At 60.6% G+C, this 47,399-nt stretch carries 44 protein-coding genes and 3 tRNA genes; 30 read left to right on the forward strand and 17 right to left on the reverse strand.

Going from position 1 to position 47,399, the window contains the following annotated elements; translation table 11 throughout:
- Positions 1-140: 140 nt before the first annotated feature.
- From FJ039_05925 to typA, 3 genes are all read right to left on the reverse strand, one after another.
- Complete coding sequence (locus tag FJ039_05925) at positions 141-638, reverse strand: sigma-70 family RNA polymerase sigma factor (protein ID MBM4405706.1); 498 nt, start codon at positions 636-638, stop codon at positions 141-143.
- Positions 639-800: 162 nt separating this feature from the next.
- Positions 801-1,052, reverse strand: coding sequence for a hypothetical protein (locus FJ039_05930; protein MBM4405707.1), 252 nt, complete (start codon positions 1,050-1,052; stop codon positions 801-803).
- Between the two features lie 39 nt (positions 1,053-1,091).
- Entirely contained in the window at positions 1,092-2,939 is a 1,848-nt protein-coding gene (gene typA, locus FJ039_05935) for a translational GTPase TypA (GenBank protein ID MBM4405708.1), read from the reverse strand.
- A 181-nt stretch (positions 2,940-3,120) separates the two neighbouring features.
- Here typA and FJ039_05940 point away from each other — a divergent pair.
- Positions 3,121-3,195 (forward strand) — tRNA-Thr (locus FJ039_05940).
- Between the two features lie 126 nt (positions 3,196-3,321).
- Here the strand turns inward: FJ039_05940 and FJ039_05945 are convergent.
- The 4 genes from FJ039_05945 to FJ039_05960 form a co-directional block, all read right to left on the reverse strand.
- Positions 3,322-3,657 carry a hypothetical protein gene (locus FJ039_05945; GenBank protein MBM4405709.1) on the reverse strand — a complete coding sequence of 112 codons (336 nt, stop codon included), beginning with the start codon at positions 3,655-3,657 and terminating at the stop codon, positions 3,322-3,324.
- Positions 3,658-3,769: 112 nt separating this feature from the next.
- A complete protein-coding gene (locus FJ039_05950; GenBank protein ID MBM4405710.1) occupies positions 3,770-4,825 on the reverse strand; it encodes an LLM class flavin-dependent oxidoreductase in 1,056 nt (351 codons plus the stop codon).
- A 45-nt stretch (positions 4,826-4,870) separates the two neighbouring features.
- Positions 4,871-5,008: an LLM class flavin-dependent oxidoreductase gene (locus tag FJ039_05955; GenBank protein MBM4405711.1), complete on the reverse strand. Its 138-nt coding sequence runs from the start codon at positions 5,006-5,008 to the stop codon at positions 4,871-4,873.
- Between the two features lie 20 nt (positions 5,009-5,028).
- Positions 5,029-5,664, reverse strand: coding sequence for a DUF4389 domain-containing protein (locus tag FJ039_05960; protein MBM4405712.1), 636 nt, complete (start codon positions 5,662-5,664; stop codon positions 5,029-5,031).
- A 90-nt stretch (positions 5,665-5,754) separates the two neighbouring features.
- On the opposite strand from FJ039_05960, the gene FJ039_05965 reads away from it, so the two are divergent.
- Positions 5,755-7,026 carry an NAD(P)/FAD-dependent oxidoreductase gene (locus tag FJ039_05965; protein MBM4405713.1) on the forward strand — a complete coding sequence of 424 codons (1,272 nt, stop codon included), beginning with the start codon at positions 5,755-5,757 and terminating at the stop codon, positions 7,024-7,026.
- A gap of 8 nt (positions 7,027-7,034) precedes the next feature.
- Positions 7,035-7,865 (forward strand): class I SAM-dependent methyltransferase, encoded by an 831-nt coding sequence (locus tag FJ039_05970; protein ID MBM4405714.1) that lies wholly within the window; start codon positions 7,035-7,037, stop codon positions 7,863-7,865.
- 10 nt (positions 7,866-7,875) lie between these two features.
- On the opposite strand, the gene purQ is transcribed toward FJ039_05970, so the two are convergent.
- The 5 genes from purQ to FJ039_05995 all read right to left on the reverse strand — a co-directional run bounded on the left by purQ (position 7,876) and on the right by FJ039_05995 (position 10,854).
- Positions 7,876-8,574 (reverse strand): phosphoribosylformylglycinamidine synthase subunit PurQ, encoded by a 699-nt coding sequence (purQ, locus tag FJ039_05975; GenBank protein MBM4405715.1) that lies wholly within the window; start codon positions 8,572-8,574, stop codon positions 7,876-7,878.
- A 99-nt stretch (positions 8,575-8,673) separates the two neighbouring features.
- Entirely contained in the window at positions 8,674-9,123 is a 450-nt protein-coding gene (locus FJ039_05980; GenBank protein ID MBM4405716.1) for a GatB/YqeY domain-containing protein, read from the reverse strand.
- Between the two features lie 18 nt (positions 9,124-9,141).
- Entirely contained in the window at positions 9,142-9,330 is a 189-nt protein-coding gene (locus tag FJ039_05985; GenBank protein MBM4405717.1) for a 30S ribosomal protein S21, read from the reverse strand.
- A 253-nt stretch (positions 9,331-9,583) separates the two neighbouring features.
- A complete protein-coding gene (locus FJ039_05990) occupies positions 9,584-10,300 on the reverse strand; it encodes a dienelactone hydrolase family protein (GenBank protein MBM4405718.1) in 717 nt (238 codons plus the stop codon).
- A gap of 164 nt (positions 10,301-10,464) precedes the next feature.
- Entirely contained in the window at positions 10,465-10,854 is a 390-nt protein-coding gene (locus tag FJ039_05995; protein MBM4405719.1) for a hypothetical protein, read from the reverse strand.
- Between the two features lie 248 nt (positions 10,855-11,102).
- Here FJ039_05995 and FJ039_06000 point away from each other — a divergent pair, with 248 nt between their 5' ends.
- The 26 genes from FJ039_06000 (at position 11,103) to FJ039_06125 (ending at position 42,341) form a co-directional block, all read left to right on the forward strand.
- Positions 11,103-11,786, forward strand: coding sequence for a MaoC family dehydratase (locus FJ039_06000; GenBank protein ID MBM4405720.1), 684 nt, complete (start codon positions 11,103-11,105; stop codon positions 11,784-11,786).
- A 90-nt stretch (positions 11,787-11,876) separates the two neighbouring features.
- Positions 11,877-12,308 carry a hypothetical protein gene (locus FJ039_06005; GenBank protein MBM4405721.1) on the forward strand — a complete coding sequence of 144 codons (432 nt, stop codon included), beginning with the start codon at positions 11,877-11,879 and terminating at the stop codon, positions 12,306-12,308.
- 142 nt (positions 12,309-12,450) lie between these two features.
- The gene (locus FJ039_06010; GenBank protein MBM4405722.1) at positions 12,451-13,707 is read left to right on the forward strand and encodes a CoA transferase; all 1,257 of its coding nucleotides are present in this window, start codon (positions 12,451-12,453) and stop codon (positions 13,705-13,707) included.
- Between the two features lie 85 nt (positions 13,708-13,792).
- Positions 13,793-14,092, forward strand: coding sequence for a hypothetical protein (locus FJ039_06015; GenBank protein ID MBM4405723.1), 300 nt, complete (start codon positions 13,793-13,795; stop codon positions 14,090-14,092).
- Entirely contained in the window at positions 14,089-15,297 is a 1,209-nt protein-coding gene (locus tag FJ039_06020; GenBank protein MBM4405724.1) for a CoA transferase, read from the forward strand. Before FJ039_06015 ends, FJ039_06020 begins: the two co-directional genes overlap by 4 nt.
- Before the next feature lie 25 nt (positions 15,298-15,322).
- Positions 15,323-15,652 (forward strand): hypothetical protein, encoded by a 330-nt coding sequence (locus tag FJ039_06025; protein MBM4405725.1) that lies wholly within the window; start codon positions 15,323-15,325, stop codon positions 15,650-15,652.
- A 96-nt stretch (positions 15,653-15,748) separates the two neighbouring features.
- Positions 15,749-16,876, forward strand: coding sequence for an LLM class flavin-dependent oxidoreductase (locus FJ039_06030; GenBank protein MBM4405726.1), 1,128 nt, complete (start codon positions 15,749-15,751; stop codon positions 16,874-16,876).
- A 5-nt stretch (positions 16,877-16,881) separates the two neighbouring features.
- Positions 16,882-17,208, forward strand: a complete 327-nt coding sequence (locus FJ039_06035) for a hypothetical protein (GenBank protein ID MBM4405727.1) — start codon at positions 16,882-16,884, stop codon at positions 17,206-17,208.
- 64 nt (positions 17,209-17,272) lie between these two features.
- Complete coding sequence (locus tag FJ039_06040; GenBank protein ID MBM4405728.1) at positions 17,273-17,941, forward strand: hypothetical protein; 669 nt, start codon at positions 17,273-17,275, stop codon at positions 17,939-17,941.
- 197 nt (positions 17,942-18,138) lie between these two features.
- Positions 18,139-21,657 (forward strand): twin-arginine translocation signal domain-containing protein, encoded by a 3,519-nt coding sequence (locus FJ039_06045; GenBank protein MBM4405729.1) that lies wholly within the window; start codon positions 18,139-18,141, stop codon positions 21,655-21,657.
- Between the two features lie 12 nt (positions 21,658-21,669).
- Positions 21,670-21,945 (forward strand): hypothetical protein, encoded by a 276-nt coding sequence (locus FJ039_06050; protein MBM4405730.1) that lies wholly within the window; start codon positions 21,670-21,672, stop codon positions 21,943-21,945.
- Positions 21,938-23,212, forward strand: a complete 1,275-nt coding sequence (locus tag FJ039_06055; protein ID MBM4405731.1) for a nitrate oxidoreductase subunit beta — start codon at positions 21,938-21,940, stop codon at positions 23,210-23,212. Before FJ039_06050 ends, FJ039_06055 begins: the two co-directional genes overlap by 8 nt.
- The gene (locus FJ039_06060; protein MBM4405732.1) at positions 23,149-23,931 is read left to right on the forward strand and encodes a molecular chaperone TorD family protein; all 783 of its coding nucleotides are present in this window, start codon (positions 23,149-23,151) and stop codon (positions 23,929-23,931) included. Before FJ039_06055 ends, FJ039_06060 begins: the two co-directional genes overlap by 64 nt.
- Complete coding sequence (locus tag FJ039_06065) at positions 23,928-25,004, forward strand: hypothetical protein (GenBank protein ID MBM4405733.1); 1,077 nt, start codon at positions 23,928-23,930, stop codon at positions 25,002-25,004. Before FJ039_06060 ends, FJ039_06065 begins: the two co-directional genes overlap by 4 nt.
- Before the next feature lie 5 nt (positions 25,005-25,009).
- Positions 25,010-25,693, forward strand: coding sequence for a molybdopterin-guanine dinucleotide biosynthesis protein B (mobB, locus tag FJ039_06070; protein ID MBM4405734.1), 684 nt, complete (start codon positions 25,010-25,012; stop codon positions 25,691-25,693).
- A 128-nt stretch (positions 25,694-25,821) separates the two neighbouring features.
- Positions 25,822-26,016 (forward strand): hypothetical protein, encoded by a 195-nt coding sequence (locus tag FJ039_06075; protein MBM4405735.1) that lies wholly within the window; start codon positions 25,822-25,824, stop codon positions 26,014-26,016.
- A gap of 503 nt (positions 26,017-26,519) precedes the next feature.
- Positions 26,520-31,835: a DUF4011 domain-containing protein gene (locus tag FJ039_06080; protein MBM4405736.1), complete on the forward strand. Its 5,316-nt coding sequence runs from the start codon at positions 26,520-26,522 to the stop codon at positions 31,833-31,835.
- A 194-nt stretch (positions 31,836-32,029) separates the two neighbouring features.
- Positions 32,030-32,722, forward strand: coding sequence for a hypothetical protein (locus FJ039_06085; GenBank protein MBM4405737.1), 693 nt, complete (start codon positions 32,030-32,032; stop codon positions 32,720-32,722).
- Positions 32,722-33,213 carry a gamma-glutamylcyclotransferase gene (locus FJ039_06090; protein ID MBM4405738.1) on the forward strand — a complete coding sequence of 164 codons (492 nt, stop codon included), beginning with the start codon at positions 32,722-32,724 and terminating at the stop codon, positions 33,211-33,213. Before FJ039_06085 ends, FJ039_06090 begins: the two co-directional genes overlap by 1 nt.
- Before the next feature lie 967 nt (positions 33,214-34,180).
- A complete protein-coding gene (purL, locus tag FJ039_06095) occupies positions 34,181-36,385 on the forward strand; it encodes a phosphoribosylformylglycinamidine synthase subunit PurL (protein MBM4405739.1) in 2,205 nt (734 codons plus the stop codon).
- Between the two features lie 308 nt (positions 36,386-36,693).
- The gene (locus FJ039_06100) at positions 36,694-37,251 is read left to right on the forward strand and encodes a 50S ribosomal protein L9 (GenBank protein MBM4405740.1); all 558 of its coding nucleotides are present in this window, start codon (positions 36,694-36,696) and stop codon (positions 37,249-37,251) included.
- 9 nt (positions 37,252-37,260) lie between these two features.
- Positions 37,261-38,640 (forward strand): replicative DNA helicase, encoded by a 1,380-nt coding sequence (gene dnaB, locus FJ039_06105; GenBank protein ID MBM4405741.1) that lies wholly within the window; start codon positions 37,261-37,263, stop codon positions 38,638-38,640.
- Between the two features lie 4 nt (positions 38,641-38,644).
- Entirely contained in the window at positions 38,645-39,367 is a 723-nt protein-coding gene (locus FJ039_06110; protein ID MBM4405742.1) for a DnaD domain protein, read from the forward strand.
- The gene (locus FJ039_06115; protein MBM4405743.1) at positions 39,276-40,697 is read left to right on the forward strand and encodes an AAA family ATPase; all 1,422 of its coding nucleotides are present in this window, start codon (positions 39,276-39,278) and stop codon (positions 40,695-40,697) included. The genes FJ039_06110 and FJ039_06115 overlap by 92 nt, the downstream gene beginning before the upstream one ends.
- Before the next feature lie 3 nt (positions 40,698-40,700).
- Positions 40,701-41,024, forward strand: coding sequence for an HIT domain-containing protein (locus tag FJ039_06120; protein MBM4405744.1), 324 nt, complete (start codon positions 40,701-40,703; stop codon positions 41,022-41,024).
- 504 nt (positions 41,025-41,528) lie between these two features.
- Complete coding sequence (locus tag FJ039_06125; GenBank protein ID MBM4405745.1) at positions 41,529-42,341, forward strand: glucose 1-dehydrogenase; 813 nt, start codon at positions 41,529-41,531, stop codon at positions 42,339-42,341.
- Positions 42,342-42,421: 80 nt separating this feature from the next.
- Here the strand turns inward: FJ039_06125 and FJ039_06130 are convergent, their stop codons facing one another.
- The 5 genes from FJ039_06130 to FJ039_06150 all read right to left on the reverse strand — a co-directional run bounded on the left by FJ039_06130 (position 42,422) and on the right by FJ039_06150 (position 47,076).
- Complete coding sequence (locus FJ039_06130; protein ID MBM4405746.1) at positions 42,422-44,692, reverse strand: aconitate hydratase; 2,271 nt, start codon at positions 44,690-44,692, stop codon at positions 42,422-42,424.
- 123 nt (positions 44,693-44,815) lie between these two features.
- Entirely contained in the window at positions 44,816-45,085 is a 270-nt protein-coding gene (locus FJ039_06135) for a ferredoxin family protein (protein ID MBM4405747.1), read from the reverse strand.
- A gap of 114 nt (positions 45,086-45,199) precedes the next feature.
- Positions 45,200-45,276 (reverse strand) — tRNA-Glu (locus FJ039_06140).
- Between the two features lie 3 nt (positions 45,277-45,279).
- A tRNA-Gln gene (locus FJ039_06145) sits at positions 45,280-45,353 on the reverse strand.
- A gap of 241 nt (positions 45,354-45,594) precedes the next feature.
- On the reverse strand, positions 45,595-47,076 hold the full coding sequence (locus tag FJ039_06150; GenBank protein MBM4405748.1) for a glutamate--tRNA ligase: 1,482 nt from the start codon (positions 47,074-47,076) through the stop codon (positions 45,595-45,597).
- Between the two features lie 77 nt (positions 47,077-47,153).
- Between FJ039_06150 and FJ039_06155 the strand changes: the two genes are divergently transcribed.
- The coding region (locus FJ039_06155) for a hypothetical protein (protein ID MBM4405749.1) at positions 47,154-47,399 on the forward strand (246 nt) is incomplete at its 3' end.

Here is a 47,399-nt window from a genome sequence, read left to right on the forward strand (position 1 = left end):
GCGGCCTCGATCAAGTGCTCCCTCGCCCTTTCCATCCATCATGGACACCTCCTTAGAGTTTGTGGCATCATGCCCCAATTCCGTGTCCAAGAAAATCCTAGGGCGGGGGAGCGCCAGGTTTTCCAGCTCGTGATGTTCCATCAGTCTGCCGACCTTATCCCCTTCGATTCCAAGGAGCTTCTCATCTTGTCCAGGGCCAATCGCGTACGGCCTTTGACGGTCCCGAGAGGGACAACCATCGCCTCTGCGATCTCGGCTTGGGTATAGCCCTGGAAGTAGGCCATCTCCAGCGTCTTCCTCTGCTCCTCCGGGAGCTCTTGCATCGCTTCCTTCAGCATCGCATGGTCCAGATTCGCGACGACCTCGTGCCACGGATCGGGCCCGGTGACCATATGGGCCGTCTCGTCTATCTCCACGTCCAAGCGCGTCTTACCCCGGCGCTGCCGGACGAAGTCTATGGCGCGGTTGCTGGTGCAGGCCAGGAGCCAGCTGCGCACATTGCCCTTGGCGCCATCGAACTTGCCTGCGTTCCGCCAGAGGTTGAGAAAGACCTCCTGCACAACGTCCTCCGCCATGCTCGCGTCGCCCAGGGTGCGCACAGCGACCGAATAGGAAACTTTCCCGTAGCGATCATAGATCTACGCCAGGGCGGAGACGTCCTGTCGCTGGATGGCCCGAAGCAGATCCTGGTCGCTTGGTATGTTCATAATCACTACGTAGGCAGAGGGGAAGACGGATGAACGCCTGTGATTATACAGAAGCGAATGGGGCAGCCGACCGCGTCGACAGAAGGGGAGAGGCTACTCCTCGTCCTTATCGTCCAGCGCCGCCCCTTCCGGCGAGTTCCGGCGCTTCACGATGAAGCAGACCTCATCGTCTTCCCAGTGCTTCTCGGCGAGCTTGCGGGCCAGGTCCCAAGCGTCCCTATACTCGTCAGGCTCGGCGTCCGACCCATCGAGCCAGAGGTAGAAGTCCTCTTCGTCCGGGTCCTTTACCTTGGCGTCCACGATGACCTGGACACCGGCGAACTCGGCTTCCACTTCGGATTTCAAGCGTGCAGCGACGCGTCGTACCTTCTGATCCATGGCAGGTCACTCTCGAGCGCCGACCTTGGCCTTATCGCGGCCGGCCCGGTAGCGCTCATCTCCAGATAATATCTTCTTCCGCAAGCGGATGGTCTGCGGCGTCACTTCCACCAGCTCATCCTCATTGATGAAGTCCAGGCACTCTTCCAGGCTCAGCTTAACGGGCGGCTCCAGCCGCACCAGGACGTCGGCTGAGGCGGCGCGCATATTCGTGAGCTTCTTCTCTTTGCAGACGTTCACGATGACGTCCTCATCCCGCGGGTGCATACCCACGATCATGCCCTCATAGACGCTGATGCCAGGCTCCCAGAAGGTTTGCCCGCGTCCCTGGGCGATGTTGAGGCCGTAGCTGGCCACGACGCCCGTCTCGTGGGCTACCAGCGCGCCCTTGCGGGAGGACTTCACTTCGCCCTCCATGCGCTGGTAGCTCTGAAAGATGCTGTTCATAACGCCCTCGCCGCGGGTGATGCGCGGGAAGATGGAGCGGAAGCCGATGAGCCCCCGCGTGGGGATCGAGTATTCCAGGTGGACATTGCCCTGGCCGTCGTTCCGCATGTCCGTCATCTTGGCAAGGCGTCCCGCCAGGTTTTCCGTCAGTGGGCCCACGTACTGCTCTTTGGTGTCAATCATCAGCAGCTCATTGGGCTCGTGGATCTTGCCGTCCACGATCTTGGTTACCGGCTCGGGCCGGGAAACCTGGAACTCGTAACCCTCCCGGCGCATGTTTTCGATGAGGATGGCCAGGTGCAGTTCGCCGCGCCCGGAGACCAGGAACTGGTCGGGGTTCTCCGCATCGTCATCCACCTTCAAGCTGACGTTGGTCTGGAGCTCCTTGAAGAGGCGCGCGCGGATCTGGCGCGTGGTGCAGTACTGCCCTTCGCGGCCTGCGAAGGTGGAGGTATTGACGCCGAAGGTCATCTTTACCGTCGGCTCGTCCATCTCGATGCGCGGCAGGGCCTCCGGCGTCTCTTGCGCCGCGATCGTATCGCCGATGGAGACGTTCTCCACCCCGGCCAGGCAAATGATTTCCCCGGCCTCGGCGGAAGGGACTTCGCGGCGCTCCAGGCCCATGTAGACCCAGAGGCGCTCGATCTTGTGGTTCGTCACCTTGCCGTCCCGATCAATGTGGGCGATGTTGTCTCCCAGGGAGACCTTGCCCCGGAAGATGCGCCCGATGCCAATCTGCCCCAGGTGATTATCATACGTCAGGGAGGCTACCAGCATCTGGAACGGCTTGTCCGGCTCCGCGGTGGGTGGCGGGATATGGTTGACGATGGCCTCAAAGACTGGCTCCATGTCCTTGGCTTCAGTCTCCAGGCTTACGGAGGCGCGGCCCTGGCGGCCGGAGGCGTAGATGATGGGGAAGTCCAGCTGGTCGGCATCCTGAGCCAGCTCAAGGAAGAGGTCTTGCACCATGCTCACCACTTCCTTGGGGCGGGCGTTCGGGCGGTCTATCTTGTTGATGACGACGACGGGCTTCAGGTGCTTGAGCAGCGCCTTCTTAAGCACGTAGGTGGTCTGCGGCATAGGCCCATCGAGGGCGTCCACCAGGAGGAGACAGCCATCGGCCATGTTCAGGACGCGCTCCACTTCGCCGCTGAAATCGGCGTGGCCGGGGGTGTCAATGATGTTGATCTTGATGCCCCGGTAGCTGATAGCGGTGTTCTTGGCCAGGATGGTGATACCGCGCTCCCGCTCCAGGGGGTTGCTGTCCATGATCAGCTCGCCCACCTGCTGGTTCTCGCGGAAGGTATGGCTCTGCTTGAGCAGGGCGTCAACCAGCGTCGTCTTCCCGTGGTCCACATGGGCGATGATGGCGACGTTGCGTATATCGGAGCGTCTTGGGGTAGTCATCACATACTCGCAAAAAAGCGCTGGTCGTTGCCAGCGCTGTAACCGCCTGACCTTTCAATAATAGCACAGCCCGCCTGGGTTGTGATGGCGCGGCATCCGGCGGTTTGGGGTGCGATGCCGATTCACGAAGTGGAGCGGCTTCGGTATAATATCCCGGTTGGCTTGCGCCGAGGCAACAGAAGCCACAGTAGCTCAGTGGTAGAGCAGCTGTTTCGTAAACAGCAGGTCGTCAGTTCGATCCTGACCTGTGGCTCCAGTTAACTCCATTCTCTCTTTAACTTAATCTGGATACCTCGTCGTTCGGATCGAACCGGCAGGTCGTCGGTAGAAGTCGCTTCGCGAGGGCCTGACCTGCGGCTCCAAAGATTCCCCAACTAGCCTTCTACGGACTTTTGATGTCCATTCCTCCGGCCAAGCAGAAGAGATTGGCCCGCAGCAGATTCTTGGTAGGCCCGGTGCCTGGGGTGATTTTGGACGAGATCCCACCCGCGATGTGGAAGCCGCCGGTCTCTACGCCTGTCCCCGGCGGCACTTTGATCTCTGCGCCGCCGAAGAGCGTCACGATGTTGATCCGTGCAGGCTTGTCTGTGGGAAATGTCGCCTGCTGCAGATCAAACTCGGCGCCGCCTGCCAAGGAAACGTGCCAGTACGTGCCGGAAAGTGCCGCTGCTCCTTTCAACGATGAGCCGCCGAACAGAGAGAAAGAAATCCCGCCCATAGTCCCCTCCTTTTGTCTGCGGACCTACTTCCAGTAGACCCAATGCTCGTGCTTTTCCCTGTGGAAGGGCAGCGTGAGGATAAGGGCAAAGACGGCCCACTTCCACGCGCCTTCAAAGGGAATCACGCCCGTTGCCATCAGCCCTACGATAACCGCCAGCGCCACCCAACCAGGACCTTTCATCGCAACCTCCTTGCCGGTTGTGCCGGAAAAATACCAAGTCTGAGAGGTTGGATGCGTGAAGTCGCAAAAGGGAGACGTGAAGAAGGCGTGAAGGTTGCGCGCCTAGGGCCTTCATCGCCTGAGGCTTCACCTGCTCCATGAACAGCCGCATGGAGCGGACGAGCTTCTCGTGGTCTACGCCGCCGGGGCCGTGCCACAGGAGGAGCCGCCGCACACCCGCCTTGGCTAGCTCCACTACCTGCTCGGCGCAGCGGTCCGGGTCGCCGTAGATAATGCGGTTCTGCCACCATTCGTCATAGTCAAAGGCCCCGCGCTGTTTGAAGCGGTCGGCCATCTGCTCGTAGGACTTGGGGGCCTTGTTGGGATCAATCGTGATGCGGTGGAGGATGTCCACGTGCCACTTGAGACCTTCGTACGGCTCTTCCTTTGAGGCCTTGTTCGTGGGCGCCACGTACATCAGCTTCATGACGACGGTTTGGTCGAGCAGGGATTCAATTTCCTGGGGCGTAGCGCCTGCTTCCACCAGGCATTGCTTGTAGATGGCGATGTCCTCCACCACGGTCTTGTTGTCATTGAATGGGCGCGCGAGGATGGCGGGCATGCGCTTCTTGGCGGCGATGATGGCGCTGTCCCTGGTGCTGCTGGCCATGAGCAGCGGAACATGGGGTTTCGAGACCGGTTTCGGGAGGACGCTGACCTCAGGGAAATGGTGGAACTTGCCCTGGTGGGAGAAGCGCTCATCCGTCCAGGCGCGAGTGAGGACGTTCAGGGTCTCATCGAAACGCTCGCGGGTGTCCTCCATAGAGACGCCGAAGACGGGGTACTGGATCGGCTGGTAGCCCCGCCCGATGCCCATGTCAAGGCGGCCGCCGGTCAGGATGTCTGTGATGGCGCCCTGCTCGGCCAGGCGCAGCGGGTGGGCGAAGGAGAGGTTGACAACGGCGATGCCGATGCGGACGCGCTTGGTGCGCCCGGCGGCGTGCATAACGAGGGCGAATGGGTCGCCGGTGAGGCAGTAGGGCGTGAAGTGCTATTCCGGGATCCAGACCTCGTCGTAGCCCATCTTCTCGGCTAGCTCCAGCCGGTCCATCTCATAGCGAAAGACGTCCGGTTCGCTGATCCACGGCGGATGCTGGAAGGTATGGTAGGTGCCGAAGCGTAGGCGCATGGCGGTCTAAACGGGGCCGGCTATTCTTCGAACCGGAAGGGCGGGTACTTGTCCGTCACGAGGAAGAAGTAGGCGCAGGCGCGGAAGGCCCACCGGTTCATGCCTAACAGGATAGGAAAGATGCCCTTGGGGTACTTCGCGGTAAACAGGACGATAAAGCCTGCGATAACCGCAAGAACCATGACGATTCCCCCAGATTGCCATCCCCATCTTCCGAAGGCAACGCCAAGACCGCCTCCAAAAAGCCCAGCGACGATGAGATGGGGAATGACGAGGAGCCATTTCACCAGGACGAGCCATCTATTCAGCGATTCCGGGTATTCAACCGTAAGCTTTGCCGGATAATCGGCAGGGCCAAGGACGAATGGAGGATATTTATCGGTGCCGAGCGCGCCATAGCCATAAAACTCGGTCCGCCATATCCAGTTCCCCAGATTTACGTGAAAATCGAAGAGCCCCCTGGGATATTTCCCGGTAAAGAGAATGGAGAACCAGGAGGCGATGAACGTGAAAACGGCGGCGATGGAGAGGATGCAGAGCACGATCCAATGCGGGATGAGGAGGAGCCATTTCACCAGCCAAAGCCACCGGGAGAGCGGCTCTTCCAGTTCGCCCGTCAGATTGACAGGATACGGGGCAGGTCTTGTCGCAGCCATGGTCCCCTCCTATGTGCGCATACCGGAAAGGTACACTCCTGTGTGGTGTCTGTCAAGGTTGCAAGCGTTCTTCCTTGACACCCCTCTCGCATGGTTGGGACAATAGCCCTCCCCATCTCCCCAGGAAGAGCCCCCATGGACTCCACCAAATATCTCCTCGCTGGCGGCGGCATCGCCGCGAATGAGGCGCTCAAGCAGATCAAAAAGCTCGACCCCACCGGCTCAGTCACCCTTATCTCGGATGAGCCCGTCCTCCCGTATGATCGTCCGCCGCTCTCCAAGTACTTCCTCCGCGGCGAGAAGCCGCGCGAGAAGCTCTTTTTCCTCCCGGAGAGCTTCTATGCGGAGAACGGTGTCACGACAATCCTTGGGAAGAAAGCCCAAAGCCTAGACGCCGCCCGCGCCACCGTCACCCTTGAGGACGAGACGACGATTCGCTACGAGAAGCTGCTCATCGCCACCGGCGGGCGTCCCGTGCCGCTCAACGTCCCCGGCGCGCACAGCAAGGGCGTCCACTACCTGCGCTCCCTTGCGGACGCGGAGGCCATCGCGGCGGAGGCCAAGCCGGGCAAACGCGCTGTCCTTGTGGGCGCGGGCTTCATCGGCATGGAGCTTGCCGCCTCCCTCGTCCAGATGGGCCTCCAGGTGACCGTCGTGGAGATGCTGCCGCATATCTGGCCCCGCTTTGCGGGCGAAGGGCTGGCCCAGTACGTCCAACGCTATTGCCAAGAGAGGGGCATCACCTTCCTCACCAGCGACTCCCTGGCGGAAATCACGGGCCAGGGGCATGTGACGGGAGTGAAGACCAAGGCGGGCAAGGAGATCGCCTGCGATATGGTCTGCGTGGGCATCGGCCTTATCCCGAACCTGGAGTTAGCGCGCTCAGGGGGCCTGAAGATTGAGAACGGTCTCGTCGTTGACGAGACGATGCACACCTCGCATCCCAACATCTATGCCGCGGGCGATATCGCCAGCTTCCCAGACCCCGTCTTCGGCAGGCAGCGGCGCGTGGAGCACTGGGGCCACGCCGAATACTCGGGCCAAGTGGCCGGGATGAACATGGCGGGCAAAGAGATGAAGTACGACCTGCTCTCCTACGTCTGGTCGGACATCTTTGACCTGCACCTGGAGTTCGCAGGCGATGAACATGAGCACGACCAGACGCTGCTCCGAGGCGATGTGGCCGCCGGGAAGTTCACGGCGCTCTATCTGAAGGGCGGCGCGCTGACGGCCTACTTCTCCATCAACACGGACGCCAAGGAGTTCCCCGTCTACCAGCGCCTTATCCGCCGGAAGAAGGACCTATCGGCCAGCTTGGACAAGCTGAAGGATACGACGTTCAACGTAAGAGGATTGCTGTAGGCGAGCCTATGGGCATAGCGAAACAGATTGCCGCAAATAAGAAAAACTGGGATGACCGTGTGCCAATTCACGTTGGGTCGACCAACTATGACCTTACTGGTTTTATCGCAGACCCTGCCCTGATACGGCCGGTCATTGAGTTTGCGAGTAAGGAGCTAGGTGACGTTCGAGGCAAGAGCCTGCTGCACCTACAGTGCCATATTGGGACTGATACGTTATCCTGGGCGCGTTTGGGGGCTGATGTTACGGGCCTCGACTTTTCTCCCAAAGCTATCGCAGCAGCTAAGAAATTAAGTCGCGAAGCGAAGACACCAGGCCGATTCGTGGTATCAGACGTCTACGCGGCGCCATCAGTCCTGCGCAAACGGTATGACGTTGTCTACACAGGTGTTGGGGCGCTCTGCTGGCTTCCAGATATCCGGAAGTGGGCTCGTGTTGTTGCCCGTTGCCTCAAGCTGGGAGGCGTGTTCTATGTTCATGATGTCCACCCCATCGCGTTGGCCGCGAGCGACAACTTAGGGCCTGAAGGCCCTCGCTTTGCTAACCCCTACTTCGAAGTGCCGAAGGCAGTGATGTACGACGACCCAAAGACATATGCCGGTGATGGAGTGCTTAAACACCCGCGCAGTTATGAATGGAACCATGGCTTAGGTGAAATGGTGACGGCGCTTATCGACGCTGGCCTGACGCTTGAATGGCTTCGAGAGCATCGAGAGCTATCGTGGGTGCGCTGGCCAGGGATGGTTGAGAAGAGACCTGGCTGGTGGGTTCTACCGAAGGGCGCTGTTGACGTTCCGCTAGAATTCTCCATAAAGGCGACGAAAGTGGTGCGGCGATAACGGGGGGTGCCTACCTCGCCGCCTTCGCGCGCTCCACGATGGACTTAAAGATGTAGACGCCATCGTGCCCACCTAGGATATCTTCGGCACAGCGCTCCGGGTGCGGCATCATGCCAAGGACGTTCCGCCCCTTATTGCAGATGCCCGCGATGTTCTCCAGGGAGCCGTTGGGGTTCGCCGAGTCTGTCAGCGCGCCCTCGGGCGTGCTGTAGCGGAAGACCACCTGGTTGCCCGCGCTCAGATCCCGCAGCGTCGCCTCGTCGGCGTAGTAGCGCCCTTCGCCGTGGGAGATCGGGATGCGCAGCACTTGGCCTTGCCTGCAGGCGCTGGTGAACGGCGTCGCCGTCGTCTCCGTGCGGAGGTGCACCCATTCACAGTGGAACTCCAGGTCCCGGTTGCGCATCAGCACTCCGGGGAGCAGGCCCGATTCACAGAGGATCTGGAAGCCGTTGCAGATGCCGATGACGAGCTTGCCCTTCGCCGCATGCTCCTCCACCGCCTTCATCACCGGGGAGAAGCGCGCGATGGCGCCGGTGCGCAAATAATCGCCGTAGGAGAAGCCGCCGGGGAGGATCACGCAGTCGAAGCGCGTGATGTCCGTATCCTTGTGCCACACGTACTCCACCGGTTCATGGAGCACGTGCTCGATGACGTGATGACAATCTCGGTCGCTCCACGTCCCTGGGAAAACCACTACGCCGAAGCGCATAGCGTCACTCCAACGCCCCGATGTCGCACCGGGACGCGCTCATTATAAGAGAAAAGCCCCGCACTTGGCGGGGCTTTCTGCGTTGCATCTGCGAACGGGCTACAGGCTCGCCAGCGTCTCCGTCACGATGGTGTTCACCATCTGGCCGTCGGCCTTGCCCTTGACCAGCGGCATCAGCTTGCCCATCACCTTGCCCTTATCGCCGGGGCCTTTCGCGCCCACCTCTTCGATGATCTTCTTCACCGCGGCCTTGATATCGTCGGCGGACATCTGCTGCGGCAGGTAGGCCTGCAGCACCTTGATCTCCGATTCTTCCTTTGTGGCGAGGTCCTGCCGGTTGCCCTTCAGGAACATCTCGATGCTCTCCCGGCGTTGTTTCACCAGGCGCGCGATGATCTCCTCAACCTGGGCATCGGTAAGGGCGCTGCCTTGCTTGACCTCGGCCATCGTGGCGGCCGTTTTGACGTGCCGGATCGTGTCCATGCGCGTCTGATCGCGGGCGCGCATGGCATCCTTCAGGTCAGCGTCAAGCCGTTGGAGGAGGCTCATAGAAGGTGAGCGGAGAGCTTAGGCGTTCTTCTGCCGGGAGCTCTTGCGGCGCTTGGCCGCCTCTTTCTTCTTCCTCACAACGCTGGGTGGCTCATAGTGTTCACGACGGCGGGCCTCTGCGAGGATGCCGTCCTGTTGTACTTTCCGGTTGAATCTCTTGAGGAGACTTTCGAAGGTCTCGTCTGGGGCGAGTCGAACTTCGACCATGACAGTCACCCCCTTTCGCACGTGCATTTAGGGACAGAAAAATCCCTAGCGAAGGAGTACAGGGGACGATTTAGTATAGGCGAAGTCCGCTTCAGGTGTCAACCCTGGAGCGGCATGCGGAAACGAGCAGCGGATCACTTCTGTTGTCCTTCTGTTGAGACCAGCATGCCAGCGACTGGACATAATGCACGGCGCGTCGCCAAGACACTTCTACGCACGACCAAACGGCGGTCTAGGCCAGGTGTTTTCTGAACTAGCCGAGGGTGCGCTTCCAGGCGTCCTCGGCGGCCTCCCGGTTGTAGGCCTGGAGGCGCGCATCGCAGGCAAAGGCATGGCCCACGCCGGGGTAGATCTTGAAATCGTGGACCTTACCCAGCCGCCTCAGGTCAGCCTCCACCTGGCGCACGTCGGCCGGCGTAAGGTTCGCGTCCGTCTCGCCGAAGCAGCCCAGCACCGGCGCGGTGAGCAGCTCCGCATAGCGGTGCGGCGATATGGGTCGCTGAAGCGTCGTCTCCCTGGCCACGATGCTGCCTGAGTAATAGACGGCGGCGGCCTTGATATCCCGATTCAGGCAGGCGGCCAGCCAGGAGAGCGTCCCTCCCATGCAGTAGCCTGTGCAGGCGATCCTATCGGCCCGGGCCTTGGAAAGGGTCTTGATATAGTCCAGTGCGATGCGGGTATCGGCGTTCGTCTGCGCATCCACCAGCCCGTTCAAGGTCGGCATGACGCGCGGGTCGCCCATCTGAAATGTGGTCTCCCTACCGGCGCGGTAGTACATATTGGGCATGACGGCCACAAAGCCCTCTGACGCGAAGCGCTGGGCCGCGCTCTTCATCCAAGCGTCCAGGCCCAGGCCGTGCATGAAGATGAGCACTACAGAGTACGTCCCGTAGTCCTTCGGCTCCGCGATGTAGGTCTGCATCGGCGCGCCGTCGCCGGGAATGTCCACCATGCGTGTTGTGACGTCCATCGCTCAGCCTCCCTCGGGGAAATTGCCGACATGATACCAGGCGGGACAACCGCATCCGGGGAGGCTTGTAGAGGGCGGGGCGAAGTCGGCTGCGATTGGACCTGTGGAGGGACAAAGAATCGGGCACGTGACGCCGTGCGCCTCGGGCATCTGTGGCGCGTGGTCTACCCCGCCAGGAGCTTCCGCACCTCTGCGTGCGCCAGCACCACGTGCGGCTCCCGCTGGATCGCCACGAAGTAGCTCCGGCCGAAGCCGTCGCCCTCCTCCGTCGGCGTCAGCAACGATCGCGTGTAGACCAGCACCTTGTGCGCGGCGGAGGCGGTGTTCTCCTCCTCCGATTCCAGGAGCTCGTCTATCCGCACGATGAGCGCCGAGATCTGCCGCAGCCAGGCGAACCACTCATCGCCGACGACGAGCCGGAAGAACTCGCCGTTCGTCTTGATGCGCCCGAAGGTGCGCTCGTAGGCGGCGCGCTCATCGTCCAGCAGCATCTTGTGGAGGTGGAGCAGCCTTTCCCGCAGGGTGGACAGGCGTTCGCGCGCATCTGGAGACATCGGCCCGCTTGGGACCGGGGGTTGCTCAGCCATAGCGAATCAATTGTAGCCGAAGGGCCGGGATAGGTTCTCTTTTGGGCGGGGGAGGCTCAGAGCGGCGAAAGACTGCCCACGGCCTTTGCGATAAGCCCTAAGACCGCCAGCGGCAGCGCTAATGGCAGCATCACAAAGCAGCCTAGGCGGTCCAGGTGGGTGTTCAGCGAACGGTGTCTCTTGCTCATGGAAGATCCCTTGAACATGTGGAGGGCATGACTTCGTATATGCCCTTGGCACTATGCCATAGGCGGCTCTCCGCGGCTAGTCGCATAGACCGGCGAGCGGCGCCCTCTATAGCGCAGCACACTACGCCCTTGCGAAGGTTTGTCCGTTGCCTCGCCCTATGCGCCTGTGTATCATGTGGCGCGTTCAAGACTCCTTCCCCTGGAGGATGCATGGGTAACAAGGTCATCACCAAAGATGCGGAGGCGCTCATCGGCGTTGAGTCCGCCCCCATCAAGACCGAAATCGAAAAGCACGATATCCAGAAGTTTGCGCAGGCCATCGCCTGGCCCAACAAGCCGAACCCTCTCTACTACGATGAAGAGCACGGCAAAAAGTCCAAGTATGGCTCCATCATCGCGCCCCCCAGCTTCGTCACCAGCATGAAGTGGCTGGGCCAGACGGTGGAGCGTGTCAACCCCACCATGGGCAAGTATCGAGTGGGCATGAACGGCGGCAACGAGTACGAGATGTATAAGCCTATCAAGCCGGGCGACGTCCTCACCGCTCGCGGGAAGCTCTCCAGCCTCAAGGAGTCGCCTAGGGACGATGGCGGTGTGATGCTCATCCTTGGCTTCGAGGGCGACTTCATAGATCAAAAGGGAGAGAAGGTCGCCACCGCCCGCCAGACCCTTCTCCGCATCTACGGCCCCGACCAGGTCCGCAAGGAATAACTAATGATGTAGAGGGCGACCACGCGTGGTCGCCCTCTATAAAGAATCATAGTCGCCCGCTTGAGAAACATAACGCCACAGAGGTTACCAATGGCAAAAGTCTATTTCGAAGATGTCCAAGTCGGCCAGGAGCTGCCTTCCTATACGATCAAGGCTGGGTACATGGAGCTCAACCGTTTCGCCGGCGCGAACGATGAGCTGATTCCCATCCATATGGATCCTGACTACGCTAAGAACGTCGCCAAGCTGCCCGATGTCATCGTCATGGGCAACCTTAAGCTCGCCTATATGTGCAACGTCCTCACCAATTGGGGTGGCGACGACCTCTGGGTGCGGAAGCTGGAAGTCTCCTACCGCAAGATGGATGTGGTGAACGAAACGCTGACGGCCAAGGCCGTAGTGAAGGCCAAGAGGACAGAGGGCCACGACCACCTGGTTGACCTTGATCTGTGGGTAGAGAACGGTAAAGGCGAAAAGACAGCCCCCGGCAGAGCCGTCGTGGCGCTTCCCGCCAGAGTGTAAACGCAGATAGCGCGTTGCACGCTCGTTCAAACTGCTATGTGCGAACACGCTTGATTAGATGAGCGAAATGCCTATCCCCTCTCAGGGAAGGGGTTAGGTCGAATCAAGTTCCTCCTTATCCCATCTGCTACACTACGCCACTATGTCGCCTGCTCAAGATATGCCGAGCCTCCTGGCCCCCTATCGCGTCCTCGATCTGACGGACCTGAAAGGCCATCTGTGCGGCAAGGTCCTCGCCGAGATGGGCGCCGACGTCGTGAAGATCGAGCCTCCCGGCGGCGACTCCGCCCGCGACCTCGGCCCCTTCATTGATGACATCCCCGATCGCAACCGCAGTCTCTATTGGTGCGCCTATAACCTCAGCAAGCGCGGCATCACGCTCAACCTGGAAACGGCGGACGGCCGCGACCTCTTCCGTCGCCTCGTCGCCAAGGCCGATTTCGTTCTCGAATCCTTCAAGCCGGGCTATCTTGACCGCCTGGGCTTGGGCTATGACTCCCTGCGCAAGATCAAGAAGGACATCGTCCTCACCTCCATCACGCCCTTCGGCCAGACCGGGCCGTACAAGAACTATGAGGCCTCAGACCTCATCCTGATGGGCATGGGCGGCTTCATGTCGGAGAACGGGTACCATGATTCACCGCCCATTCGCATGAGCCAGGATCAGGCCTACAACCACGGCGGCATCTACGGCGCGGCGGCGAGCCTGGCCGCCCACTACGACCGTGTGAAGTCGGGCGAAGGTCAGCATATTGATGTCTGCATCCAAGAGGCCCTCGCTCTCATGTTCGATCCGCCGATGCAAGAGTGGATCATGAACAAGAAGGAAGGGACCAACCGCGTCGGCGCCAAGATGATACGCGGCAAGATCCTCATGCGCCTCGTCTGGCCCTGCAAGGACGGCTTCGTCACCTGGCGGCTCTTCACCGGAGGAGCGGTGGGCCGTCGCACCCACCTCATCATTGACTGGGCGGAAGAGGATGGCCAGCACACCGGCCTCAAGGGGACCAAGTGGGAAGACATAGACATGCTGGATATCACCCAGCCCCAGCTGGACAAGTGGGACGAAGTCTTCAGCGAGTTCTTCATGCGCCACACCAAGGAGCAGCTGGTGGAAGGCTCCCTCAAGCGCCACATGATGATCTACCCCGTGAACACGATCAAAGACGCCCTCGCCCATCGCCACTTGAAGGCGCGCGAATTCTGGGTGGACGTGGAACACCCCGAGCTTGGGCGCGCGTTGAGGTATCCCGGCCCCTATTGGAAGGTCCACGGCGCGCCCTGGGGCACCCGTGGCCGCGCCCCCCTGGTGGGCGAGCACAACGATGAGATATACCTGAAGGATCTCGGCCTGACCAAGGACGAGCTGATCTCTCTAGCGGAAGCGGGCGTTATCTGATGCGAAGGGCATATCTTGAACCTAGGCTTACAGCATTGCACCCCATTCCTTCTCAAGAAAGTGGTGGGGGATTAGGTCGCTCGCGATGAAATACCTCCTCCTCACCAAGCACCGCGGCGCCTTCAGCGAACTGCCCCTCGGGAAAGTCCGCGCCGCCAAGGCCTACATAGACGCCCGACGTAAGCGCGGCGTCATAGAGGCCATCTACGTCTTCCCCGGCGGTGGAGGCATCACCATCTTCAACGCCGCCTCCCACAAGGCATTGATGGACGACCTCACCTCCTATCCCCTCTTCAACTGGGTCGAGTTTGAAGTGCGCCCCTTGGTGGAAGTGGACGACTACTTCGCCAAGGCCCTCGGCGCCGGAAAGAGGGCCCGCCCATGAAACGCCTCCTCTCCGATGTGAAAGTCCTCGATTTCTCCTGGATGATCGCCGGGCCCTTCGCCACCAAGTTCCTCTCCGACAATGGCGCGGCAGTGGTGAAGGTCGAGACGGTGAAGCGCCAAGACGTCATGCGCCACTTCCAGCCTTACCGGGACAACAAGCCCGGCACCAACCGCAGCGGCGTCTGGGCCGCGATGAACTCCGGCAAGTTCAGCATGGCGCTGAACATGGGCTCTCCCAAGGGGCGAGAGATCGCCATGAAGCTCGCCGCCTGGGCCGATGTTGTGATCGAGAACTACGCCCCCGGCACCATGCAGGAATGGGGCTTCACCTATGAGAACTTCAAGAAGGTGAACGAGGACATCATCATGATCAGCATGTCCTCCCTGGGGCAGACCGGGCCCTTCGCCCACTACCACGGCCTGGGCTTTCACCTCCAGGGCTTCGCCGGCTTCAACCAGATCACCGGGTTCCCGGATAAAGAGCCCTTCGGCAGCATAGCCTACACAGACTTCACGGCGCCGCCCTTCGCCGTCACCGCCGTCCTTGGCGCACTGGATTACCGCCGCCGGACGGGCAAGGGCCTTTACATAGATAACTCCCAGGTAGAAGCCTCCATGCACTTCTTAGGCCCTACCCTTCTTGAGGGCACCGTCAACAACCGCGATAGCGTGCGCAACGGCAACTATTCCAACTATGCCGCCCCGCACAATGCCTACAGGTGCAAAGGCGATGACCGCTGGTGCGCCATCGCCGTCTTCACCGATGCTCACTGGAACGGCCTCCTTCAGGCCATGGGCGACCCTGCCTGGAGCAAGCAAGAGAAATTCGCCACTCTCTTGGGCCGCCTGGAGCACCTCAAGGAGCTTGACGCGCACATTGAAGCGTGGACCGGTGGGCGCTCCCCGGAGCAGATCATGCAGACGCTGCAGGCCTTAGGCGTCCCTGCCGGCGTGGTCAACGATGGCCGCCGTCTTGTGGAGGACCCGAACTTTGCCGCCCGAAGCTTCTTCCAGACATTCGATCACCCGGAGATAGGCAAAGCCGTCACCCGGCGCTCGCCTGTCACCTACTCCAACGCCGATACGTCCGTTCCCCGGGGTGCCCCCGTCCTTGGCCAGGACACCGAGTACGTCTGCACCCAGATCCTCAAGATGTCAGACGAAGAGTGGCTCGGCCTCATGGAGTCCGGCGTCCTGGCGTAGCGGGTTCCCCGGCCCCGTATTTCCAGTGTCCCCGGCTGCGCAATCGTCCCTGGCGCCCAGCCAGCCCTCCGGGCTGATCCGCGTGAAGGTGCGCGGCTTTGCCGGGCGCTACCTTGCCGTGAAGCGCACGCCCATGGGGATCGTCATCGAGACGAGCTCGCCGACGGGCAAGTTCGCCAAGACGCCTGATGGGCCCTTTACCTCAGAGTCGCTGCATCTGGATATCCCCGTCTCTCAGAGCGAGGCGACCTTCTACTACCAGGACAGCACAGAGGGCAAGCTCAAGCTGAGCGCCCGCGTCCGAGGCCGCCTCTGGAAGATGGGCCGCCAGAAGGCCACCATCGCCAAGCAGTAGGCCGCGCATCGGCCCTCCCGCAGTCGCCGCCCTTTGCGTTGTTCGCCGCCGCTTGCTAGAGTAGCGCCGTCCGCCAGACTCGCCGGGGAGGCGCACGTGAAGATAGACCTGCTGTACGAGATCCAGATGCCCGAGCCGCAGCCCGGGCCGGACGCCGAGTATCGCAAGTTCTGGGAGACCATCCAACAGGCGGAGCTTGCCGATAAGATGGGCTTTGACACCATCTGGTTAGTCGAGCACCACTTCCTCAAGGAGTTCTCCCACTCCTCCGCGCCCGAAGTCATCCTGGGCAACCTGGCGGCTCGCACCAACAACATCCGCCTGGGCCACGGCGTGACGCTCCTGCCCCGGCGCTTCAACCACCCGGTGCGCGTGGCCGAGCGTGTCGCCACCCTGGACATCATCAGCAACGGCCGCGTGGAGTTCGGCACCGGGCGCTCCAGCCCCCGGGAGAACGAGGGCTTTGGGATGAACGCCGATGAGTCGCGCCAGCAGTGGCAGGAGGCGGTGCGCATCATTCCCCAGATGTGGCAGAAGGACCCCTTCTCCTATGAGGGGCGCTACTTCAACATCCCCGAGCGCTCCATCGTGCCGAAGCCCCTGCAGAAGCCCCACCCCAGGATGTGGGTGGCCTCCACCGGGCCGGAAAGCTGGGAGCTTGCCGGCAAGAACGGGCTGGGCGTGCTCGGGATGACGCTCCTGACCGGGGTGGAAGAGCTCCAGCGGCGGATGAAGAACTACTACAAGGCCATCGAGACCTGCGACCCGGCGGGGGCCTTCGTCAACAACGAGGTGGGCGTCTTCACCATCGTCCACTGCGCCGAGAGCCACAAGCAGGCCTATGCCAACGGCGGCGGCGACGGCGCGATGTACTACATCAACTACGCCGCCCGGGGCTTCGCGGCCCTGGAGCAGATGGGGCAGACGGAGACGGCCGCCTACCAGGACATCCTGACGCGGCATCCGCTCATCCAGAAGATCGCGCGCAAAGAGGTCAGTGTGGAGGAGCTGGACGCCCAGGACATGATCATCATCGGCGACCCGGACCACTGCATCGAGAAGATCGAGAACTATGAGAAAGCCGGCTTCCAGCGGCTCCTCTGCCTGATGCAGGTGGGCCACATCAAGCATGAGCACATCATGCGCTCCCTGGAGCTCTTCGGCGAGAAGGTCATCCCGCACTTCAAGGCCAAGGAGCGCCGCCAGCCGGTGAAGAAGGCGTAACCCATATGATCTATGTGGTGGACGAGATCACGCTCAAGCCCGGGAGGCTGCGCGCCTTCAACGCCGCCTTCGCGAAGGACTACCTGCCCAGGGCCAAGGAGCGGGGGCTGGCGCTCATCGGCTCGTGGGTCACCCCGCCCATGGAGATGAAGGGAGAGGGCAACACGGTGGTTGTCCTCTGGGGGATAGACGGCCTGGACGGCTTTTGGCGGCAGCGCAAGGGCGTCAGCCAGGACCCGGCCGTCAAGGCCTGGTGGGCGAAGGTGGCCCCCTCCATCGCCTCGCGGTCGCGCCGCTTCCTGGAGGCGACGGACTTTTCGCCCCTGCAATAGGGGCGCTCGGTTCCCTGCCTCGTGCCCGCTTCCATTATTGCTGCGTTGCTGTACCATATCGCCCATGCACGTCTACCTTCAGGAGCGCGTGGACATCGCCCCGGGGCAGGTTGAGGCCTACTACGCCCAGCTGGATAAGGGCGCCCGCCGCCTGAACGATATGATCCCCCGGTGCATGGGGCTCTTCCACACGGTGGGCGCCACCGGCAAGTGGCACGAGGTCTACTTCCTCTGGGAGTTCGACGACTGGGCGCAGTACGCCAAGGTGATGGAGCGCTACCCCGGCCCAGGTGGCATCGTCTCCTGGGCCGACCCGGATTGGAAGCTGCGCACCGGCGGCTCGTCCATCACCATGGAGCCGGGCTTCTTCTGCCCCACGCTCCATGACCTCCAGGCCCAGGGGCTCCAGGCCCGCGTCTTCATGCACGAATATATCCGCGTCCTCCCCGGCAGGCGCAACGACTACCTGAACCACTACCACGATAATTTCCTGGAGGCGACCCAGCGTGTAGGGCGCCAGCTGGTCGGCGTCTGGTCCATGATCGGCAACGCCAACGACGTCGTCATCCTCCTGGCGATCAAAGACTGGGCCGCCTACGCCAAAGGGATGGCCATCCGGAAGGCAGACCCGGTCCGCAAGACCTGGCAAGCCACCTCGTCCAGCTACCGCTCGGACTATGATCTGCGGCTCCTGACTCCAGGCCCCCTTTCGTTCAACCCCCTCGCCTGGTAAAGCCTGACCGGCCCTACCTAGGCTGCTCTGGTGTAACCAGACCGGTGGGATTGCGCAAACCAGCGCTCGTGCTTATTTTCACAGGTTTTTCACGGTCTCCACGTTTAGGTTCACAGCTTCTTCACAAGGCCTGCTTAGGCTTCGGTTAGCTGGTCACCGTACAGGACATCACATCCAGTCATCGAAATGAGGTCCTAATGAGCAGCACAGAGGAAGAAGGCAAACCCAGCGGTATCACTCGACGACGATTCTTGAAGGCTACCGGAGCCCTTGCCCTCGGCGCAGGGGCGCTGCAGATCACGTCGTCGCTCCGCCTGGAACCGGCTCTCGCGTCACGGACCCTGATCCCGCTCACTCAGGAAACCAACCCGCTCGCGGCATACGCCAACCGTGCCTGGGAAACGGTGTACCGCGATCAATACGCCTATGACTCCTCCTTCACCTGGATCTGCTCGCCGAATGACACGCATGCCTGTCGTTTGCGCTCTTTTGTGAAAGATGGGGTCGTGCTGCGGACGGAGCAGAACTACGATTCCGGCAATGTGAGCGACCTTTACGGCAACAAGGCTACCGCCGCGTGGAATCCGCGCGGGTGCAGCAAGGGATTCACGATGCACCGCCGGGTCTATGGGCCGTACCGCCTCAAGTATCCAACGATACGCAAGGGCTGGAAGCAATGGGCCGACGATGGATTCCCGTCTCTCTCGGACAACGCCGCCCTTCGAGATACCTATAAGTTCAACTCCAGAGGCACAGACACCTTTGTGCGCGTCACCTGGGATGAAGCCTTCAGCTACATCGCCAGGGCGATGCGGGCGGTCGCCGGGACGTATAGCGGCTCTCGGGGACAGAGCCGTCTGCGGAATGATGGCTATCAGCCGGAGATGGTGGAGGAGATGCAGGGCGCGGGCACGCGGACGATGAAGCTGCGTGGCGGCATGGGTCTTACCGGCGTCATCGGGAAGTACGGCCTCTACCGGATGTCCAACCTTTTGGCGGTCCTCGATGCCCACGTGCGCGGCGTGAGCCCGGGGCAAGCCTTGGGCGGCCGCAACTGGTCCAACTACACCTGGCATGGCGACCAGGCCCCCGGGCAGCCGTTCGTCCACGGACTGCAGGCCTCGGACTGCGATTTCAACGACCTGCGCTATTCGAAGCTGCACATCCAGGTAGGCAAGAACCTCGTGGAAAACAAGATGCCGGAGAGCCACTTCTTCGTCGAAATCATGGAGCGCGGCGCGAAGATCGTGGTGATCTCCCCAGAGTACAGCCCCCCGACCACAAAGGCGGACTACTGGATCTCCGCCCGTCCGGGCATATCTGATACCGCCATCTTTCTCTGCGTGTCCAAGATCATCATGGAGAACCGCTGGTACGACGAGGCGTTCGTCAAGCAATTCACCGATCTCCCTCTCTTGGTGCGCACGGACACGCTGAAACGGCTGCAAGCCGGTGATGTGTTCCCCGACTACAAACTCGGCCTTCGCCCTGACGGCCCGAGCTTCGAGGTCCAGCACCTCAAACAGGACCAGTATGAAAGGCTCGGCGACTATGTGGTGCGCGACCGGGGGACACTGAAGCCCGTGACCCGCGACCATGTTGGCGCGCGCATGATGCAAGCAGGCATAGATCCGGAACTGGAGTGGCAGGGGACCGTCCGTCTCCGTGATGGAACGTCGGTGCAGGTGATGACACTGTGGGAGCTGTACAAGATACACCTCAAGGATTACGACCTTGGCACCGTCGCGGAGATCACCGGCTCCCCCAGGGACCTCATCGAGCGGCTCGCCAAGGACATCGCCACGATCAAGCCGGTGGCGATCCACGTGGGGGAAGGCGTCAACCATTACTTCCACGCCACGTTGCACAACCGGGCCACGTTCCTCCCGCTCATGCTGACCGGCAATGTGGGGAAGCCCGGCGCCGGCTGTTTCCCATGGGCCGGCAACTACAAGGCCGCCCTGTTCCAGAGCGCCCCGTGGTCGGGCCCCGGATTCAAGGGGTATATCGCCGAGGACCCGTTCGACCCGGAGTTGAATCCGGCCGCATCAGGCGCCGCTGTACGGGTCCGCGCCTACACCAAAGACGAGGAGCCGGCCTACTGGGATCATGGCGACCAGGCGCTCATCGTGGATACGCCGAGGTACGGACGACGCAACTTCACCGGCAAGACCCACATGCCGACCCCCACCAAGTTCCTCTGGTTCACGAATGTGAACCTGATCAATAACGCCAAGTGGGCCTATGGCGTGGTGAAGAACGTCAACCCCAAGATTGACGTTATCATCAACCAGGATATCGAGATGACGTCCTCCGGGGAGTACGCGGATATCAACCTTCCGGCCAACTCCTGGCTGGAGTTCCAGACGCTGGAAGTCACCGCCTCTTGCTCCAACCCATTCCTTCAGATCTGGGGCGGTGGAGGCCTCAAGCCGCTCTACGATACGAAGGACGACGTGGCGATCCTGGCGGGGGTGGCGCAGGAGCTGGCACGGCAGCTTAACGACCGCCGGTTTGCGGATTATTGGAGATTCGCCATCGAGGGCAAGCCGGAGGTCTACATCCAACGGCTGTTGGACGGTTCGACGACCACGTCGGGCTATAAGGTGAGCGACATCATGGCTGGGAGGTACGGCGTGCCGGGCGCGGCGCTGATGCTTTTCCGCACCTACCCAAGGCAGCCGTTCTACGAGCAGATCGCGGAGAACCAGCCCTTCTACACGGATACCGGGCGCCTGAACGCCTATACCGATATCCCGGAAGCCATCACCGCGGGCGAGAACTTCATCGTGCACCGGGAAGGGCCGGAAGCAACCCCGTATCTCCCGAATGTGATCATCTCCACGAACCCCTACGTCCGCCCGGACAACTTCGGCGTAACTCCGGAGATGCTGCAGCGCGCGGTGCTGGACGCCGATCTTCGCACCATCGCCAACAACAAGATGTCATGGGCCGAGGCGAAGCGAACGGTCAACCCGCTTTGGCGGCAGGGTTTCTCTTTCTACGCCCTCACCCCCAAGGGCCGCCACCGGGTCCATTCACAGTGGAGCGCCGAAGACTGGCATCAAGCGTGGGAATCCAACTTCAGCGATCAGTTCCGCACCGATAAGCGGCTGCCGGGCGTCACCGAACATCAGCTCCACATCCATCCTCAGGCGGCAAAGGACCTGGGCATCCAGGACGGCGACTACGTGTATGTTGACGCCAACCCGGCAGACCGCCCGTATCTCAACGCCGACCCGAAGGACCCGTTCTACAAAGTGGCGCGCCTCATGCTCCGAGTCCGCTTCAATCCGGCGTATCCCTACCAGGTTGTCATGATGAAGCATTCGCCGTTCATGGCGACGGAAAAGAGCGTGCTGGCCCATGAGACACGCGCCGACGGCCGGGCCCTCTCCCACGACACCGGGTATCAGGCCAACCTGCGGTATGGCTCGCATCAGAGCATCACCCGGGACTGGTCCATGCCCATGCACCAGACAGACACGCTCTTTCACAAGAAAAAGGTCGAGATGGCCTTCATGTTCGGAGGCGAAGCGGACAACCACGCTGTCAACACTGTTCCCAAGGAGACCCTGGTGCGGATCACCAAGGCTGAACCGGGAGGGATCGGCGGCGTGGGCGTGTGGGAGCCTGGAAGAAGCGGCGTAACCCCTGGCAACGAGAACGCCACAATGCAGCGGTACCTCCAGGGTGACATCACCCGGGTGACATAAGGACGGCCATCCATGAGCCAGCAGCACGACGATGGAGACCCGATGGAGCTTGTGGCAGTAGCGCTGGAGGGCGCAGACCCCGCGGAAGCGCTCGATCAGATCGTGGTTGAGTACCTTTCGATGGGCTGGCCGGAAGAGCAGATACGCATGCTGTTCAGGTCGCCGTGTTACGGAGCCACGCATCAGTTGTGGCGGTCACTCGGCCCGGAGAATGCGAAGGCGAGGATCGCGGAGTTGGCGCGCGAATGGCGCGGCGGCTGGATCTCAGGAGGCGGCCACCATGGCTAAGGTATACAACTGGCAGATCGGCCGGGAGATGTCGTACCCCTATGCGGCGGCATACCCGCGCGAGCAGTGGGCCTTCGTGTTCAACATCAATCGCTGCATCGGCTGTCAAACGTGCACGTTCTCCTGCAAGAGCACCTGGACATTCTCCAAGGGCCAGGAGCAGATGTGGTGGAACAACGTGGAAACCAAGCCGTACGGGAGCTATCCACGGGGCTGGGATGTGAAGCTGCTGGGGATGCTGGACAGCGCCCACCAACAGGCAGGGAAACGGATGTCATGGACCACTGCGAACAAGGACGGCACCGCGCGTCCGTACGGCACCTATGAAGGGATGACGGTCTTTGAGGCAGCGGAGAGCGAGACCCCGCAGACTCGCGCGGCGCTCGGCTACGAACCATCGGATGAGGAGTGGCGCACCCCCAACTGGTATGAGGACACAGCCACCGGGGTCACAAGCAAGCCTGGCGACACTGTGATAGAGTCCGGCGCGCTGCCGGAGCACAAGGCGTGGTTCTTTTACCTCCAGCGATTGTGCAATCACTGCGCCTACCCCGCCTGTCTCGCCGCCTGTCCGAGGAAGGCTATCTATAAGCGCCCTGAAGACGGCGTGGTGCTTATTGATGAATCGCGGTGCCGCGGCTATCGCGAGTGTGTGGCGGCGTGTCCGTACAAGAAATCCATGTACCGCCCCACCACGCGGACCAGCGAAAAGTGCGTCGGCTGCTACCCGCGCGTGGAAGGCACAGACCCCCTCTCTCCCGGCACGCCGCTGCAGACACGATGTGTGACCGCATGCCCGGGCAAGATTCGGCTGCAGGGCCTTGTGCCTGTGAGCCGGGACGGATCGTGGACCACCGACCGGCAGAACCCGATCTACTACTTGGTCAAGGTTGCCAAGGTCGCGCTTCCGCTGTATCCCCAGTTCGGCCTGGCGCCCAACGGCTTTTATATCCCTCCGCGCTGGGTCCCCCGGCCATACCTGCGCCAGATGTTCGGGCCAGGGGTGGATGAGGCCCTGGCGAAGTATGCCGCCCCGGACCGGGAGCTGCTTGCGGTGCAGCAACTCTTTGGCGCTACCCAAAAGGTTATCTACAGGTACGAGATACTGGAAGGGCCCAAGGTCTTTGAAGCCACCATCGCAGGGCGGGCCTGGCAGATGTACAACGATACCGTGGTGGGGTATGGAAAGGACGGGAAGGAGCTATGCCGCGTGAGCGTGGAAGAGCCACAGCACATCCGCCCGGACAAACACTACAACTCGATCTAGCGGCTCCGGCGTTGGCCCGGGCGCGCGTCTACGATTTCCTGTCTCTGGCCTTTCTGTACCCCTTTTCTGGGACCGTGGCGCAGCTCAGGCAGACCGGGGAGGCCGTTGCCGCCGGCGACTTTCCCGAAGGCCTCCGGAAGGCCGCAGAGAGCGCGCTGCGGATACTGAAGACCATGGAGGACGACGCTCTTGTGGAGGAATTCATCCGTGTCTTCGGCCACGGCGTCCCCAAGGACTGTCCACCCTATGAGACCGAGTACGGGCAGGCGCATATCTTTCAAAAGACGCATGCGATCGCCTCCCTCACTGCCTTTTACCAGGCCTTCGGTGTGAAGCTCAACCCGGAGATTAAGGACCGTCCGGATCATCTGGGGGTGGAGCTGGAGTTCATGCAGGTGCTCGCCCGGAAAGAGGCCTACTGTCTGCAGCGCGCCGGTACTGAGGAGCAACTGCAGATCTGCCGCGATGCCCAGCGGGCCTTTCTCTCCGACCATCTGGCCCCGTGGGTACAGTCCTTTGCCCGCCGGGTGACGCGAAAGGCCGGCCAGGCGAGCGCCTACTGGAGCTTGGCCGTGGTTCTGGAGCACCACATCAATAACGAGACCGCGCTCTTCCGTCTCCCCATGTCTAGGGATCGGGGGCCGATGCCTCAGGAAGAGCCGGAGACTGACGGCTGCGCCTTTGATCAGGCGGCAGCCGTTGGAGGAGGAACGACATGAGCGTTCTCGAACGTCCCGTAACCAGGCGAGCTGTGGTGACCGCCGGCGCAGCAGCCTCGATGGCATGGCTGGTTCGCTCCCGCCGTGGCCGGGCGCACGGGCAGGTCCTTCAAGCGGACATCATCGCCGCACCGGTTGCGCAACTTCCGGTATCTCCAAGCGACTCTGCATGGCTGAAAGCGCTTCCCGCTACGATCACAATGCATCCGCAAAATATCGTCGTGCCTCGGGTGACGGAGGCTGGAGCCAAGTCCATCCAGGTCCGAGTTCTATACGATGCGGAGCGAGTCGGATTCCTCGTCGAGTGGCTGGATGCTCACAAGGATGCAGATCTAAGCACCGTGGCCCAGTTCCGCGATGGGGTTGCCATCCAGTTTCCCGAAGACCCCCAGGGACAGCCTCCGTCTTTCATGATGGGCGAGGCGGGCAGGGGTGTCACGATCTACCACTGGAAGAGTGACTGGCAGTTCGCCCGGCTTGTTGATGTGGAAGAAGCGCATCCCAACATGGTCGGGGATCACTACCAGTACTCGGGGGCGCCAGAGGGAAAGATACCGGAGGCGACTGACTACCTCACCAAAGGGCGCAAGGAGTATCTTACCGCAGCTGCTGTGGGCAACACCCTTGCAGACCCGCTTGCGCAAGAAAAGATCGGCCCGGTGCAGAAGATGCGCGCTGAGGGGTTTGGGACATTGGAGCCCACGGATCACCAAGATGCCCGTGGGCTGGGCGAGTGGGTGAATGGCGGCTGGAAGGTGCTCATCTCCGTACCGAGGCAGCAAGCCAAGTTCACATTTGCCGAAGGCCAGGCGGTGCCGGTTGCCTTTGCAGTCTGGGACGGCTCCCGCCAGGAGCGCAACGGAATGAAGGCCTATTCGCTGTGGAGTCCCGTCGGCCTCCGCACCGCCCCGTCCGCGGTTGCCAGACCGGGCGGAGACGACTGGCTCGTGCCTGGCTTCACTGCATTTTGGGGCGTGCTCATCGCTGGGCTGACCGGGCTGCTTGCCTTCCAGTTCTGGAAGGAGCGGAAGAGTAAACAGACCAGCCCGCCCAAGCGTCCGGATGCTCATTAACTGCTATGACGATCCCACTCGTGGTCATTTCCGGCTTTTCAGGCAGCGGGAAGACAACCGTCGCATCCGGGCTTGTGCGCCAGCTCGCTGGCCGAGGATATCGGGTTGCCGCCGTGAAACACGCCGCCCACGGTCATGACTCCGGCGATCCCCGGACCGATAGCGAGCGCCTCTTCGATTCCGGCGCGGAGGCAGTCGTCGTCAGTTCACCTGGCGCTCTTACCAAGAAGGAGCGTACCATTGGTGATATGCCCCTGGATTGGATCGTTGAGGCCTTGGGACAGGCGTACCACATCGTCATCGCTGAGGGCTTCAAGCGCTGCTCCGCGCCTAAGATCTGGATTCACAACGGAGAAGACGTCCCGCACGGGATCTCGCACGTTGTCGCCACTGTTGGCCGAGGCCAGCCTCGCGCCTCTTCTGTTCCTGACTTTGACCGGGATGACACACCGGGCCTCGCAGACTTCGTTGAGCGCTCGTTGCTTCAATCGGCGAACGGGGCGCGCGGGTTCTCACTCGCCGTGGATGGCAAGTCGGTAGAGTTACGCCCATTTGTGAGCGCTACCCTGGAAGCCATGATCCGTGCCTTTGTCGGCGAATTAAAGGGCATGCCTGCGCAGCCGCAGAGCATCGTTTTGACAATCGAAGGACCTTCGCATCAGGCTACAGCTGACGCGGAAGGTTCCTGAAGACGGATTCCTCCTTTTGCTGGCGACAGGTGTCAGCCGGCTGATGCCCGGGTGTCCGTCGTCCAAGACGGTCGGATCGTACGATCCTCCTTTGTCGCGTAGGGCGCGAGCTGGTCGGCGTCTATTCGATGACCGGCAACGCCAACGACGTCGTCATCCTCCTGGCGATCAAAGACTGGGCCGCCTACGCCAAAGGGATGGCCATCCGGAAGGCAGACCCGGTCCGCAAGACCTGGCAGGCCACCTCGTCCAGCTACCGCTCGGACTATGATCTGCGGCTATTGGCTCCAGGCCCCCTCTCTTTCAACCCCCTCGCCTGGTAGGGCTTTTCGTTCGGCCCTGTCCTCCCCATCAATGCCGATCCAGGGCCACCTCTGTCCCAAGGGCGATGATGAAGGTCTGTGGTTCACCCCAACCTCTTGCTGGCCTGGAAATGGAGTAGCCCCCGGCCACCCGGCCCTTGCGCGGAAAGCCCGCCTGCATATGCTGGCGCCAGGCAGGCGTTGGGGTCGGGCGGCGCTCCAAAACACTCCACTCAAGGCCCTTCAGTCACCCGCTCCGAATCCCCGGCGCTCCAGCAGGACCTCTGTTTATCCCGCCTAGCCGGACGTAAGAATGAGCAGTTCATCCCAAATGTTGGGGTCAACCAACATTGAAGCGATACCATTGTCCAGTTTGCCAAAAAAAGCTTAAGAACGGAGAATGGGCTTAAGTGGCACATGGATCACGGTATCCTCGGGATTCCTCTACCCCCAACGAGGGTTTCAAGTGAGCGTCAAGTGCTGCCGCGCCCTAGGGCCACGACGCCCCTTTCTACCGAGGTCCCATGAAAGGGCCCGCAGACTCGACGGAAGGAAGCGAAAGAAATAGTAGGTATGCGGTCAATCAGGGAAAGTTGATGGAGGTACCCGAAGAGATGGCCGATAAAGCGCAAGACATCCGTCGCCGCATTACCGCAAACTCCATTGCTGATCTGAGGAGTCGACTTCTAGATTTAACGAATCGGAATCGACTAGTTAACTTCAGGTTTAACCAGAAAAGCCGTACTCAGGTTAGGGTTATCGACGAATTACCTAATGTCCTCTTTGACAGAATAATTTCCGAGAAAGAGCTAATTTTTGCAGCTCTTCCTGAGCCTAGCGAATGGCTTTCAGATGAAAAGTCTGGTGAGTTTGCGTTAGCGCTGGCTGAAGCGCGGCTGACTGATGAACAATATTTAAAGGACCGATCCAAGTTAGAAAATGAAGACGAGATCTCAGCCGCGGGGCAGAGGATTGAAAGAATGTTGAGAGATCGAGTTCGCCGCCGGCTGGGGTGGAAGCCACGTGCGACCCAAGAAACTATGTCACCTCAGGAATATGCAAAAGCAAAAGGCTTAGACCCCTCATGGGATTTACCCCGGCAATCCGCGGGCGAACAAAAGAAGTCGCATGGCGATAACTATATCCAAACGCTACTCTTTCCAGATTTAATGGAGTCTCGTTTGAGTGCAATTCGTGATGGCGCCCGCACTGCATTTTCAGAGATGGGCGTCAATGTCTTATTCGCAGTGTTCGGATTTTTGGAGTGGTATGAATCAGAATCAGCCGACAGCCCCTTTTTCTCTCCGCTACTTTTCCAATCTGTGAAGATAGAGCGAACGCTAGTAAGACAGACCTACCGTTACTCCATAGTTACTACTGGGGACGAAACCGAAATCAATCTGACGTTACAGGAGCGTTTGTCCAGGGATTTTGGGTTTGTTCTTCCTGAGCTAGAGGAAGAGGACACCCCTGAATCTTATTTTGCAAAGGTTCAATCCGGCATTAAAGACCACAAGCGCTGGCGGGTCCGTAGGTTTGTGAATTTCGGTTTATTCTCGTTCGCTCGCCTGGCTATGTATCACGATCTAGATCCAACAAGGTGGCCTGGACATGACCCATTGGACGCCAAGCCTATTCTAAATGACTTGCTTTCCGGCCACGAGCAAACGGACTCCATCCACCCAGAAGAATATGACGTCGATAAGCCGAAAATCGAGCGAAAAGTTCCGTTGCTTATCACTGATGCAGACTCATCTCAGTTCTCAGCCATCGTTGACATCATGGAAGGGAGAAACCTTGTAATAAAAGGCCCTCCTGGGACAGGAAAAAGCCAGACCATAACCAATCTCATTGCGGCTGCCTTGAGCAAAGGCCAGTCCATTCTCTTCTTGGCGGAAAAGATGGCTGCACTAGATGTCGTAAAGAAAAGGCTAGATGACGCTGGTCTTGGAGACTTCATATTAGAACTGCACTCGACCAAAGCCCATAAGAAGGAAGTCCTCAATTCCCTTTCCAAACGCTTGGCAATGTCGGGGCTGCCAGACCCGTCGGAATTGGATAAGGCGCTAAGTGAGTTTCAGAGACTCCGAGAACGGCTTACACGCTATGCAGACATTATGAACGACAACTGTGGAGATACAGGGGAAAAACTCCACGATTTGTTCTGGGCCGGGTTAAGGGCCAGAGATCTAGCTAAAGCATCGCTGCTACCAGCCACGTTAGATGTCGCCAAGGTAGGCAAAGCCACCAAGTTAACAGCTTTTGACTTGGATACCCAACGGACGGCGCTGTCTTCGCTGGAACACATACTGAGATCATTTCCTCCTGAGTATCAAATCCGATCGCGCCACCCTTGGTCGGGGGTCGATGACAGTGATTTGTCGCCTTTTCAACAGGAACAGTTATTAAAAGTTCTTGAGGAGTGGCAATCTACATTAAACGCCCTCCGCGAAGTCAGCGCTATGTTGGAGTCTCAGATAGGTATTACGGGCATTGCAACGATTAACTCACTGCATTTTTGGGCTTCACTCCTCGATACCTTACCGAAGGAACAGGGGATTGTTGATTTTAGGGTATTGGGAAATCTGTACGATCCGGAAATAATGAAGGAAGTGAAGGTATTTTGCTCCTCGGTCGAGTCCTGGCATGCTCAGACTGAGAATTTGCTTCTTGACGTAGAGTCTGGCAAATACGACTTAGCGTCAGCAGTAGCTTTTCAGGAATTAGTAACGATACTTAAAGAGATTGAACCTTCGACCGCAAAACTTTCTGATCCGATTAGTAAGATTCAGACATATACACTAATCGGGTCACTTCCGAAATACAGAGGAGAATTTCGACATGTTGCCCAAAGCATTGACGATCGGTTGGTGCTAGTCAGAAGGCTGGTCGCACTCACTGATCCAAATGCGCCTTTACACCCTCAGCGTTTGAGAATCTTGCTTGACGCCCTAAGCATTGCCCGTACGACTGCGCCGGAAGTTCTAAGGAAACGTCTTCCATCGCTATTTCCTGATCATGTGCGTCGCCATTTGGTCGATGCGGAAACGCAAGCATCGCGTCTAAAAAAGGCACGCATTTATATCTCAGAGAATTTCATTCTAGATCCCAGAGTTTCATCGGCTTCATATCGCGAACAAGCCAAAATCATAAAAAATGCTGGCTTGGTGGAACGCCTCTTAGGCAAGCGCTACAAGGCCGCTTGCCAAACCTGGTTATCAAGCTGCAAGAACCACTCCCCTGTCCAAAGAGAATTGAAATCAAAACATCTTGATGACATAGCCACGTATCTTGAGGAAGTCGCAACATTCTCTGAAAGTTCAGAGCTTAAGGCCATTTGCGGAATGGAGTTTCTTGGGATTGATTCTGATTTTGCCTCATTGCTGAAAGTGCAAAGCTTCGCAAGCGCGGTGAATGAGAAGTTCTCCGGCCAAGAGCCATTTGCAAGGGAAGCTAGGAAATTGCTTCTGGAAGAGTCCCCATCAAAAATTGAAGGCATTCTTTCAGAAATAACGGAGGAAACTTGCAAGGAGATCGAATTCCTTTTGAAGGAATACATCTCCGTTGGCTTACCGGCAGGTGAAGGTAGCGATCTACGTTTAGTCCGAGAAAGCTGTGCTTCCGCTGCAGAAACAATTGACAGAATCTATCGCTCCGCAAAGAAAGCAAAGCTAAAGGACACTACCTCTTTGTCTGCGGTGCCAGACATAGCTAAGAGGATCTCAGCCGTTTATGAGCGTAAATCGACGATAGATGCTGTAGCCCCAGAGCTCAGGGCCATCCTAGGGCCCGTCTTCGAGGGCGTGAAGACAGATATTTGGCTGTTGGCTCGGACAGTCGACCTAGCAACCAAACTCAGGAACCAAGCGTTGGAAAAAGATAAGAAACCTGCGCTCTTCGACGCGCTAAAACACCTGACTCATGAAAAGGTGCAATTTCTATCCGACACCGTAAGCAAGGCGCTCCAACGCGAGGGGACGATTCGAGAAAAACTCAGTCAAACAGTTCGAATTGATTACGGGGTCTTTTTCCGAACAAAGGATTTTGAGTTAGATTCGTTGGGGCGCTGCGCAGAAAGGGTATCAGTAGCGATTGACCATTCAGGATTGTTGCCTTCATGGGTTGAACACAACCGGCTTCGGCTGCATGTCGAGGAACTAGGGCTGGCATCAATCTTAGAAGCGTACGAGAATGCGGAGACACCGCTTACTAACAGCACGATGGCGTTCAACTACGTGTTCTATCGATCGATTTTGGCTGAGGCCTACAAGCGCTATCCTGAAATCAATGAGTTTTCCGGTATTCACCATGAGAGCCTTCGGAGACGTTTCCAAGAAATTGACAAAAGAATCTCCAAACTTCAAAGGCAAAGGCTGGCTTCGGAGCTTTCTAGGAGGCTCATATCGCCTGGTGTTGGTTCGGGTCCGAAAAAAGAGTGGACTCAACGAGCTCTAATTCTACATGAGATAGCCAAAGAAAGGCGTCATATACCATTGCGTGAGCTTATGAAGCGCGCTGACGATGCGATCCAAGAAATGAAACCATGTTGGATGATGTCACCAGCATCGGTAGCGCAGTTCCTTCAACCTGGCAACATTGAGTTTGACTTGGTCGTAATTGATGAAGCTTCGCAGATGCGCCCTGAAGAGGCTATCGGTGGGATTGCTCGTGGCAAACAGCTAGTAGTTGTTGGGGATGAGCAACAACTACCACCTACCTCCTTTTTTGAGCGAACTGAAACCACGATTGATGACGATGAGGAAAATGAGGATGCTGTAGAAAACACATCAATTCTTGATCAAGCTCGTTCAATCTATCAACCTCACAGAGAACTAAGATGGCACTACCGCTCCCGTCATGAAAGTCTCATTGCGTTTTCGAACAAAAACTTCTATAACCAAAGCCTGACTATTTTCCCAACTGCAATGAAAAGGCACGCGGATTATGGAATCGAATTCAGGAAGGTTGATGGCCTCTACAAAGGCGGAGTCAACTTGCCAGAGGCGCAGGCGGTGGCTCTAGCGGCGGTTGAATTTATGCATAAGCAAGCGATGTTGCCCGAGGCCGATCGCCGCTCACTTGGTGTTGCAATAATCAATCAGAAACAGCGAGATATAGTCGCCGAGGAGATTGACCGCTTGCTGGCCGGAGATACCCAAGCCGAAAAGTACCGAATCTACTGGGAAGGCACACTTGAGCCAATGTTTGTGAAGAATCTCGAGAACGTACAAGGGGACGAGCGAGATGTCATTTTTATTTCTACGGTCTATGGCCCTGAACAACCTGGTGCACGGGTACATCAGCGCTTCGGCCCTATCAACTCCGTGGTCGGCCATCGTCGCCTAAATGTCCTATTTACTCGCGCCAAGGAAAAGGTTGTGGTGTTCTCTTCCATGGCTTCGACCGACATTCTTCCCAATGAGTCTACTCGGCGTGGGGTAGGCATTCTTAAAGACTATTTGGTTTATTCCTCTACAGGTAAATTGGACGCCGGAACGACCTCAGGCCGAGAGCCAGATACTGACTTTGAGATAGTTGTTGCAAATCGTCTTAGGCAGCAAGGGTTTGATGTGGTGCCCCAGGTCGGTGTAGCTGGATATTTCATAGATTTAGGGGTCAAAGATCCAAGAAAGCCTGATGTTTTTCTTCTTGGCATAGAGTGTGACGGTGCCACATACCATTCAGCTAAATCTGCCCGAGACCGTGATCGCCTAAGGGAAGACGTCCTCCGGCAGAAGAAGTGGAACATATATAGGATTTGGTCAACCGATTGGTTCCGCGACCCTGATCGCGAAACCAGCAAACTGCTCGCATACATTAAGCAACTCTTGAGACCGTAACTGGCCGTCGTTACAACCCAACGGGCCAACTCGCGGTATGCGGCCTTTTATGATTTAGGAAGAGTCGGGCAGGAATCAACAGACCTGGAACTCCCAACATGTAACAAATCCCCGTCCAAAAGGAATTGTTTCGGGATAGCGGTGACGCAGATTCGGTCAAGTCAACAGGTCTAGGGTGAATCAGAAGGAGCACTATGCCGTTACCGTTAAGTGTAAATTCCGACGAAGAGATCGCTCCGGCTATTCTTTCCGTCATCCGGACGGCGAAAGGCAACGTCGTCATCGTCTCTCCATACGTTCAACTTTGGGGACACGCCGAGAAAGTGATTCAAAGTGCCGTACATCGTGGAGTTCGCGTCCGATTCCTCGTGAGGTCTGGGGAACAAGGTGCCAAACCTGAAGAGGTCGCGAAACTGCTTGCGATGAAGGTGGAAGTCCTAGCGGTACCAAACCTCCATGCGAAGGTCTACTGCGGCGACTCCAAAGTCGTCGTGAGCTCGATGAACTTTTACAATTATTCGGCTAGCAATTCGCATGAGATTGCTCTCGTAGTCTCGGATCCCGAAAGCCAAGCCGCCGTTCGTGCCTATGTGGACGGACTCCTCCCTTTCGCTGCTCCTTGGGGACAAGCGCGCTCCACAGGGGTAGATGTCTCTCGTCCGGCGCCGAGGTCCGCTCCCAAAAGTATCGGGATTGGGCTGTGCATCCGATGCAGCGACCGAATCGGCTTTGACCCGAATTACCCCCTTTGTGACGACTGCTATGACCTGTGGGCCGAGTATGAAAACCCAGACTATACAGAGAAGTTCTGTCACTCCTGCGGTGCCAACGAGCCCGTGACCTATGCAAAGCCGCTCTGCTACAAGTGTTTCAAGGCGCTCGGGTAATGCTCGCGTTTGCATACGGGTCAAATATGGACTGGCGTCAGGCAAGACTGCGCTGTCCTTCAGCGCGATTCGTATGTATAGCCAAGCTGAAGGATTATTGCCTTGTCTTTCCCCGCAAGAATAAGAATGGTCACGGCGTAGCTGGGATCCAACATGAGACCGGTTCGGACGTCTGGGGCGTGGTATACGAAATAGCTGACATCGACATTGGTAACCTGGACCGATCTGAGGGATACCAACCCGGCCGAAACCGTAACTCTAATTCTTACGTCAGAGAGGAGCGTCACGTCTACGCCGATGGCGATGAGAGCAAGCCAATATCCGCATGGCTCTACTTAGCTGTTCCCCAGCAAGACCCTCCCCTACCAAATACTGAATACAAGCGCCTAATTACCGAGGGCGCAAAGTTTTGGCATCTTCCCCTTGACTACATCAATCAGCTTGAACAAATCAAGACTTCTGATCGACCGCTTGAGCTCTCTGAAACGTAAACGTTCCAGAGAGCTCCTCACCAGGCTCGAGGACTCATTTGATCCTAGGTTTTCATGTCACTGTCCTATTGACAATAGACGTATATTTGAATTGTAGGAGCCTTCGCTAGGACAAATGACGTGTGGAATCACAGAAAGCTGCGCGTAGCCATGTGCCTCCCTCGTCCTTTGGCCGTTACGCGGGTGGCCCTCGAATAAAACGATGGAGAGCCTGGATGCCGGACGGCTTCGTTCCTTGGACGCCCTCTCCTTCCGCAACCGGTGCGGACGGGGCAAGGCGCCAACGTTCAGAAGTGTTGCGCGGGTCTCTGTCCCGCGCCCCGGACGGTCGCCCCGCTCCCCGTCGCGACGGAGCAAGGAGGCTGGTGTGGCGGCTGGCGTGACCTCTTCTCATAAGCCCGGCCCATCTGCCGTGCCCTATGCCCTTGCATGGCCAGGAGGCTTTGGGTCCTCAAGACTCCCTCCTGGGCCGCAACGGCCCACCGGCATGGGCTCTGTGTCGGCGGAGACGGAACGTCGCCCGGAAGGGCCTCCTTCTGTCAGTGCGCCCGCCCATCCCTCCCGCGCCCTTGCTTCCATCGGGGACATCGCCTTCCTGGCTGGGGAACCATACGCCGCCCTCCCTCCCAAAGAGGTCGGCGGCAAAGGAGCGCTCGCCCGATTCGCCGGGAATCGAACAACGTGAGCCCCAGGGCCGGCCCTCGCTCACACCAAAAGATGTGCTCCGGTTGCACCCTCTGCTCTTCGGGGGTCGCGCCGGAGCGCCGCCCGCGTAACGCTTACTAACAGCTTCCGCGCTCGCCTCCCCTTCCCTTTGGGGATAGGCTTGGGAGAGGGCTCTCCTCTCCGAACGTTCGGCTCCGCCGAGCGGGCAATCCTCTTCACCCAAGATTCACCGCTCCCATATCTTGGCTCTCCCCTCCCCTGTGCTAGGATGGTACGCGCACTACCCTCCTAGGATGTTCCCATGCCCATCACCAAAGAGATGCTCGATGAGGTGGCCCTCACCGAGCTTGAGTACAACATGATCGTGGAGCGGCTGGGGCGTGAGCCGTCGCCCGTGGAATTGGGGATGTTCGGCTCCCTGTGGAGCGAGCATTGCGGCTATAAGCACTCCAAGGCCCTGCTGAAGATGTTCCCGAACAGCGGCGCGCGCGTGCTGGTGAAGGCGGGGGCGGAGAATGCCGGGGCGGTGGACATCGGCAACGGCTGGGCGATCACGATGAAGATTGAGTCGCACAACCACCCGTCGGCCATCGAGCCCTTTCAAGGCGCGGCGACGGGCGTCGGCGGCATCGTGAGGGACGTCTTCACCATGGGCGCGCGGCCCATCGCGCTACTGAACTCGCTCCGCTTCGGCCCCCTCACCACGCCCAGGAACCGCTATCTCTTCAACGGGGTCGTCGGCGGCATCTCGCACTACGGGAACTGCCTCGGCATCCCGAACGTCGGCGGCGAGATCGTCTTCGCCGATTGCTATGCGGAGAATCCCCTGGTGAACGCCATGTGCGTCGGCATCATCAAGAGCGACGGCTTCGTCTCGGCCCGGGCGGTGGGCAAGGGGAACACGCTGATGCTGGTGGGCGCGGACACGGGGCGCGACGGCATCCACGGGGCTTCGGGGCTCGCCTCCCGCACGTTCGAGGAGGAGCGGGAGCTGCGGAGCGCCGTCCAGGTGGGGAACCCCTTCATGGAGAAGTGCCTCATCGAGGCATGCCTGGAGGTGGCGGCGACGGACCACATCGTGGGGATGCAGGATCTGGGGGCGGCGGGACTCACCAGCTCATCGGTGGAGATGGCGTACAAGGGCGGCACGGGCATCCGCATGGACCTGAGCAAGGTGCCGCGCCGTGAGCAGGGGATGACGCCCTACGAAGTGATGCTCTCGGAGTCCCAGGAGCGGATGCTGGTGGTGGTGAAGCGCGGGCACGAGCCGCACATCAAGAAGATCTTCAATAAGTGGGACCTGACGTCCGAGATCATCGGCGAGGTGACGGACGACGGCATGGTGCGCATCTTTGACGGGCCGGCGCAGGTGGTGGAGGCTTCGGCGCGGCTGATGAGCGAGGCGCCGCAGTACCGCCCGCCATCGAAGCGGCCTGCGTGGCTGGACGAGCTGCAGCGGTTCGACTTTTCGAAGCTGCCTCTGCCGAAGGAGTCCATGAGCCAGATCCTGGTGCGGCTCCTGGGCTCCCCGAATATCGCGAGCCGGCGGCCTGTCTACCGGCAGTACGACCACCAGGTGATAGACAACACGGTGGTGGGACCCGGTGGCGATGGCGCCCTGCTGCGGATCAAGGGGACGAACAAGGGGATCGCGCTGGCGACGGACGGCGACGGGCGGCTGTGCTACCTGGAGCCCAAGGCGGGCGGCGCGATTGCGGTGGCGGAAGCCTGCCGCAATGTGGTCTGCGTCGGGGCGGAGCCCATCGCCATCACGGACGGGCTGAACTTCGGCAACCCGCAGAAGCCGGAGGTCTTTTACCAGATGGAACAAGTCATCGCCGGGATGGCGGAGGCCTGCCGCCTGCTGAACGCTCCGGTCATCAGCGGGAATGTGAGCCTGTATAACGAGACGCGGGGCGAGGCGATCTATCCGACGCCCATCGTTGGGGCGCTGGGGCTGACGGAGGATATCGAACGGCGGTGCAGCGCCGGCTTCAAGGCGGACGGCGACGCGGTCTACCTGCTGGGCGACCAGACGCAGGACGCGGCGACGCTGGGCGGGAGCGAGTACCTGGCGGTGATCCACGGCAAGGTGGCGGGGATGCCGAAGATCAATCTGCACCTGGAGCAGCGGCTCCAGCGGCTGGTCTTGGACGCCATCGGCGCGGGGATCCTGAAATCGGCGCATGATTGCTCGCACGGCGGGCTGGCGGTGACGATCGCGGAGTCGTGCATCATCGGCGAACGTGGTTTCACGGGAGACTGGAGGCTGCTAGGCCGGGCTGACGCGGCGCTCTTCGGCGAGGCGCAGTCGCGGATCGTCGTCTCCCTTGCGGCGAAGGACGCGGCGAAGCTGGAGGCGATGGCGAAGGCGGCGAATGTGCCCCTGGCGAAGATAGGGGTTGTGGGCGGGAAGGCGATCGCGATGCCGGGCGGGGTGAGCGTGCCGCTGGCGGAGGCGAGCGAGGCGTGGCATGAGGGGTTGAAGCGGGCGGTGGCAGGGTAAGGGGGGAGGAAGCGTGAGCAAGGCACACAAGCGAGCCACCGTTAGCTATCTGAGGAGACATTGGTCAGCAGTGCTCAGTGACGTACGCACGCATGATATGGTGGTTGAAGTTGAACGGCGTGATGGAACGACTGTTGCTCTTGTCTCGATCGAGCGGCTTCTAGCCCTGCTGCCGAGGGCGCTCTATGCTAAAAAGGCGACCCCTTGCGGTAGGCAGCCAGGCGCTTCTTGTCCAGACGTTGCGCCTCTCTTATAATAGAGTGCGTCTCTTTCGCTCCCCCTTGTATTGACTTTAGGATGGTGTGTCCATGAAGGTGCTCTTCCTGCAAGATGTGGTGGGTACCGCCTACGCAGGCGATATCAAGGATGTGAAGCCGGGTTTCGCCCGGAATTTCCTTCTGCCCCAGAAGCTGGCCGTGCCGGCGACGGCGGACCAGATGAACCGGGTGAAGGGCCTGCAGGCGGCCGCGGCGAAGCGGAAAGATGCCGCCGAGACCGATATGAAGGCGCTGGGAGAGAAGCTGAACGGCGCGACGATCACGATCAAGGCGCGGGCCGGACGGAACGACCGGCTGTACGGCTCCATCACGAACGCCAACGTGGCTGAAGAGGTGGGCAAGCTGGCGGGCCGGGTGATTGACCGCCGCCGCCTGGTGATGGATCCGATCAGGACGCTGGGGACCTACACCGTGCCGGTGAAGCTGTTTCCCGGCATCGAGCCGAAGGTGAAGGTGGCGGTGGTGGCCTCCGGCGAGGCGGCTGAAGAGCCGACGGCCGAAGAGGTGATCCAGACGCTCGAGGGCGAGAAGAAGCCAGAGGCGAAGGCGCCGGAAGCCGCCGAGGACAAAGCCGCCGCAGCCAGCTAAGGGGATGCCGTGTACCCGAACCGATTGCCGCCCCAAGATACGGAGGCGGAAGATGCGGTCATCGGCTCTCTCCTGATTGACGGCCAGAGTCTTCCCCGAGTCGCGACCCTCGTTAAAGCCGAGGACTTTTCCGCGGACCGCAACCGCAATGCCTTTCAGGCATGCGTGGCGCTCTTCGAGCGCAGCGAGCCGATCAACCAGGTGACGCTGACGCACGAGCTCCAGCGCAGGGGCGTACTGGAGTCCATGGGCGGTCCGGGGTTCATCGCCGGGCTGATCCTGAAGGTTCCCACCTCGGCGCACATCGAGCATTACGCGCGCATCGTCCAGCGGACTTCGATGATGCGCCGCCTGATCCGGGCTGCCGAGGCGATCGCGGAGGTGGGCTATGAGGACAACCCGGACGTAGACCAGGCGATCAGCAGGGCCGAGGACTATATCTACAAGCTGCGCCTCGGCGACGGCAGCCGGGACTTTGTCCATATCCGGGACGTGCTTGACACGTATCTTGAAGAGAAGAAGCTGACGGAGCGCCAGCGCCCAGACGCGCCGACGCAGATCCCGACGAACTATGTGGACCTGGACCGCCTGCTGGGAGGGCTCCAGCGCTCCGACCTGATCATCCTTGCCGCTCGCCCCAGCTTAGGAAAGAGCAGTCTGGCGCTGAATATGGCGTACAACGCCTCCAAGAAGTCAGGGGCGCATGTGGGCGTGTTCAGCCTGGAGATGGGCAAGGAGCAGCTGGTGGACCGCCTGATCTCCAGCATCTCGCGGATCGAGTCCACGCGGCTGCGGCAGTTCCGGCAGGGGGACCACCCGGAGGCGGAGGAGACGGCGCTGCACCAGGCGATCGGCGAGCTGGCGGAGCTGCCGATCTGGATAGACGATACGCCGATGCTGACGGTGGTGGAGATGCGGAGCAAGGCGCGCCGCCTGCATATGGAGGCGGGGCTGGACTTTATCATCGTGGACTACCTGCAGTTGATGCAGGGGGAGCCTTCGCCGGGGTTCAGCACGAACCGCACGCAGGAGTTGAGCGTCATTACGCGGTCGCTCAAGGGGATCGCCAGGGACCTGGACGTGCCGGTGCTGGCGCTCTCCCAGCTGCGCCGCGCGGTGGAGACGCGCCCGGGCCAGCGGCCGACGCTCTTTGATCTTCGCGAAAGCGGCAGCATCGAGCAGGACGCGGACGTGGTGATGTTCATCCACCGGGAGGACAAGATCACGGCGGAGGAGGAGTGGGACAAGCTCCACCCGGACATGCCCTACCCCAAGGGGATCGCGGAGCTGATCGTGGAGAAGCACCGCCACGGGCCGACGGGAAAGGTGCAGCTCTACTTCGACGAGAAGACAACGACGTTCAGGAACGCATTCGTCCGATCGAGGTAGGGGCATGGCCGCCTTTCAGGGCTTCCCGGACTGGTCGAAGAAGACGCCGGTCCCGAACCTGTTCTTCAGCGGCGTGCTGCCGCTGATAGACGACCTGGTTGAACTGAAGGTGACGTTACATGTATTCTGGCTCCTCGCGTGGAAGAAGGGGCCGTACCGGTTCGCCACGGCGCAGGAGCTTGCCGGGGACCTGGACCTGGTGTCCGGCCTGGCGCTGGAGGGGAAGGACCCGGGCAAGGAGCTGACGCGAGGGCTGGAGCGGGCGACGGCGCGGGGAACGCTGCTGCGGCTGGACCTGGAGAAGAACGGCGCGAGCGAACAGTTATATTTCATCAATACGCCGGCTGACCAGCGGGTGATCGAGCAGGCGAGGCGGGGGCAGATAGACCTGGGGGCGATGCCGAAGGCGCAGCCGATCGCGGACGCGGCGCCGGTGAAGCGGACGATCTACGAGCTGTATGAGCGGAATATCGGGATGCTGACGCCGCTCATCGCGGAGGAGCTGAAGGAGGCGGAGGGGGAGTATCCGCCGGAGTTCATCGAGGAGGCCTTTCGGGAGGCGGTACGGCTGAATAAGCGGAACTGGCGATATATCCACCGTATCTTGGAGAACTGGCAGGACCAGGGAAGGTTCAGTGGAAAGCATCAAGGACGTCCTGAAAAGGTACGGGCTGACGAACAGTCCCGGGAATACAAGGGCGGATACGTCACCAAGCGGCGGAGCTAGCGGCGCGGAGAGCGATTGCCCCCGCTGCGGCGGCATCCGCTGGGTGCGGAAGGACGTGCCGCTGAACGACCCGGACTTCGGGAGGCTGTTCCCGTGCCAGTGCCTGCTGACGGAGCAGGAAGCGAGGCGGCCGGACCGGCTGGCCCGCTATAGCAACCTTGGATCGCTGACGGGCGTGACGTTCGACACCATCGAGGAGCAACAGAAGGCGGCGAAGGAGTCGGGCGGGGCGACGCTCTTCCTTTCGACGGCGATGGCGGTGGCGAAGAAGTATGCCGCGAAGCCGGACGGCTGGCTGGTGATCGCGGGGCCGCCGGGGACGGGGAAGACGCGGCTGGCGGCGGCGATCGCCAACGAGCGGATGCGGCAGGGCGACCCGGCGCTGTTCATCTCGGCGGCGGACCTGCTGGACCACCTGCGCTCCACCTATGCGCCGAGCAGTTCAGTGGCCTATGACGAGCTGTTTGAGCAGGTGCGGAACGCGCCGCTCCTTATCCTGGACGACCTGGGCGCGGAGAGCCCGACGCCGTGGGCGCTGGAGAAGCTGAACCAGATCTTGGGCCACCGGTATAACCACCGGCTGGCGACGATCGTGACGACGGACGGCCCGGTGGAGCGGCTGGACGAGCGGATCGGCGCGCGGTTGGGCGACCCGAGCATCAGCCAAATCGTGGCGCTGGCGCGGAAGCCGGGTCACAATGCCCACGGCGCGGAGCGCCTGGACATCGTGCTGCCGAAGCTGACGTTCGAGAGCTTTGACCCCGGAGGGATGGACCTGAAGGGGGCGATGCGCGATAACCTGCAAGAGGCCTACAACCTGGCGAAGGGGTACGCGCGCAACCCGGACGGCTGGCTGGTGCTGATCGGCGGGAGCGGGTGCGGGAAGACGCACCTGGCGATGGCCATCGCGAACGAGCGCAGGAAGCAGGGCGACGATGTGCTGTTCGTGCTGGTGCCCGATTTCCTGGACTTTCTCCGCTCGAACCTTTCGCGGGAGCGGGAGGCCGGGCCAGCCTATGAGATTTTCGATCGAGTGAAGCGGGCGGGGCTGCTTATCTTGGACGATTTCATGGAGTCGGCCAACTCCCCGTGGGTGCAGGAGCGGATGGACCTGCTGCTGAACTACCGATCGCTGAACGAGCTGCCGACGGTGATCACCACGCGGATGCCGGCGGACGAGATGGACGAGCGCATCCGGTCGCGGGTGAACGACCCGAGGCTGAGCAACGTCTTTGAGATTCGCGCGGGGGACTACCGCACGGGCCGGGATAAGCCTTCGCACGCGCCGCAGCGCGGGGGCCAGCAGAAGCCGAGGGGGCGCGCCGGTTAACCTATGGCCGCCTATTGCGTCTTCTGCGAGATCATCGCGCGCCACTCGCCCGCCAAGATCCGGTACGAGGATGACGAGGTCATCGTCATTGACAATATCCTGCAGTGGGCGCCGGTGATGCTGCTGGCGATGCCGAAGAAGCATATGGCCCAGCAGGAGCTGTGGAAGGATATGGGGCCCATCGGGAAGGTGGCGGTGGAGATGGGGGAGAAGTATTGCCCCAACGGGTACCGGCTGATCACGAATGTGGGGCATGACGCGATGCAGAGCCAGGATCATGCGCATGTGCATATCCTGGGCGGATATTACCTGGGGCATTACGCGTAAGGGGAGAGGCCTCACTCATCCCTAGCCCTTTCGCAGCTACAGGGCTAACAGATCTCCAAGGAGAGCGAAGCTCTTGGGAAAGAGCACAGGCCATCGGAATGGCGCGGACGAGATCATCTTCGCTGGATTCTGGGAGAGGGTAAGGGCACTTGAGGTGCCCGATGAGGATGGGCTGGCCTCTCCGATAGAATCGGGCCGCCCCTACAAGGGTGCGAGTTGCGAAGGCAACTTGGACGGCGCAGGCCCTTCGTCGCAGCAATTGGCATAGCTGCTTTTCGGGGTGACAGAGGATAGGGGCGCACAGAGCGCCCGATGGGGATGGGTGAGCCGCGCCAAGAATCAGACAGGCTTGTCTCACCCCTACGCTTGTGCACCGAGAGGCCGCATGTAGTAGCGGCGTCTCTTTAGGCGAAGCCCTGGGAAGGCGTCCTCATGCCATGACGTTTGCCTTTTATCGTTGCCTGATGAAGCTGGCAGACTGCGCCTCAGAGATGGAGGTGCGTTATGCGGCTTACGGGCAAGATCGCGGTTGTGACGGGGGCGGGGGTAGGAGTGGGCAAGGGGATCGAGGAGGAGCTCGGGAAGGAGGGGGCGGATCTAGCAGTGGCGGACATCAATAGGGAGTGGGGAGAGCGAACGGCGGCGGAGCTGAGGAAGAGCGGCCGCAGAGCTATCTTTGTGCAGGCGGACGTATCCAACCGCCCGGACATCGAGCGGATGGTGGCGACGTGCGTGCGGGAGCTGGGCGGGCTAGATATCCTGGTGAACAACGTTGGCATCTTGCGGGCGACGCCGTTCATTGACCTGACGGATGAGACGTGGGACCTGGTGATGAACACGAACCTGAAGTCGGCGTTCATGGGGTCGCAGGCGGCGGCGCGGTACTGGATCGCGAACAAGCGACAGGGGCGCATCATCAACATCAGCTCCACGGATGAGCAGCTGCCGTATCCGTTCATCGTGGCGTACTGCTCCTCCAAGGCGGGGATGAACATGCTGACGAAGACGACGGCGCTGGCGCTGGCGGAGCACGGCATCAACGTGAACAGCATCGCGCCGGGGCTGGTGGAGTCTGAGATGACGCGGAAGCAGATGGGCGACCCGGCGTATATGGCGGTTCTGCCCGCGCGGGTGGCGCTGGCGAGGATGGGGAGGCCTTCGGAGATCGGGCGGGCGGCGGTCTTTTTCGCCTCAAGCGATTCGGACTATGTGACGGGGACGACACTCCTAGTGGACGGCGGGCATGTCATCACGCCTGCCTGGCAGGTGATCACGAAGTTCCGGGAACACCTGAGGGCGGCAGGCCAGCCCAAGTAACGGCTCTCTTCTAGGCAAAGGAAAGCCCCTCCCGTGGTTCACGGGAGGGGCTTTTTCGTTTCGAGAACCGGCGTTTCTGCCTACGCCTGTTTGGTGAGGGTGTTGAGGGCAGAGCCGGCCTTGAACCACCCGATCTGTTCCTGGTTCAAGGTGTGCTTCAGCTCGATCCTGTCTTCCTTGCCATCGGCGTGGTGGATGACGGCTTGGAGGTTTTTGCCGGGAGCGAGGTCTTTGAGGCCGAGGATGCTGATCTTGTCCGTCTCCTGCACCTTCTCGTAGTCGGCGCTGTTGGCGAAGGTGAGAGGCAGGATGCCCTGCTTCTTGAGGTTGGATTCGTGGATGCGGGCGAAGCTGCGGGTGATGACCGCGCCGCAGCCGAGGAAGCGCGGCGACATGGCGGCGTGCTCGCGGCTGGAGCCTTCGCCGTAGTTGGTATCGCCAACGACGACCCATTTGAGGCCTGCGGCCTTATAGGCGCGCGCGACCTTGGGGTAGGGCTCCCGGGCGCTGGTGAGCTGATTGAGGCCTTTGCCAGCCTCGCCAGTGAAGGCGTTGATGGCGCCGAGGAAGGCGTTATCGCTGATCTTATCGAGGTGGCCGCGGTAGCGGAGCCAGACGCCTGCGGGGGAAATATGGTCGGTGGTGCATTTCCCCTTGGCCTTGACGAGAACGGGGGCCTTTTCTATGTCCTTGCCGTTCCAGCGGTCGAAGGGCTTGAGGATCTGGAGGCGGTCGCTGGTGGGGGAGACGGCGATCTGAACGCTACGGCCATCTTTGGGGGGAGCGAGGTAGCCGTTGAGATCGCCCACGAAGCCCTTGGCGGGGACTTCCGGGGCCTGCTTGGGCGGCGCGAGGAGGAACTCCTTGCCATCGGCGCCTTTGAGCTTGTCCTTGAGGGGATTGAAGGAGAGGCGGCCAGCGAGGCCATAGGCGACGACGATCTCCGGGCTGGCGATGAAGGAGGCGGTGGCGGCGTTGCCATCATTGCGGGCGGGGAAGTTGCGGTTGAAGGAGTTGATGATGCTGTTCTTTTCGCCGGGCTTGATGTCGTCGCGCTTCCACTGGCCGATGCAGGGGCCGCAGGCGTTGGCGAGGACGGTTGCGCCGATGGCTTCCAGGGACTTCATCTGGCCGTCGCGCTCGATGGTGGCGCGGACGGACTCGGAGCCGGGGGTGACGAGGAGGGGCGCGGCGACCTTGGCGCCGTGGGCCTTGGCCTGCTCGGCCACATCGGCGGCGCGGGAGATGTCCTCATAGGAGGAGTTGGTGCAGGAGCCGACGAGGGCAGAGGTGAGCCTATCCGGGTAGCCCTCCTTGGCAACGGCCTCAGCAATCTTGGAGACGGGACGCGCCAGGTCGGGCGTGTGAGGGCCGACGATGTGGGGCTCGAGCTTGGAGAGGTCAATCTCGATGACGCGGGCGAAGAACTTGTTCGGGTTCGACTCCACCTCGGGATCGGCCTTGAGGAGGTCCTTATGGGCGTTGGCGATATCGGCCAGGTCGCCGCGGCGGGTGGAACGGAGGTAGGTCTCCATGCGCCTATCGTACGGGAAGAGGGAGCAGGTGGCTCCAATCTCCGCGCCCATGTTGCAGATGGTGGCCTTGCCGGTGCAGGAGATGCTCTCCACGCCGGGGCCGAAGTATTCGACGATGCGGTTGGTGCCGCCGGCGACGGTGAGGACGCCTGCGAGGTAGAGAATGACATCTTTGGGGGCGGTCCAGCCGCTCATCTTGCCGGTGAGCTTGACGCCGATGACCTCCGGGTTGAGGACTTCCCAGGGGAAGCCGGCCATGACATCCACGGCATCGGCGCCGCCGACGCCGCAGGCCACCATGCCGAGGCCGCCGGCGTTGGGGGTATGGGAGTCCGTGCCGATCATCATGCCGCCGGGGAAGGCGTAGTTCTCCAGGACGACCTGGTGGATGATGCCGGAGCCCGGTTTCCAGAAGCCGATACCGTAGCGCTTGGCGACGCTCTCCAGGAACTTGTAGACCTCGTCATTCTCCGCAGCAGCAACGGCGAGGTCCTTGGCGGCGTTAACGCGGGCTTGGATGAGGTGATCGCAGTGGACGGTGGAGGGAACGGCGACGGAGTCCTTGTTGGCCTGAGAGAACTGGAGGAGGGCCATCTGCGCCGTGGCGTCCTGCATGGCGACGCGATCGGGCTTGAGGAGGAGGTAGCTCTTGCCGGGAACCATCTCCTGGCCCTGCGGGTCATCCAGGTGGCCGTAGACGACCTTTTCAGCAAAGGTCATTGGACGGTTGAGGCGCTTGCGTACGATGGCGAGGTTGGTCTGGGAGCGCTTGTAGCTCCCCTTGACCATATCCGGGGTGGATTCGATGGTGACCATGGGTGACCTGCTTTCTCTTGCCGGGACAAAGAGAGACCGCTACGTCGCTTCCCTATCGCGCGTGCGCGCCGGATGAAGGAAGGTCGGCAGCGGTCTCCTCTGCTCGTGACTCGGGGTGTTGGGCTAGACCTTGCGGTTACTGTAGAAGTCTTTATTGGTCTGGATGTAGTTCTTCCAGTTGGCGGGAACGGCATCAGCCTCGAAGATGGCGTTGACGGGGCAGACGGGCTCGCATGCGGCGCAGTCTATGCACTCGTCCGGGTTGATGAAGAGCTGTTTGGCCGCGGCGAAATCGGGCTCGCTATCGCGCGGGTGGATGCAGTCCACCGGGCAGACCTCCACACAGGAGAGGTCTTTAACGTTGACGCAGGGCTCGGTGATGACGTAGGCCATCGGAACGGGACCTCCATAAGCTACCGGCGCACTCCCGCGCGCCGTCGTAAGATGCTCACAACCCGACGATTGTACCAGGTGCGACTGCCGCTGTCGCCTCCGGTGTATTGTTTCTGGTAGCGCATACGGGATTCGAACCCGTGATTTTCGCCTTGAGAGGGCGACGTCCTTGGCCGCTAGACGAATGCGCCATGTGGCTGGGGATCCTGGATTCGAACCAGGGCTCGCAGATCCAGAGTCTGCTGTCCTACCGCTAGACGAATCCCCAACGCAAAGTGCCACCCCGAAGGATTCAGGGCACCTTCAGATTTTACCGGTTTAGGGCAGGGCTGACAACTTGAGAGAGGGAAATAGCTATCCACTGAGAACACTGAAGTCGCTGAATGGGAAGGGGAGGGCTTATCCACCGAGGGCACAGAGAGCACAGAGGTGAGGAAGAGGTTCAGGGAGCAGGGAGCAAGGTTCAGGATGTGGAGAATGATCCACTGAACGGAGGCAGCGGATGGGGGTCAATTTTTGAGGAGGGGGAGGGTGGAGCGCATCCGGGAGAGGCAGCGGTCACGGCCGAGGACGGCCATGGTTTCAAAGAGGGGAGGAGTTGCCGTTTTGCCGGTGACGGCAACGCGGACGACGCCGAAGAGTTGGCCCGTTTTGAGGCCAAGCTGATCGGCGAGGGGACGCATGGCGGCTTCAAGGGTAGGCGCATCGAACGGGTCGGCGGCTTCGGCCCTGGCGAGGGCGGCTTCGAGGGCTTTTGCGGCGGCGGCCTTGTCCATGCCCTTTGGGACAAGGTCTTTCTCTGCAGGAGAGACCTTGGGCAGGAAGAAGAAATCGGAGAGGGCAGGGGCATCGTTCAAGGTTTTCATACGGTCTTTGATGAGGGGGACGATAGCGCGGACATAGGCCGTATCAACGGGGCGCAGGGCCTCCGGCGGAAGCTTTTGCTCCAGGATAGGGGCTATCCGGGCGGCGAGATCGTCCTCGGCGATCTTCTCTCGGATGTAGAGGCCGTTCATCCACGAGAGCTTCTCCAGGTTGAAGATAGCCCCTGTTGCGCCGACACGGGCCACATCGAAGTGCTTGATGAGGTCATCGCGGCTGATGATTTCCGTCTTGTCGTCCAGGGACCAGCCGAGGAGGGCGAGGAAGTTCATCATGGCCTCGGGCAGGTAGCCCTGGTCGCGGTATTCCAGGAGAGAGGTGGCGCCGTGGCGCTTGCTGAGCTTGGAGCGGTCCGGGCCCAGGATGAGGGGCATGTGGGCGAAGACGGGAGGCGTCCAGCCGAAGGCCTCATAGAGCAGCTTGTGGCGAGGGGTGCTGGGGAGCCACTCATCGGCGCGAAGGACGTGGGTGATCTCCATGAAATGATCGTCCACGACGTTGGCGAGGTGGTAGGTGGGAAAGCCGTCCGACTTGAGGAGGACGAAATCGTCCAGGGTCTCGTTCTTGTAGGTGATATCGCCGCGGATGACGTCATGGAAGGAGGTGGCGCCGCCGATGGGGATCTTGAAGCGGATGACGTGCTGACCCTCCGAGGGCAGGTCCTTGCTGCGGCAGTGGCGGTCGTACATGGGCGGGATGCCCTTCTCTTGCTGGAGCTTGCGAAGGGCCTCCAGGCGCTCTGCAGCGCAGGTGCAAACATAGGCGTGGCCGCCGGCGATGAGCGTCTGCGCCCACTGGTGATAGAGGTCGCGCCGCTGGGACTGGAAGTAGGGGCCGAACGTGCCCTTGCCGGCAAAGTCGTCACCGCTCATACCGGGCCGCCAGTCAGGGCCTTCATCCCAGTCTATACCGAGCCAGTGGAGGCTTTCCAGGATGGCGCGGGTTGCGCCTTCCACTTTGCGGGCCTGGTCCGTGTCCTCAATGCGGACGATGAAGGAGCCGCCGTGGCGGCGGGCGAAGAGCCAGTTGAAGAGGGCGGTGCGGATGTTGCCGACGTGGGGGATGCCCGTTGGGCTTGGGGCGTAGCGGACGCGGACGGAGTGGGTCATGGGGCCTCAAGGTGCGGATGTATCTGGAGAAGATGATAGCACAGGGAGCGGGCGGCAAATGCTACAATTCTCCTGTTATGGACTGGGTGACAGAACAGCTCGCGATCTCTGAATATCCATCTTCCAAGGCGGACCTGAGCATTTTTTCTTCGATTCTGAATCTGGACCGGTACACGCCGTACATCTCGCCGGTGCCTGTGGTGCACTTCCCGCTGATAGACGGCCCCGGGAACCCGCCGGAGGACGTGGCGCACATTGTGCAGCGGCTGGGCGCGATGGTGGAGGAGGGGAAGGTGCTGGTGCACTGCGCCGCCGGGGTGAGC

The sequence above is a fragment of the Chloroflexota bacterium genome (genome assembly GCA_016875535.1).
Lineage (GTDB): Bacteria > Chloroflexota > Dehalococcoidia > SHYB01 > SHYB01 > VGPF01.

What these genes read in the sequence shown, in the direction of transcription:
- FJ039_06150 (MBM4405748.1), bottom strand. Translation starts at nt 47,076, where the DNA reads ATGACCCACTCCGTCCGCGTCCGCTACGCCCCAAGCCCAACGGGCATC.
- FJ039_06040 (MBM4405728.1), top strand. Translation starts at nt 17,273, where the DNA reads ATGCACGTCTACCTTCAGGAGCGCGTGGACATCGCCCCGGGGCAGGTT.
- FJ039_06110 (MBM4405742.1), top strand. Translation starts at nt 38,645, where the DNA reads ATGGCCGCCTTTCAGGGCTTCCCGGACTGGTCGAAGAAGACGCCGGTC.
- FJ039_06090 (MBM4405738.1), top strand. Translation starts at nt 32,722, where the DNA reads ATGCTCGCGTTTGCATACGGGTCAAATATGGACTGGCGTCAGGCAAGA.
- FJ039_06055 (MBM4405731.1), top strand. Translation starts at nt 21,938, where the DNA reads ATGGCTAAGGTATACAACTGGCAGATCGGCCGGGAGATGTCGTACCCC.
- FJ039_06130 (MBM4405746.1), bottom strand. Translation starts at nt 44,692, where the DNA reads ATGGTCACCATCGAATCCACCCCGGATATGGTCAAGGGGAGCTACAAG.
- FJ039_06000 (MBM4405720.1), top strand. Translation starts at nt 11,103, where the DNA reads ATGACTTCGTATATGCCCTTGGCACTATGCCATAGGCGGCTCTCCGCG.
- FJ039_05960 (MBM4405712.1), bottom strand. Translation starts at nt 5,664, where the DNA reads ATGGCTGCGACAAGACCTGCCCCGTATCCTGTCAATCTGACGGGCGAA.
- FJ039_05945 (MBM4405709.1), bottom strand. Translation starts at nt 3,657, where the DNA reads ATGGGCGGGATTTCTTTCTCTCTGTTCGGCGGCTCATCGTTGAAAGGA.
- FJ039_06135 (MBM4405747.1), bottom strand. Translation starts at nt 45,085, where the DNA reads ATGGCCTACGTCATCACCGAGCCCTGCGTCAACGTTAAAGACCTCTCC.
- FJ039_06010 (MBM4405722.1), top strand. Translation starts at nt 12,451, where the DNA reads ATGTCGCCTGCTCAAGATATGCCGAGCCTCCTGGCCCCCTATCGCGTC.
- FJ039_05970 (MBM4405714.1), top strand. Translation starts at nt 7,035, where the DNA reads ATGGGCATAGCGAAACAGATTGCCGCAAATAAGAAAAACTGGGATGAC.
- FJ039_05950 (MBM4405710.1), bottom strand. Translation starts at nt 4,825, where the DNA reads ATGCACGCCGCCGGGCGCACCAAGCGCGTCCGCATCGGCATCGCCGTT.
- FJ039_05995 (MBM4405719.1), bottom strand. Translation starts at nt 10,854, where the DNA reads ATGTCTCCAGATGCGCGCGAACGCCTGTCCACCCTGCGGGAAAGGCTG.
- FJ039_05980 (MBM4405716.1), bottom strand. Translation starts at nt 9,123, where the DNA reads ATGAGCCTCCTCCAACGGCTTGACGCTGACCTGAAGGATGCCATGCGC.
- FJ039_05965 (MBM4405713.1), top strand. Translation starts at nt 5,755, where the DNA reads ATGGTTGGGACAATAGCCCTCCCCATCTCCCCAGGAAGAGCCCCCATG.
- FJ039_06080 (MBM4405736.1), top strand. Translation starts at nt 26,520, where the DNA reads ATGAAAGGGCCCGCAGACTCGACGGAAGGAAGCGAAAGAAATAGTAGG.
- FJ039_06085 (MBM4405737.1), top strand. Translation starts at nt 32,030, where the DNA reads ATGCCGTTACCGTTAAGTGTAAATTCCGACGAAGAGATCGCTCCGGCT.
- FJ039_06015 (MBM4405723.1), top strand. Translation starts at nt 13,793, where the DNA reads ATGAAATACCTCCTCCTCACCAAGCACCGCGGCGCCTTCAGCGAACTG.
- purQ (MBM4405715.1), bottom strand. Translation starts at nt 8,574, where the DNA reads ATGCGCTTCGGCGTAGTGGTTTTCCCAGGGACGTGGAGCGACCGAGAT.
- FJ039_05990 (MBM4405718.1), bottom strand. Translation starts at nt 10,300, where the DNA reads ATGGACGTCACAACACGCATGGTGGACATTCCCGGCGACGGCGCGCCG.
- FJ039_06045 (MBM4405729.1), top strand. Translation starts at nt 18,139, where the DNA reads ATGAGCAGCACAGAGGAAGAAGGCAAACCCAGCGGTATCACTCGACGA.
- mobB (MBM4405734.1), top strand. Translation starts at nt 25,010, where the DNA reads ATGACGATCCCACTCGTGGTCATTTCCGGCTTTTCAGGCAGCGGGAAG.
- FJ039_06005 (MBM4405721.1), top strand. Translation starts at nt 11,877, where the DNA reads ATGGCAAAAGTCTATTTCGAAGATGTCCAAGTCGGCCAGGAGCTGCCT.
- FJ039_05985 (MBM4405717.1), bottom strand. Translation starts at nt 9,330, where the DNA reads ATGGTCGAAGTTCGACTCGCCCCAGACGAGACCTTCGAAAGTCTCCTC.
- FJ039_06060 (MBM4405732.1), top strand. Translation starts at nt 23,149, where the DNA reads ATGCCGCGTGAGCGTGGAAGAGCCACAGCACATCCGCCCGGACAAACA.
- FJ039_06035 (MBM4405727.1), top strand. Translation starts at nt 16,882, where the DNA reads ATGATCTATGTGGTGGACGAGATCACGCTCAAGCCCGGGAGGCTGCGC.
- FJ039_06020 (MBM4405724.1), top strand. Translation starts at nt 14,089, where the DNA reads ATGAAACGCCTCCTCTCCGATGTGAAAGTCCTCGATTTCTCCTGGATG.
- typA (MBM4405708.1), bottom strand. Translation starts at nt 2,939, where the DNA reads ATGACTACCCCAAGACGCTCCGATATACGCAACGTCGCCATCATCGCC.
- FJ039_06065 (MBM4405733.1), top strand. Translation starts at nt 23,928, where the DNA reads ATGAGCGTTCTCGAACGTCCCGTAACCAGGCGAGCTGTGGTGACCGCC.
- FJ039_06125 (MBM4405745.1), top strand. Translation starts at nt 41,529, where the DNA reads ATGCGGCTTACGGGCAAGATCGCGGTTGTGACGGGGGCGGGGGTAGGA.
- FJ039_06050 (MBM4405730.1), top strand. Translation starts at nt 21,670, where the DNA reads ATGAGCCAGCAGCACGACGATGGAGACCCGATGGAGCTTGTGGCAGTA.
- FJ039_06100 (MBM4405740.1), top strand. Translation starts at nt 36,694, where the DNA reads ATGAAGGTGCTCTTCCTGCAAGATGTGGTGGGTACCGCCTACGCAGGC.
- purL (MBM4405739.1), top strand. Translation starts at nt 34,181, where the DNA reads ATGCCCATCACCAAAGAGATGCTCGATGAGGTGGCCCTCACCGAGCTT.
- FJ039_05955 (MBM4405711.1), bottom strand. Translation starts at nt 5,008, where the DNA reads ATGCGCCTACGCTTCGGCACCTACCATACCTTCCAGCATCCGCCGTGG.
- FJ039_06120 (MBM4405744.1), top strand. Translation starts at nt 40,701, where the DNA reads ATGGCCGCCTATTGCGTCTTCTGCGAGATCATCGCGCGCCACTCGCCC.
- FJ039_06075 (MBM4405735.1), top strand. Translation starts at nt 25,822, where the DNA reads ATGACCGGCAACGCCAACGACGTCGTCATCCTCCTGGCGATCAAAGAC.